Origin of the sequence: Anaerotruncus sp. AF02-27 (assembly GCF_003465835.1) — a bacterium.
Lineage (GTDB): Bacteria > Bacillota > Clostridia > Oscillospirales > Ruminococcaceae > Anaerotruncus > Anaerotruncus rubiinfantis.
Genome location: NZ_QSBX01000021.1, coordinates 514 through 46,458, shown reverse-complemented (window position 1 = coordinate 46,458; position 45,945 = coordinate 514). Strand labels below are relative to the sequence as shown.

The 45,945-nt window shown below is 56.1% G+C and carries 40 protein-coding genes; 26 read left to right on the top strand and 14 right to left on the bottom strand.

Features of this window, described 5'->3' with window-relative positions; translation table 11 throughout:
- The first annotated feature begins 150 nt into the window (after positions 1-150).
- From DWV16_RS14210 to DWV16_RS14200, 3 genes are read left to right on the top strand one after another with little or no spacing between them, the layout of a single operon-like run.
- The gene (locus DWV16_RS14210) at positions 151-1,488 is read left to right on the top strand and encodes a sodium-dependent transporter (protein WP_370219249.1); all 1,338 of its coding nucleotides are present in this window, start codon (positions 151-153) and stop codon (positions 1,486-1,488) included.
- 27 nt (positions 1,489-1,515) lie between these two features.
- Positions 1,516-2,058 carry a GNAT family N-acetyltransferase gene (locus tag DWV16_RS14205; RefSeq protein WP_066458182.1) on the top strand — a complete coding sequence of 181 codons (543 nt, stop codon included), beginning with the start codon at positions 1,516-1,518 and terminating at the stop codon, positions 2,056-2,058.
- Between the two features lie 28 nt (positions 2,059-2,086).
- Entirely contained in the window at positions 2,087-2,512 is a 426-nt protein-coding gene (locus tag DWV16_RS14200) for a VOC family protein (RefSeq protein WP_066458186.1), read from the top strand.
- Between the two features lie 54 nt (positions 2,513-2,566).
- Here the strand turns inward: DWV16_RS14200 and DWV16_RS14195 are convergent, their stop codons facing one another.
- From DWV16_RS14195 to DWV16_RS14185, 3 genes are read right to left on the bottom strand one after another with little or no spacing between them, the layout of a single operon-like run.
- The gene (locus DWV16_RS14195) at positions 2,567-5,092 is read right to left on the bottom strand and encodes an HD domain-containing phosphohydrolase (protein ID WP_066458189.1); all 2,526 of its coding nucleotides are present in this window, start codon (positions 5,090-5,092) and stop codon (positions 2,567-2,569) included.
- Positions 5,089-6,738: a GH3 auxin-responsive promoter family protein gene (locus DWV16_RS14190; RefSeq protein WP_066458192.1), complete on the bottom strand. Its 1,650-nt coding sequence runs from the start codon at positions 6,736-6,738 to the stop codon at positions 5,089-5,091. The genes DWV16_RS14195 and DWV16_RS14190 overlap by 4 nt, the downstream gene beginning before the upstream one ends.
- A gap of 1 nt (position 6,739) precedes the next feature.
- Complete coding sequence (locus DWV16_RS14185; protein ID WP_066458194.1) at positions 6,740-7,315, bottom strand: hypothetical protein; 576 nt, start codon at positions 7,313-7,315, stop codon at positions 6,740-6,742.
- A 333-nt stretch (positions 7,316-7,648) separates the two neighbouring features.
- Between DWV16_RS14185 and DWV16_RS14180 the strand changes: the two genes are divergently transcribed.
- The 10 genes from DWV16_RS14180 to DWV16_RS14130 all read left to right on the top strand — a co-directional run bounded on the left by DWV16_RS14180 (position 7,649) and on the right by DWV16_RS14130 (position 17,850).
- Complete coding sequence (locus tag DWV16_RS14180; protein WP_242863722.1) at positions 7,649-8,188, top strand: RNA polymerase sigma factor; 540 nt, start codon at positions 7,649-7,651, stop codon at positions 8,186-8,188.
- Positions 8,185-9,252 carry a DUF4367 domain-containing protein gene (locus tag DWV16_RS14175; RefSeq protein ID WP_118479864.1) on the top strand — a complete coding sequence of 356 codons (1,068 nt, stop codon included), beginning with the start codon at positions 8,185-8,187 and terminating at the stop codon, positions 9,250-9,252. Before DWV16_RS14180 ends, DWV16_RS14175 begins: the two co-directional genes overlap by 4 nt.
- 10 nt (positions 9,253-9,262) lie before the next feature.
- Complete coding sequence (locus DWV16_RS14165) at positions 9,263-10,372, top strand: immunoglobulin-like domain-containing protein (protein ID WP_158572905.1); 1,110 nt, start codon at positions 9,263-9,265, stop codon at positions 10,370-10,372.
- A gap of 103 nt (positions 10,373-10,475) precedes the next feature.
- A complete protein-coding gene (locus tag DWV16_RS14160; RefSeq protein WP_118479860.1) occupies positions 10,476-10,931 on the top strand; it encodes a DUF3795 domain-containing protein in 456 nt (151 codons plus the stop codon).
- The gene (locus DWV16_RS14155) at positions 10,918-11,478 is read left to right on the top strand and encodes an NUDIX hydrolase (protein WP_118479858.1); all 561 of its coding nucleotides are present in this window, start codon (positions 10,918-10,920) and stop codon (positions 11,476-11,478) included. The genes DWV16_RS14160 and DWV16_RS14155 overlap by 14 nt, the downstream gene beginning before the upstream one ends.
- Positions 11,475-12,533 carry an A/G-specific adenine glycosylase gene (mutY, locus tag DWV16_RS14150; RefSeq protein WP_118479856.1) on the top strand — a complete coding sequence of 353 codons (1,059 nt, stop codon included), beginning with the start codon at positions 11,475-11,477 and terminating at the stop codon, positions 12,531-12,533. The genes DWV16_RS14155 and mutY overlap by 4 nt, the downstream gene beginning before the upstream one ends.
- A gap of 117 nt (positions 12,534-12,650) precedes the next feature.
- Entirely contained in the window at positions 12,651-14,018 is a 1,368-nt protein-coding gene (locus DWV16_RS14145) for a citrate/2-methylcitrate synthase (protein ID WP_066458217.1), read from the top strand.
- Between the two features lie 173 nt (positions 14,019-14,191).
- Positions 14,192-15,988 carry an ABC transporter ATP-binding protein gene (locus DWV16_RS14140; RefSeq protein ID WP_066458219.1) on the top strand — a complete coding sequence of 599 codons (1,797 nt, stop codon included), beginning with the start codon at positions 14,192-14,194 and terminating at the stop codon, positions 15,986-15,988.
- A 64-nt stretch (positions 15,989-16,052) separates the two neighbouring features.
- On the top strand, positions 16,053-17,579 hold the full coding sequence (putP, locus tag DWV16_RS14135; RefSeq protein ID WP_118479854.1) for a sodium/proline symporter PutP: 1,527 nt from the start codon (positions 16,053-16,055) through the stop codon (positions 17,577-17,579).
- Positions 17,580-17,589: 10 nt separating this feature from the next.
- The gene (locus tag DWV16_RS14130) at positions 17,590-17,850 is read left to right on the top strand and encodes a zinc ribbon domain-containing protein (protein ID WP_066458224.1); all 261 of its coding nucleotides are present in this window, start codon (positions 17,590-17,592) and stop codon (positions 17,848-17,850) included.
- Between the two features lie 60 nt (positions 17,851-17,910).
- Here the strand turns inward: DWV16_RS14130 and DWV16_RS14125 are convergent, their stop codons facing one another.
- On the bottom strand, positions 17,911-19,224 hold the full coding sequence (locus tag DWV16_RS14125) for a hemolysin family protein (RefSeq protein ID WP_118479852.1): 1,314 nt from the start codon (positions 19,222-19,224) through the stop codon (positions 17,911-17,913).
- Positions 19,225-19,513: 289 nt separating this feature from the next.
- Between DWV16_RS14125 and DWV16_RS14120 the strand changes: the two genes are divergently transcribed.
- The 6 genes from DWV16_RS14120 (at position 19,514) to DWV16_RS14090 (ending at position 26,655) form a co-directional block, all read left to right on the top strand.
- Positions 19,514-21,079 (top strand): ClC family H(+)/Cl(-) exchange transporter, encoded by a 1,566-nt coding sequence (locus DWV16_RS14120; protein WP_066460386.1) that lies wholly within the window; start codon positions 19,514-19,516, stop codon positions 21,077-21,079.
- Positions 21,080-21,233: 154 nt separating this feature from the next.
- Positions 21,234-22,625, top strand: a complete 1,392-nt coding sequence (locus DWV16_RS14115) for a cation:proton antiporter (RefSeq protein ID WP_066458229.1) — start codon at positions 21,234-21,236, stop codon at positions 22,623-22,625.
- 140 nt (positions 22,626-22,765) lie between these two features.
- Positions 22,766-23,800 carry a sugar kinase gene (locus DWV16_RS14110; RefSeq protein WP_066458233.1) on the top strand — a complete coding sequence of 345 codons (1,035 nt, stop codon included), beginning with the start codon at positions 22,766-22,768 and terminating at the stop codon, positions 23,798-23,800.
- Between the two features lie 59 nt (positions 23,801-23,859).
- A complete protein-coding gene (locus DWV16_RS14105) occupies positions 23,860-24,171 on the top strand; it encodes a hypothetical protein (RefSeq protein WP_118479850.1) in 312 nt (103 codons plus the stop codon).
- Between the two features lie 326 nt (positions 24,172-24,497).
- Entirely contained in the window at positions 24,498-25,517 is a 1,020-nt protein-coding gene (aroF, locus tag DWV16_RS14095; protein ID WP_066458244.1) for a 3-deoxy-7-phosphoheptulonate synthase, read from the top strand.
- Between the two features lie 19 nt (positions 25,518-25,536).
- Positions 25,537-26,655, top strand: coding sequence for a chorismate mutase (locus tag DWV16_RS14090; protein ID WP_066458246.1), 1,119 nt, complete (start codon positions 25,537-25,539; stop codon positions 26,653-26,655).
- 44 nt (positions 26,656-26,699) lie between these two features.
- Here the strand turns inward: DWV16_RS14090 and DWV16_RS14085 are convergent, their stop codons facing one another.
- Together DWV16_RS14085 and DWV16_RS14080 are read right to left on the bottom strand one after the other, a co-directional pair.
- Positions 26,700-27,389, bottom strand: coding sequence for a YjjG family noncanonical pyrimidine nucleotidase (locus DWV16_RS14085; RefSeq protein WP_118479846.1), 690 nt, complete (start codon positions 27,387-27,389; stop codon positions 26,700-26,702).
- Positions 27,379-28,764, bottom strand: a complete 1,386-nt coding sequence (locus DWV16_RS14080) for a sodium:alanine symporter family protein (protein WP_118479844.1) — start codon at positions 28,762-28,764, stop codon at positions 27,379-27,381. Before DWV16_RS14080 ends, DWV16_RS14085 begins: the two co-directional genes overlap by 11 nt.
- A 177-nt stretch (positions 28,765-28,941) precedes the next feature.
- On the opposite strand from DWV16_RS14080, the gene fba reads away from it, so the two are divergent.
- Positions 28,942-29,805 (top strand): class II fructose-1,6-bisphosphate aldolase, encoded by an 864-nt coding sequence (gene fba, locus DWV16_RS14075; RefSeq protein ID WP_118479842.1) that lies wholly within the window; start codon positions 28,942-28,944, stop codon positions 29,803-29,805.
- 67 nt (positions 29,806-29,872) lie between these two features.
- Here the strand turns inward: fba and DWV16_RS14070 are convergent, their stop codons facing one another.
- Positions 29,873-30,082 carry a helix-turn-helix transcriptional regulator gene (locus DWV16_RS14070; protein ID WP_066458255.1) on the bottom strand — a complete coding sequence of 70 codons (210 nt, stop codon included), beginning with the start codon at positions 30,080-30,082 and terminating at the stop codon, positions 29,873-29,875.
- Between the two features lies 1 nt (position 30,083).
- The gene (locus tag DWV16_RS14065) at positions 30,084-30,401 is read right to left on the bottom strand and encodes a DUF6442 family protein (protein ID WP_066458258.1); all 318 of its coding nucleotides are present in this window, start codon (positions 30,399-30,401) and stop codon (positions 30,084-30,086) included.
- Positions 30,402-30,638: 237 nt separating this feature from the next.
- Between DWV16_RS14065 and clpB the strand changes: the two genes are divergently transcribed.
- From clpB to DWV16_RS14050, 3 genes are all read left to right on the top strand, one after another.
- Entirely contained in the window at positions 30,639-33,245 is a 2,607-nt protein-coding gene (gene clpB, locus DWV16_RS14060) for an ATP-dependent chaperone ClpB (protein WP_066458261.1), read from the top strand.
- Positions 33,246-33,424: 179 nt separating this feature from the next.
- On the top strand, positions 33,425-33,985 hold the full coding sequence (locus DWV16_RS14055; RefSeq protein ID WP_066458263.1) for an RNA polymerase sigma factor: 561 nt from the start codon (positions 33,425-33,427) through the stop codon (positions 33,983-33,985).
- Complete coding sequence (locus tag DWV16_RS14050; protein ID WP_118479840.1) at positions 33,985-35,070, top strand: hypothetical protein; 1,086 nt, start codon at positions 33,985-33,987, stop codon at positions 35,068-35,070. Before DWV16_RS14055 ends, DWV16_RS14050 begins: the two co-directional genes overlap by 1 nt.
- 129 nt (positions 35,071-35,199) lie before the next feature.
- Here DWV16_RS14050 and DWV16_RS14045 read toward each other — a convergent pair whose 3' ends face one another.
- The 5 genes from DWV16_RS14045 to DWV16_RS14025 all read right to left on the bottom strand — a co-directional run bounded on the left by DWV16_RS14045 (position 35,200) and on the right by DWV16_RS14025 (position 42,061).
- Positions 35,200-37,056 carry an ABC transporter ATP-binding protein gene (locus tag DWV16_RS14045; RefSeq protein WP_118479838.1) on the bottom strand — a complete coding sequence of 619 codons (1,857 nt, stop codon included), beginning with the start codon at positions 37,054-37,056 and terminating at the stop codon, positions 35,200-35,202.
- The gene (locus DWV16_RS14040) at positions 37,056-38,786 is read right to left on the bottom strand and encodes an ABC transporter ATP-binding protein (RefSeq protein ID WP_118479836.1); all 1,731 of its coding nucleotides are present in this window, start codon (positions 38,784-38,786) and stop codon (positions 37,056-37,058) included. The genes DWV16_RS14045 and DWV16_RS14040 overlap by 1 nt, the downstream gene beginning before the upstream one ends.
- 7 nt (positions 38,787-38,793) lie before the next feature.
- Positions 38,794-39,231, bottom strand: coding sequence for a MarR family winged helix-turn-helix transcriptional regulator (locus DWV16_RS14035; RefSeq protein WP_242863723.1), 438 nt, complete (start codon positions 39,229-39,231; stop codon positions 38,794-38,796).
- 177 nt (positions 39,232-39,408) lie between these two features.
- Positions 39,409-41,694, bottom strand: coding sequence for a M23/M56 family metallopeptidase (locus DWV16_RS14030; RefSeq protein ID WP_158572903.1), 2,286 nt, complete (start codon positions 41,692-41,694; stop codon positions 39,409-39,411).
- A gap of 4 nt (positions 41,695-41,698) precedes the next feature.
- Positions 41,699-42,061, bottom strand: coding sequence for a BlaI/MecI/CopY family transcriptional regulator (locus DWV16_RS14025; protein ID WP_066458288.1), 363 nt, complete (start codon positions 42,059-42,061; stop codon positions 41,699-41,701).
- A 228-nt stretch (positions 42,062-42,289) separates the two neighbouring features.
- Here DWV16_RS14025 and DWV16_RS14020 point away from each other — a divergent pair, with 228 nt between their 5' ends.
- The 3 genes from DWV16_RS14020 to DWV16_RS14010 are packed head-to-tail and all read left to right on the top strand — an operon-like array spanning position 42,290 to position 45,238.
- Entirely contained in the window at positions 42,290-44,035 is a 1,746-nt protein-coding gene (locus DWV16_RS14020; RefSeq protein ID WP_158572901.1) for a bifunctional homocysteine S-methyltransferase/methylenetetrahydrofolate reductase, read from the top strand.
- Complete coding sequence (locus tag DWV16_RS14015; RefSeq protein WP_066458292.1) at positions 44,032-44,823, top strand: dihydropteroate synthase; 792 nt, start codon at positions 44,032-44,034, stop codon at positions 44,821-44,823. Before DWV16_RS14020 ends, DWV16_RS14015 begins: the two co-directional genes overlap by 4 nt.
- A 46-nt stretch (positions 44,824-44,869) precedes the next feature.
- Positions 44,870-45,238, top strand: a complete 369-nt coding sequence (locus DWV16_RS14010; RefSeq protein WP_066458295.1) for a VOC family protein — start codon at positions 44,870-44,872, stop codon at positions 45,236-45,238.
- An 81-nt stretch (positions 45,239-45,319) separates the two neighbouring features.
- Here DWV16_RS14010 and DWV16_RS19375 read toward each other — a convergent pair.
- A partial coding sequence (locus DWV16_RS19375; protein WP_243007332.1) for a CAP domain-containing protein occupies positions 45,320-45,945 on the bottom strand: 626 nt, incomplete at its 5' end.

Below are 45,945 nucleotides of genomic sequence, written 5' to 3'. Positions count from 1 at the left end.
GGGGGCCTGCCTGTTTATACCGCGGCGAAAAGCCGAATAAAAACGATGGAACACGCCTTGCGCGGCGGAAGAAATGATAAATTGCGCAAAAGCGTGAAGAATATAGAACGAATTCCCAATACAAGAAAAGAATCGACGGGGTGAATGGATTTGTCAAGTCATAAGAAACGAAATCAATGGGCGTCCAGGCTGGGATTTATCCTTGCGACGGCGGGCGCGGCGGTCGGGCTGGGAAACCTGTGGAAGTTCCCATACCTGATGGGAAAGAACGGGGGATTCCAGTTTTTAGCGGCTTATCTGGTGTTTGTGGTGCTGCTGGGGCTCCCGGTGATGATCACCGAGATGTCCATCGGCAGGTATACCCAGCGCAACCCGGTGGACGCCTACCGTACCATCAACCGCAAAACCACCTTCATCGGGGTGATGGGGGTGCTTTCCGCCTTTATCATCCTCTCTTATTATAGTGTGATCGGCGGCTGGATTCTCAAATATATCGCTTCCTATGCGACCACCTTTGCCGCGCCGGTGGATTTTGCGGCCTATATTGCCGAACCGGTGCAGCCAGTGGTATGGCATTTGGTATTCATGCTTGCCACCTGCATCATCTGCTATAAGGGCACTCATGGCATTGAAAAGGCGTCCACCATCATGATGCCGGCGCTTTTCATCATTCTGGTCATTATCATTGTGCGCTCGGTGACCCTGCCGGGCGCGGGGGACGGGCTGCGGTTTATCTTTTCCGCGACCGGCTCCAAGTTCAGCTTTGCATCGCTGGCGGCTGCGCTGGGACAGGTGTTCTATTCGCTTTCGCTCTGTATGGGCATCACGATCACCTATGGCAGCTATCTCGGCCGCCATGCGGACATCCCCAAAAGCTGTCTGACAGTGGCTGGGCTTGACACAGCGGTGGCGGTGCTTGCGGGCCTGGCGATCTTTCCGGCGGTTTTTTCGTTCGGACTTGAGCCGGCGCAGGGGCCAAGTCTCATCTTTGGGACGCTCCCGAAGGTTTTCCAGGAACTGTACGGGGGGCTTTTCTTCGCGCTGCTCTTCTTCATCCTGCTATTCTTCGCGGCATTGACCTCCGCGATCGCGCTGCTCGAATGTGTGATTTCCTTCACGATGGACGACCTGCACTGGAGCCGTAAAAAGTCGGTGCTGGTTCTGGGGCTGCTGGTATTCCTGGCCGGTGTGCCGAGCGCGCTCTCCTATGGAGTCCTTGCTGATTTCACCATTCTGAACTATTCCTTCTTCGATTTCATGGGGATGCTCACCGACAACATCCTTATGCCGCTGGGCGGTATCGCGATGTGTGTTTACATCGGCTGGTTCTGGGGCCCCGGAAAACTCATCGCCCATATCGAATCGGACGGCATCAGCTTCAAGCTGAAAAAGGCCTGGCTCTGGTGTGTGCGGATTATCACTCCGGTGATGATAACAATTGTCACCATCATTGGGTTTATCAGTATCTACAACACCGTACGCGGATAAAATGATATTGGGGAGAAGGAATACGTCATGAATCTGGAAACGCGCCGGTTGATTTTGCGTCCATGGCGGGACACGGATGCGGAAGATTTATTTGCATATGCAAAAGATCCCCTGGTGGGCCCGGCCGCAGGCTGGCCGCCGCATACAAGTGTGGAAGACAGCCGCGGGATCATAAGGACCGTGCTGTCCGCGCCCGAGACTTATGCGGTTGTGCTCAAAGAAACCGGACAGCCCGTGGGAAGTGCCGGACTTATGATCGGGAAGGCAAGCAACTTTCAAATTGGCGAAAACGAGGGGGAACTCGGTTATTGGATCGGGGTGCCGTATTGGGGAAAGGGGCTCATCCCCGAAGCGGCGCGGGAGCTGCTGCGGCACGGTTTTGAGAATTTGCACCTGGAAAAAATCTGGTGCGGCTATTTTGACGGCAACGAAAAATCCCGCCGTGTGCAGGAAAAATGTGGATTCGTCTATCATCACACAAATAAGGAAATCGCATGTGAGCTGATGGGGGATATCCGGACAGAACATATTTCCTGCTTGACAAAAGACGCCTGGAAAAGCGCCCGGTAAACAATCCATATCGGGAGGTAATGGTGTGATGGAGGACGCGCTGAAAATTAAACTGTACGCATTTACGGTGGATTGCAAAAATCCACAGGAACTGGCGGCATTCTATGCGGCGCTGCTTCATTGGGAAATCCCGTTTTCCAATGAAGAATGGGCGTGCCTGGGCGCTCCGGGAACCAATCAGGGGGAATATCCCGGCATCCTGTTCCAGCGAAACCCCACGTATGAACCGCCCGTATGGCCGCAGGAGCCGCAAGCGCAGCAGCAGATGGCGCATATGGATTTTGCTGTGAACGATCTGGAAAAAGCCGTCCAGCATGCGGTCGATTGTGGGGCGAAGGTGGCGGACAAGCAGTTCTCCGATGACTGGAGGGTGATGTTTGATCCCGCCGGGCACCCGTTTTGCTTATGCCAGATGAAATCAGTCATCGAGAGTCCCTATTTTGCACTGCGATAGAAAAGTATAAAAAGAATGCGGCCGGTTGAAACCGGCCGCATTCTTTTATAAGTTTCAGCTATTTTCTGTTACATAAGGATGCACCTGAATCCTACCCGCGCGAACCTCTTCCACAAAGACCTTCGCAAGCCTTGGGTCGAACTGGCGCCCGGCCTGATCTTCGATCTCCTTAATGGCGAAATCGACCGGAAGAGCCTGCTTATAGGAACGTTTGGAGGTCATTGCGTCGAACGAATCGGCGATTGCAAGGCAGCGGGCCGCGATGGGGATATCCTCCCCGGAGATGCCGCGCGGGTAGCCTTTGCCGTCCCAGCGTTCGTGGTGGCCGATGACGGCCGGGATGACGTAATCAAGCGAGGGCAGGTGGCGGATCATGGCGATCGAATGCTCCACATGGGTTTTCATCGTTTCAAATTCCTCCCGGGTCAGCCTGCCAGGTTTGTTGAGGATCTCCTCCGGGATGCCGATTTTGCCGATGTCGTGCAGCAAAGCGGCCTCACGGATGATTTCGATGTGGTCCTTGTTGAGGTTCAGCGCAACCGCCAAAGCGGTGGAATATTCCGCCACATTCTGCGAGTGGCTGAAGGTGTAATGGTCCTTGGCGTCAATCGCGGCGGTCAGCGCGTAGATCGTGGAGGCATATTCGGCGTAGACGCCTGTTGCCACAGGGGAATCTTTCACATCGATCAGCTCGCCCTTTTTCTGAAGCGAATAGATGATGATCTTGTTTTTCCCGCTGCGTTTGGCGTTGAATACCGCCATATCGGCATTGCCGACCAGCTGTTTGACATTCGACGCGGCATAAGGATAAGCGCAGACGCCGCCGGAGAGGGTAAGCGCCCGCAGCGCGGCTCCTTTGGCATGCTTATTCATATCAATGATCTGTTGCTTGATCGTACAGGCGAGGTTATAGGCCGCCATCGCGTCGTAACAGGGCAGGATGATGGCAAATTCCTTGCCGCCGTACCGGGCGGGAATACCATTCTGCCCGACACAGGCAGTGATGATCCGCGCGATACTCTGCAGTGCGAGGTCGCCCTCCATATTGCCGTAAAGCTGGTTATAGAGCTTGAAATCGTCGACATTGAGGATCACGAGCGCAAGCGAACGGTCACGGCAGCGTTCGAACTCCTCGTCCAGTTTTTCGTAGAAGAATTTGCGGTTCAGAAGCCCGGTGAGATTGTCGATGCGGGATTCATAGTAAGCTTTTTCATAGAGCTTCGCGTTTTTTATGGCGATGGAAACGATCGAGTTGACCGATTCCAGGAAGGTTACGTCGTCAAAGGTGTAATTGTCGTGCTTATACTTTTTGGCAAGGCACAGGATGCCGACCAGCTCCTCGTCGCAGACGAGCGGTACGAGACATTCGATGTCCAGATCGCGCAGCTGCCGCTTCTCGCTTTCCCACATCGATTTATACGGTACGGTGCGGGAAAATTCCTTGAGGATGAGACAGTTTTCCTGCTCGCGCATCCACCGCACGCAGGGGTTGGTAAACGAGATTGCAAAGCTGTGGGAGTCGAGCGGACTGGCTGACGCCATTGTCCGGTAAAACTGGGTTTTGTCATCCGCAAGACAGACATAGACCTTTTCCACGTCGACCGCGCTCTTGACGACGGTGACAAGCTGGTCGAGAATGTCATCCAGATTCAGGCTTTTGGAAATATTCGTGGAGAAATCGCGCAGCTGCTGGGTGCGGGCGGCCTCCTCCTTGATGAAGAGGTTGTCGAGCAGTGTTTTCATCAGTTTATACATGGTGAAGGTGAGCACCGCAAAGACAATTGCGATGACCAGCGTGGTCGAATCGGAGAACTGCGGGAAGAAACGCCGGATGAAATCCTCCAGCGGCCGCACCATGTTGATGAAGAGCAGAGAGGAGAAGATCGCGGCGAGCAGATAGGTGGTGCCGCGCGAGACAAGCAGGGTCAATTTGAACAGCCTGCGCTTATAGAGCGCGTAGAACATGAAACCGGCATTGATGATGCCGGAGAGGGTATCGCCGGGAAAACGGCCGATGAATGGGAAGGAGGCCGCGATGTTGCCGAAAAAGAGGATTGCCAGCCCGATCAGCACCGGCGTGATTCTGGTGGAGGCTGTGCCGTTCTTTTTGATGTCCTTGACCACCATCAGGATGATCGAGAGCACCACCGCCATGCAGAAAAAGACCGGGATCGCAACCAGCGGGCTCATGTCGTAGATAAAGCTGGCCTGCCCGTCACCGATGTCCAGAACCTGCGGGTTGGTGATGAACACATCGCATAGGCTCATGATGAGGATGATCGCCGTGCCCGCCGTCCAGGCGCCGCGCAGGAAATACCCCTTGTAACCAAGGAAATCACACATGAAATTGTAGTAGAAAAGCGGGATGCAGAACATGCCGAGGTTTGAAACCTGGCACCAGAACGGGACGCCGGGATAGAGCTGCATGCGCATGAAGAAAGAGCCACCGGTCCACATGATGAAGATGATCAGCAGCGCGATGAACGAATAGATCACCTTGTTTTTCTTTGCGGCCAGGAAGGCAAGCAGCAAAAACAGATAGCAGGAAAGGGCGGTCAGCGGGACTGCTACAAAGATCATAAGTAGACGCAGCCCCCTTCCAGCGAGAGGTCGCGTTCCTGGAAACGCAGCAGTTCGAGCATATCATAGGAGGACGGGTTGATCCGTCGGATCGTGTGCCCGGTGGCTTTCCGATAGGCGGCGACCGTTCCGGATTTCAGGAAGGTGATCTTGAGCGGATCGATGCCGAGCAGCCGTTTCAGGTCGTGGTAATCGCTGTCGAAATAGGTGAAGTAGACGCTCAGATGCTCCTCCAGCACCTGGCGGGAGAGCGCGCTCGATTCGACCGCCTCCTGGCTCATTTCAACGTACATATGCAGATACGGCCGGCCCTCCTCGTTGTATTCTTTGAGGGCGAACCATTCGGCGATCCCGAGCTTTGAAAGCCGGATGACCTCCTCGATGGAGGCCTCGGTGATGCGGGTGAAGCCACCGATATCGATGACAGTGGGGACCCGGTCGACATAAGCGAACCGCGGCAGGCGGATACCGGAGGATTGGCTGCCCATCCCGAGGCACCGGTAAACGTCGCCCACACGGTAACGCATGAAGGCGCCGCCCTTAAAGACACTGATGACCAGCTCGTAGTTCTGGTTCGGGACCAGCTCGTCCATGAGATAGGTCTTGGGTTTGTAAGAGGGGTCCGTAAAGTTGCGCAGCATCTCGTTTTCCGGGATGAATTCATAGAAACAGGCGTCCGGGAAGAGGTAAAGCCCGTTTTTCTCCCAGCTTTCACAGCCGATGCAGGTGGGCTCGGTCCCCGCCATGATTTCCAGTGGCCGCACGCCCCAGAATTCCTCGAGCGCGCGCTTATAGTGGCTGCTGTCGGTGCCCGCACAGACGAAGCCCTTGAGGCGGAAAACGTCCTTGGGCATGATCGGCGTGCCGTTCTTTTTGCTGTGGTAGCGGGCGGAAAGGTAACGGTAGATCATCTTCGGAGAGAAGCGGAGCGAATGACCGCCGTCATGTGCAGCGCCGGAAGCCCCCTTGGAGGAGATCATATCCCCGAAGCTGCTGCTGATGTAATAGGCCACGCTGCTCAGGCCGAAAAAGATGTCGATCCCTTTTTGGAAACCGAGCTTGAAGCCGAGCTTGTTGCGCTGGGAGAAGGACATCTTCTCCGCAACCTTGACCGGCGGCAGAAACTCCATGCTCATCTCATCTCCCAGGATGAGCGGCAGGATGCCGGTGGCGTAGGGCAGCGGCGCAAGGCCATAGAGCATTTTGTCGTTATGGCCCACATTGAATTTCCCGCGCTCGTTGCTGGTGGACAGCACGAGGCAGGAGATGACATTGTTTTTATAGACGTCGAGCATGCTCTTGGTGTAAGGAGCGAGCTTGACCGGATGTTTGCCGCTTTCCCAGGTGGTCTGAATCCAGATGACCGGGTCGTCCGGGAGCATGTCGCCGCGTTTCTGGAGCAGGACGTCGGCGTAATCCGCATAATCGGTCAGCGGTACGCGCGCGCGAAACTCATCGATGGTATGCGGCGGCAAGCCGGGAAGGATACGTCTCCCCAGCTCGCAGTTGCACCACATTTGAATCTGCTCAAGCATCAGACGTTTCTGGATCTCCATATAGGAGGGGAGATCCAGGTCCAAAAAGCCGCAATACTCCTGCCAGAGCAGATCAAACTGCTGTTTTTTGAGCTTCTCCTCAAAGTTCATCTTAAAACTCCTCTGACGCCTTCAGCGTCTCAAGGCAACGTTTCACACTCTCAAAGTTCGGAATCAAAAACGGGACGGAAGCCTGGTAGGCCGGATATTCGGGAAACTGGCGCGGGAAAATGAACCGGTCCTGTATTACGACATACAGGAGGTTGAGCAGGGAAAAAAGGAACGCCGCAGCCAGCAGGCTGTTTTTACCCATGGCGAGCCATGCGGAGAAATAAGCGCCCGCGAACCACAGGACGCCTGGGTGCCGGCAGAGCGCATAGACGCCGCGGTCATAAACCGCAGGCGGCCGCGTGGGGTCCGCCGGCACCGGCAGGACCATCACAATGAGCAGCGTATACGCGAGCAACAACAGAAAAACCGCCGCCAGCGCCCAGAACAGGATCCTCAGAAAAACGGGCGGCAGAAAACCGTCGGAGGGCAGAACCGCTGCCTGGATGGTTGCATACAGCAAAAGGAGCGCTGCGAGGGGAAACAGAGCTTTCCCGGCAAAAGAACGGGCAGTGATGTTGTTGAGGTCATAACAAAGAAACATCAGAAAAGAAAAAGCGCCCAGAATCAGGTGCAGCATAGCAGCCTCCAGAAAGGAATTCTAATTTATTCTATCAAAGTTTTATCGCAATTGCAACAAAATTCGACGCTTTTATTCATAAATCGCACAGGTACACAAAAAAATTAGCGGAAAGATTTGGTAAATGTGCTGACAGTCACAAAAATAAAATTTCAGTCACAAAAACAGTCGCAAATAAATAATAAAATGGAAAAATCTATACCGGTTTGCGACCGCGATTTCCCGCCGGATAGATTTCCTACTTCCTTTCTTTGAAAAAGTGTGATAAAATAACAGGGAACAGGCCAGTTGTATCCGGCCGGATGACATACGGGAGGTGCGGCGGTCTTGCTGGTGTATCTATCCTTGCTTGAGGAGGATCAGGACAAGTCAAAGTTTGAAACACTTTATCTCACCTATCGCCAGATGATGTTCCGCACAGCAAACAGCATCCTGCATGACCCACAGCTCGCAGAGGATGCGGTGCAGCAGGCTTTTCTGCGCATCCTTGGCCATATGGATAAAATTACCTCTGCCGAGTGTCCCCAAACCAAAAGTTTCGTGGTTATTATAGTTAGAAACATCGCGATCAATCTCTACAATTCCCGCAGACGGCACGCGGTTCTTTCGCTCGACGAGCTGGAAGACTGGACGCCCGGCGACCTTTCGCCTGCCGGCGCAGTCGAAGCGCAGGACGATTACGAACGCCTCGCGGGATTGATTGCCAGCCTGCCGGAGAGTTACCGCGGCGTGCTTATGCTTAAGTACGACAACGGCTACTCCACCAAAGAGATTGCGCAGATGCTCGGGCTATCCGAAGAAAACGTGAAAAAACGGATTCAGCGGGCCAGGAAGAAACTTGAACAGGTGATGGGAGGTGTGAAGGCGCCATGATGATGGATGACGAACTATTTGCGCGCGCGGCGAGAAAAGCGGCCGGGCAGATGCTCGAAGAACTCCCGTCTGGAGAGCAGCCGGAACACCAGTTCTCCGAAACCTTTGAAAAGAAAATGGAAAAAATGCTGCGTTCACAGCGCCGCCCGCAGTGGCAGCGCAGCCTGGGCAGGATTTCCCGCCGCGCGGCGGTGCTCGCGCTGGTGGCGTTTGTGGGGCTTTCCGCCTGCCTGATGGGCGTGGAGGCTTGGCGCGCACAATTTTTTCAGATGGTGGAGGAAAAATTTCCCGACCACAGCCGCATCACCTTTGAAAACACCTCGGGCAGGGAAGTGCCGGAAGGCCCGTTCATCCCGTACGAGATCACCGATATTCCGGACGGGTTTACCTGCACCCAGTTTTCTTACAGTGATTTCTTTAATTATGCCGTCTATGAGGACGGCGAAGAGCACATGATTTCGTTTGACCAGAACAGGATCGATTCGATTGCCATCGGGCTCAACACCGAGGGCGCGAGCTTGGAGCCGATCACCCTGAACGGCGAACCGGCCCAGTTTTTAAGCAATCTTGGGATGCAGACGGTGCTTTGGTACGACGACCAGTACTGCTTTATGCTCACCAGCGACCTGCCGCGTGAAGAGACGCTGCGGATAGCCGGGAGCGTGCGTGTCAAAAATGTACCGGAAGGCCTGCCCAGCGGCTTTGACGCCGACATGGCGGCGGACAGGGGCGATGTGGTGCTGGCGCCGGAAGATAACCGAAATCTTGACAAACTCGACCGATTCATGAAAAATTTTGCCGCCGGGGTACCGGATGAGATCACGCTCAGCATTTTTACCGGGACAGGCGGCATCCGGCTGAGAAGCCTTGCGTATGATGGTTCCAAGATCACTTTTTACCGGGACGATTCCTTCGACGAGAAATCGGATCAGCCCTGGGTTCAACAGGAGGATTTTGACAGCATTGAGATCGCAGAGGAACCTTTGGATGGCAAAACGACCTATATCATCAATCTTTACAGCAGCCATTATGACCATCCGACCGAGGTAGCCAGCTACCGATAGGAGGATCCAGATGTTTAAAAAACAGCTTGGGGCGGCCCTGGCGCTGCTCCTGCTTTTATCCGCATGTACACAGCCTGCGCCCGGACCGTCTTCTTCGGCCCCGGGCCCGGGCAGTTCGTCTTTGGCGGCATCTTCCGCTCCGGAACCTTCGTCCGGGCCGCCGCCGTCCGCTTCGGCTGAGGGTCCGGATGCTTCGCAGCCCGAGCGGCAGGACGCTTCGACCGACGCGGCGCAGGGCCCCCTGCCGGCTGGTCCGTCCGTGGGCCCATCTTCGGCGCCCGAACCGCAGGAACTGCCGGAAACGCCCGCTTCTTCGAGTGCGCCGGACCCGCTGCAGATTGAAGTGATGGCCGACCGCGCGGATGAAACAAGTATTTATATGAAGGCTGCGGCTGAGAGCTATCCCTCCGATGCGAAAAGCATCACCTTCGAAATTACCAACGGCAGCGCGCAGGAAATCTCCAGCGGCACCTATTTCACGCTGGAGAAAAAGGAAGACGGGCAGTGGAACAAGGTGCGTTTCAAAGACGACACCGCCTTTGCCGATATCGCTCAGCTGATCCCGCCGGGTCAGTCGGTGGAGGAAAAGATCGCGCTCGACATCTTTGCCCAGCCACTGTCCACTGGCGAATACCGTGTAAGCAAAGAATTTGCCGGACCGGAATATTCGTTTACCCTTTCCGCCGGGTTTTCGCTCGGCGCGCCCGAAGGGACGCTCGAACTGAAAAAGCCGAAATCGGTCAGAATTTCGATCGGAAACGGCAAGTATATGACCAAGACGACCCTGACCCTCAAACAGAAATATGAGGGAAAATCCCCGGTATCTTTCGTGATGGAGAAGCTCGACACCTTCCATCCGGTGAAGGAGGATATGAAGCTTGGGGGCGCGGCGGAAACTGACGGTGCTCTGCTGACGCTGATCTATCCGGACGGGATGCAGAGGGAATTGTTTGTCGATCCGAATGCATTTATTGAAAACCCGGACGGTACGACGACGAAAATCACCCATCTGCTTGTCGACGGACAGCAGTGGTACTATTCGCTCGACGCGGATATCTACAGCGAGCTCATGGACTGCGCCATGAAATTTGGCGGGGAGCCGGAGCTGCAGGAACCATAGCAAAAAGAATCCTTTTTTGAATTGCGCCGCCGGCTTTATGCCGGCGGCGCAATGTGTTATACTGAAATAGAGCATCTTTGAAACGGTGGAAAGGGACGCGCTTATGAAAATGCCTGCGGAAGGGATCACAGCGGATTTTTTCGCGCCGTGCGGAATGAATTGCATGGTCTGCTATAAGCACTGTTATCATAAAAAGCCGTGCGCGGGCTGTCTGCGCGGTGAGGATGGGAAACCGGAACATTGCCGGAATTGCAGGATTTATGACTGCGTAAAGGAGAAGGGCCTTTCCTATTGTTATGAATGTCCCGCTTTCCCCTGTAAATGGATCAAAAATCTGGAGAAAAGCTATCACAAACGCTATGGGACAAGCCTTCTGAAAAACAGCCTGTTTGTAAAAACACATGGGCTGGCGGCTTTTCTAAAATGGCAGAAAGATGCCTTTACCTGCTCGGCTTGCGGCGGAGTATTTTCAATCCATGACCGGGAATGCAGCGAATGCCAGGCAAAGATGCCCTCAACTGGGGAAGAACGGGAGGCGGCGGGGAATGGGACTGCGTGAAACGATTGCGGCTTACCGGCCGGTGAACGAGCAGGAAACGGCGGACCAGGCGCTGATGCTCTGCATGATCGACCGATTCCCGGATACGATCCTGGCGCGGGAATGCCCTGCGTCACATTTGACCGCCTCCGGTTTCGTGGTGAATGAAAAGCGGGACAAAGCGCTGATGGTCTATCACAATATCTACCAGAGCTGGTCTTGGACCGGCGGCCATGCGGACGGGGATTGCGACCTGCTCGCGGTGGCCATGCGCGAGGCGAAAGAGGAAACCGGGATCACACGCCTGCGCCCGCTTTGCCGGGAAATCGCCGGGCTGGATGTGCTCGGCGTCACACCGCACAGAAAACATGGCGCGTATATCAGCGCGCACCTGCATCTGACGGCCTCGTTTTTGCTGGAGGCGCCGGAGGATCAGCCGCTGGCTGAGAAACCGGATGAAAACAGTGCGGTCGGATGGATTTTGCTTGCGCAGCTTGCGGAATATGTGACCGAACGGCACATGCTGCCGGTATATCAAAAACTGATGGAGAAACTGAAGAGCCTATGACGGACCTGAAAGAGATGATTGACCCGCTTACCGCCTGGTACCGGGCGAATAAACGGGACCTGCCCTGGCGGCGGGAAGTGACGCCTTACCGCGTATGGATTTCGGAGATCATGCTCCAACAGACCCGCGTGGAGGCGGTAAAGGACTATTTTCTGCGTTTTACAGCGGCACTGCCGGATGCGAAGGCGCTTGCGGAAATTCCGGAACAGCAGCTGCTGAAGCTGTGGGAGGGGCTCGGCTATTACAGCCGCGCCCGCAACCTGCAAAAGGCGGCAAAAGAGATTGTGACGGAATATGGCGGACAGCTGCCCGCTTCTTATGAAAAACTGATCGGTCTGCCGGGGATTGGACCGTATACGGCGGGCGCGGTCGCCTCGATCGCGTTCGGCATCCCGGTGCCGGCGGTGGATGGAAACGTCCTGCGGGTGGTTTCACGGCTGACTGCAGATGACGCCGACATTGCAGACCCCAGGACGAAAAAGGCAATGGAGGAGCGGCTTGCGGCCATTATACCCGCAAGCTGCCCCGGGGATTTCAACCAGGCGATCATGGAACTGGGCGCGACCGTTTGCGTCCCGAATGGCCCGCCGGACTGTGCGCGGTGTCCGCTTTCCAGCGGGTGTGAAGCATTCCGGCGCGGTATCCAGACCACACTGCCGGTCAAAGCGGCGGCAAAGCCGCGCAAAATCCAGCCGCGCACCATTCTGGCGCTGGTACGGGACGGGCGGATCGCCATCCGACGACGCCCGGCGCGCGGACTGCTGGCTGGGCTGTGGGAGCTGCCCGGTGTGGATGAAACGCTCGATCAGTCCGGCGTGATTGCAAAGGCGCGGGAATGGGGATTTGAGCCGCTGCGCGCTGAACAGCTTCCGGATGCAAAACACATTTTCACGCACATCGAATGGCGGATGACCGGATGGCGGATCACCGTCGCGGAGGACTGCGAATCCGCGGGGCTGGTGTGGGTAGATCCGGAGCGCCTGACGGAAGACTATCCGCTTCCGTCCGCGTTTTCTGCCTATCTGCAACCATTTCTGGAAAAGTATGGCGGATAGGGCGCGGGGCGTTCAATGTTTGGTCACAGAATAGACATAAAACCACCGATAAAATTTGTTATAATAAAATGTATAGTTTTATAAAAAATGATGAACAAAGAAAGGGAGTGCTGTATAATGCCGTCTAATCCGTATTCGGAGATTACCCCGCAGATACTGGAACTGAGCGAGCTTTGCAGGAAAAGCAGTGCGATTGACCCCGCGCTGTATGCAAAGTACGACGTGAAAAGAGGGCTGCGCGACATTAACGGCAAAGGCGTTATGGCCGGGCTCACCGAGATTTCGGAGGTCTGTTCCAGCACGGTCGATGAGAACGGCGCCACCATCCCATGCGAGGGAAAGCTGTTCTACCGGGGCGTCAACATCAAGGATCTGGTCAACGGGTTCATCCGGGAAAAGCGGTTCGGGTTTGAAGAGTCCGTCTACCTGCTTTTGTTCGGGAGCCTGCCCAAACAGGAGGAACTGCGGGCGTTTACGGAACTTTTGGCAAATTACCGGACTTTGCCAACCAGTTTTGTGCGCGACATCATTATGAAGGCCCCAAGCCGCGATATGATGAACACGCTTGCGCGCAGTGTGCTCACCCTGTATTCCTATGATGACCGGGCGGATGACGTTTCGATTCCGAACGTCCTGCGCCAGTGCCTGCAGTTGGTGGCATTGTTCCCGCTGCTGTCGGTTTATGGCTATCAGGCATACAACCATTATCACGAGGGACAGAGCCTGTACATCCATTCGCCGCTGCCGGAGCTTTCCACTGCGGAAAACATCCTGCGTATCCTGCGCCCGGACAGCTCCTATACCGCGCTGGAGGCGCGTGTGCTCGACGTGGCGCTTGTGCTGCACGCGGAGCATGGCGGCGGCAACAACTCGACCTTTACAACCCATGTCGTTTCTTCCTCCGGAACCGATACCTATTCGGCGGTCGCGGCGGCCATCGGTTCGCTCAAGGGGCCGCGGCACGGCGGCGCGAACATCAAGGTCGTGAAGATGTTCGACGACATGAAGCAGAACCTTTCCGACTGGGCGGATGAGGACGCGGTGGAGGATTACCTGCGCCGGCTGTTACATAAAGAGGCGTTTGACCACGCCGGGCTCATCTACGGCATGGGGCATGCGGTCTACTCGCTCTCCGACCCACGTGCCGATGTGTTTAAATTCTTCGTCAAATCCCTTTCGGAGGAAAAAGGGCTCGATAAGGAGTTCGCGCTCTATTCGCTGGTGGAACGGCTTGCGCCGAAGGTCATCGGGGAGGAGCGCCGCATCTATAAAGGCGTTTCGGCCAACGTCGACTTTTACAGCGGGTTTGTTTACAGCATGCTCAACCTTCCGACCGAGCTTTTCACCCCGATTTTTGCCATTTCGCGCATCGCGGGCTGGAGCGCGCACCGCATTGAGGAGCTGAGCAATTCCGGGAAGATCATCCGTCCCGCTTATAAAGGAGTCAAGGAAGAAGTCCCATACGTGCCGCTTGCGGAGCGCTGATTCAGGTTTTTGATGAAAAACAGAAGGTACCCGGCCCGGGCTGCAGACCTGGGCCGGGTTTTCTCTGTTTTGTGGACGGGAACGCCGGATTTATGGAGGAATCGCTGTTCATTTTCCCGTTCAGATGTGCTAGAATCTAACTATGACCTGTGAGAAAGAGGAGAAGAGAAGGAATGGATCGTACCATGAAAACCAGCGTGCTGCTGGGGCGCTTCGCGCCGTACTTTAAAAAATACCTGTGGATTCTGCTGCTCGATTTGTTCTGCGCGTCGCTCACCACCCTGTGCGAGCTTGTCCTGCCGCTGATGGTGCGTTTTATCACCGAACGCGGGATGAACGACCTTGCCAGCCTCACCACCGCGATCATTTTAAAGATCGGCGCGCTTTATATCCTTTTACGGATTATTGACACCGCCGCCAACTATTTCATGGCGAACATTGGGCATATGATGGGCGCGCACATCGAAACTGACATGCGCAGCGACCTGTTTGCCCATCTGCAGCGGCTTTCCTACAACTTTTATGACAGCAACAAGATCGGTCAGCTGATGGCGCGCATCACGAGCGATCTGTTCGACGTCACCGAGTTCGCACACCACTGCCCGGAAGAATTCTGGATAGCGGGACTCAAAATAGCTGTCTCATTCGTGATCCTCGCGCGCACCAACCTGTGGCTCACTTTGATCATCTTCTCGATCATCCCGCTGATGCTCGTATGTTCGATGTATTTCAACACCCGGATGCGCCGCGCTTTCAAAAAAAGCCGCAATCAGACCGGTGAAATCAACGCGCAGGTAGAGGACAGTCTACTCGGCGTACGAGTGGTCAAATCCTTTGCGAACGAGGAGGTCGAAAAGGAGAAATTCGAGGAGGGAAACGGGAAATTTCTCGATATCAAGCGGGAGATGTACCGCTATATGGCGGGTTTCCAGTCGACGACCCGCGCTTATGACGGGGTGATGTATATCACCGTCGTGGTGGCGGGCGCGCTCTTTATGATCCATGGGCAGATCACCCCCGCTGACCTGATGGCCTACCTGCTTTACGTAACCACGCTGCTCACCTCGATCCGGCGGATTGTCGAATTCACCGAGCAGTTCCAGCGCGGCATGACTGGCATCGAGCGGTTTATCGAGGTGATGGATGCGCCGGTGGACATCCTGGACGAGCCGGACGCCGAGGATCTTACCGATGTCAAAGGTGAGATCACCTTTGAGCATGTCTCTTTCCATTATGCGGATGATGACCATCCGGTTCTTTCGGATCTGAGTCTCACTGTACATCCGGGCGACAGCGTCGCGCTGGTCGGGCCGTCGGGCAGTGGCAAATCGACACTCTGCAACCTGATCCCGCGTTTTTACGATGTGACCGGCGGGCGTATCCTCATCGACGGCAAGGACATCCGAAAACTCACGCTCCATTCGCTGCGCGGTCAGATTGGCGTTGTGCAGCAGGATGTCTACCTTTTTGCCGGGACGGTGTTTGAGAACATCGCCTATGGGAAGCCAGGCGCGACCAATGCGGAAGTTGTAGCGGCGGCGAAGCTCGCGGGCGCGCACGATTTCATCAGCTCGTTTGAGGACGGATATGACACCTATGTGGGCGAGCGCGGCGTGCGCCTTTCCGGCGGGCAGAAACAGCGGATCTCAATCGCGCGGGTGTTTCTCAAGAATCCGCCGATCCTGATTCTGGACGAGGCGACCTCAGCGCTCGACAACGAGAGCGAACGGATTGTGCAGCAGTCGCTGGAGAAGCTTGCGCGCGGGCGCACCACTTTTACCATCGCTCACCGGCTGACCACCATCCGCGGCGCGCGGCTCATTCTGGTGCTGACCGAAAACGGCATCGAGGAGCAGGGCAGCCATGACGAACTCATGAAGAGACGTGGAATTTATTACCAGCTTTACAGTATGTATGGGGAAAACATGGGGAACGCGGAAAATTTTGTGGAAAAACATATAAAGATGTGATATACTTTTTTCGTGTCTACTATAGCACAGCGGCAAAGCTTAGAGAAAAAGAGGAGTGTAGTGAATGAACACAAGCCAGATTATGATGCTCGGCGCGATGGTTATATACCTCATTATGATCATCTGCGTCGGCAACTATTTCAGCAAAAAGAATGAAACAAGCCATGATTTCTATCTGGGCGGGCGCGGCATGGGCCCTTGGGTGGTCGCGATGAGCGCCGAGGCTTCGGATATGAGCGGCTGGCTCATGATGGGATTACCGGGCCTTGCGTATGCGACCGGCATTGCGGACGCCGGCTGGACCGCCATCGGCCTTGCGCTTGGCACATATATCAACTGGAAGCTGATCGCGCTGCCGCTGCGCAACTATACGGCGGTTGCGAACAATTCGATCACCGTCCCGGATTACCTTTCCAACCGTTTCCACGATAAACGCAAAATCCTGATGAATGTTGCGGCACTGTTCATTGTGATCTTCTTCGTGGTATACACCGCTTCGGGCTTTGTGGCCTGCGGCAAGGTGTTTGTAACCCTGTTCAATTTCCCGTACCTGCCCTCAATGCTGGTGAGCGCGCTGGTCATCATTCTTTACACCACCTACGGCGGTTTCAAGGCGGTCTGCCACGTCGACTTTGTGCAGGGAACGGTTATGTTTTTCGCGCTCATGATCATCGTGGGAATCGGAGTGGGCACGGCGGGCGGCTTTGGGGAAATTTCCGCGAACGTGGCCCAGTACGACGGATATCTTTCGATGTTTTCGACCTATTCGCCGGACGGCGCTTCCACCTATAGCTGGATCACCATCGCTTCCGGGCTGGCATGGGGCCTCGGCTACATGGGCATGCCGCACATCCTGGTGCGGTTCATGGCAATCCGCAATGCTTCCGAACTGAAAAAGTCCCGCCGCATCGGCACCTCTTGGTGTGTGCTTTCGCTTGCAATGGCGGTGCTCATCGGTGTGCTCGGCCGGACGCTTTATCCGGACGCGCTTTCCGGAAGCGCTACCGAAAGCGTCTTTATCATGATGTGCAAAAACCTGCTGACCGGCGGCGCGCTGCCGATTATCGCGGGTGTAATGCTCTGCGGCGTGCTTGGCGCGCAGATCTCCACCTCGGACAGCCAGCTGCTGGCAGCGTCTTCGGCGGTCGCGCAGAACTTTTACCAGGGCCTGATCAAAAAGGACGCGACTGAAAAGCAGATCATGAAGGTTTCCCATGTTTCGATCATCCTTATTGCGGGTGCGGCCTGTGCTTTTGCGCTCAACCCGGACAGCTCGATCTTCAAGATCGTTTCGTTCGCGTGGGCGGGCTTTGGCGGCGCGTTCGGCCCGCTGATCCTTTTCTCGCTCTACTGGAAGCGCACCAATCTGCCCGGTGCAATTGCGGGCGTTATTGCGGGCGGCGTGACGGTGCTCGTCTGGAAGCTTCTGCTTTCCCCGCTCGGCGGAATTTTCGGGCTTTATGAGCTGCTTCCGGCGTTTATCCTGAGCTCGCTTGCCATCATCATCGTTTCCAAGCTCACCGCGGAACCTTCCGCTGAAATCCAGAAGGAATTCGACACCGCAAAATCCATGACTCTCGAAACAAAGTAAGGAGGCATTTGTGGAACAAACATTTTGCCAGAGCTGCGGCATGCCGCTCACCCCGGAAAGCGAATTGTGCGGCACCAATGCCGATGGAAGCAAAAATCCGGAATACTGCATTTACTGTTACAAAGGCGGCGCGTTCACTGCGGACGTGACCTTGGACGAGATGATTGAAATCTGTGTCCCGCCGATGGTGGAGGCCAATCCCGGCATGACCGCTGGGAAGGCGCGTGAGATGATGCGGCAGTTTATGCCCCAGCTGAAACGCTGGAAATAACCCGAATAAAACGGCCGTTCCGGCATTGCCGGAACGGCCGTTTCGTTTCTGGATGCGAGCTCAGGCGAGCGGCCGGGCGAGGACCCGCTCAATCCGGCGGTCATCCATTGCGGCGACGGTGAATTCCACCAGCCCGACTGTGACCGAGGGATGTTCGTCTGCGGCGGGAATATGTCCGAGCGTATCGATAATGTAACCTCCGAGCGTGTCGTAGTCGCCGTCGGCGGGAAAGTGGATTTGGAAAAGCTCCTCCACCTCTTCGAGCGGGACGGTTCCGTCGATCGACCAGGAACCGTCGGACAGCGCGCTGATTTCTTCTTCCTCGTCGTCGTATTCGTCCTGAATATTGCCGACAATCGATTCGATGAGATCCTCCATCGTGACCATGCCGGCAGTGCCACCGTATTCGTCAACCACGATGGCGATCTGCACCTTTTCTTCATTGAAACGCGAAAATAACGCGGTGCAGCGGCTGCCTTCCGGGACGAAGATCGGTTTGCGCATGTGGTTTTCGAGAGAGAACGGAACATCCGGGTTTTCCATCACCAGGCCAAGCAGATCCTTGACATAGAGCACGCCAACCACATCGTCGAGTTTGCCGGCATAGACCGGAATGCGGGAGAACCCCTCCACAGTCGCCGCGCGGATCACCTCGGTAAGCGGGGTATGCAGTTCGAGGGCGACCATTTCGGTGCGATGGGTCATGATTTCCCCGACCGTGCGGTCGTCGAACTCAAAAATATTGTTGATCATCTCGCGCTCGCGTTTTTCAATCGTGCCGGATTCATTGCCCGCGTCAACCATCATGCGGATTTCCTCTTCGGTGACTTCCTCCGGTTTCTGGTGCGGGTCGACGCCGAGCAGACGCAGCACCGCGTTGGTCGAATAGGAGAGCAGCGCCACAAACGGACGTTCGACCTTATAGATGAACAGGAGCGGCCGGGCAATCGTGAACGAGATCTTTTCATAGCTGGTCATCGCGAGACGCTTGGGAACCAATTCTCCGAACACCAGAGTGAAGAAGGAGAGGACCATTGTGATGACCGCGAGCGAAACCACCCGCACCACGGCAGGATTGACCGGCGCGGCGCGCAGGGCGTAGACGATGTATTCCGCGAAGGTGTCGGCCGCGACCGCCGAAGCGAGCAGGCCGGAGAGGGTTACGCCGACCTGGATGGTGGCCAGAAACTTGCTCGGTTCGCTTACCAGCTTTGCAAGGATGGCGGCGGTTTTATCGCCGTCGGCGGCCATTCGCCGGACTTTCTGGTCATTCAGGCTGATGATGGCGATTTCGCTCATGGCAAAGAAAGCGTTTGTGAGGATCAGGGCAAACAGTAACAGGATGTAGACCCATAGGTTGCCGTCGGGTTCCATATTTTGTCTCCTTTTTTGGTCAGAATGCGTGCATGCAATACAATATTATGGTAACGGGTGCGATGCTGGAAAGTCAATCCGTAAAAAACGCATGAAACGGCCCTTCCACGGGATTTATAACAAAAGAGCTGGCATTTGGAACATTTCCCTTTTGCTGATGCCGGTTTTATGCTAAAATAAGCGCAGGCAATTGGCGGCTGCCAATCGCGCCAAGCTGAAAAATAAGTTTAGAAACCGTTCAAAAGCATATAGCGGCGATATTTTGGACGGGGAATGCATTTTCCGGGAGATGTGTTTTGTGCAGACTAGAAATGAAAATAACACGGTGCGCGTGATTAAGGATGCAAAATATATGCAGTACGCGCTTGTGGTGAATGGGCTGCTTGTCGGCGTTGCGGCCGGCGGTATCGCGGTCCTTTACCGTATTATGCTCGACCGCGGGGAAAAAATTCTGCGCTGGATGCTTGCGGCAGTGCAGGGAAATGGCCTTATGATCGCGGGATGGTTTGTGGGGCTTGTTTTTGTGGCGCTGCTGGTGGCGCGACTGGTTCGCTGGGAACCGATGATTTCGGGCAGCGGCATCCCGCAGGTGAGCGGAGAAATGAAAGGATACCTGCATCAGAACTGGGTCAAAGTGATCGTGGGGAAACTAGTGGGAGGAACGGCCTGCATCTTGGGGGGGCTGTCGCTTGGGCGCGAGGGGCCGTCTGTCCAGCTTGGCGCGATGGTGGGCAAGGGGATTTCCCGTCTGCTGCATCGGGTGAAGACAGAGGAGAAATACCTGATGATCTGCGGCGCGGGCGCCGGGCTCGCCGCGGCATTCAATGCGCCGCTTGCCGGCGTGCTGTTCGCGCTTGAGGAGATTCACAAGAACTTTTCAGCGGCGGCGCTGACTTCGGTGATGGTCGCGGCAGTCGCGGCAGACTTTGTGTCAAAGACGGTTTTCGGGCTGGATTCGGTCTTTCATTTCTCGGTCGGCCGGGTGCTTCCGCTCGATCACTATTGGCTGCTGCTTCTGCTGGGGGTGCTCATCGGCATCTGTGGAGCGGCCTATAACGCTTCTACGATGGCTTCTCAGCGGGCTTATAAGCATCTGCCGCAAAGCTTCCGGATGGTCATCCCGTTTTTGCTGGCGGGTGTGCTGGGGCTTACGATGCCGCTTACGCTCGGAGGCGGGCATGCGATGATCGAGCACCTTTACGAGGGCAATTTGCTGCTTTCCGGAGTATTGCTGCTGCTCGCGGTGAAATTTTTGTTCTCGCTTTTGTCCTTCGGCTCGGGCGCGCCAGGCGGCATTTTCTTCCCGCTGCTGGTCATCGGGGCATATATCGGCGGCGCATTCGGCCTGCTTGCAATCCGGTACTGCGGAGTGGATCCGGAATTGCTCAACAACTTTATCATCCTGGCAATGGCGGGATATTTCACCGCCATTGTGCGCGCGCCGGTGACCGGGATTATCCTGATTGCGGAGATGACCGGCTCGCTTTCCCACCTGCTTTCCCTCGCGGCGGTGTCAATCATCGCCTATGTGGTGGCCTACCTGCTCAAATCCGAGCCGATTTATGAAAGCCTGCTCGAGAATATCCTGCGCAACCAGGGGATCGAGGAGCCGGAGGACACCGGTGAAAAAATCCTCACCACGGCCGTGGTGCAGCATGCTTCCGCGATCATCGGCAAGCGGGTGAGCGAGCTGGACCTGCCGTATAACTGCCTGTTGGTGGCGGTGAGGCGCGGCGGCCGCGAGCTGCTTCCGCGCGGAGATACGGTGATTATGGCGAGCGACACATTGGTGGCGCTGGCCGATACAAAGGACTATGCGGAAATCGCAGCGCAGCTGGGGGAGCTGTGCGTCTGAAAAATATCTGGAAGAAGATGGATTTCTGACAGCCGGAGGCGGTTTGCCTCCGGCTGTTTTGTAAAGTTTAGATAAAATTCATATAAAATATGCTCAAAAAATGTTATAATAAAACATCATTAAAAAAGATGCGATTTGAAAGGGGCGTGAGAAAATGACTTTCCTGGAGCAGTCCGCCAACCATTCCGCAGCTGTCATCCTGAGCCTGGCAATCATCCTTTTTTCTGGATTCCTTGTGACAAGGATCACCAAGAAGCTGCGGTTGCCGGATGTGACGGCTTACATTGTCGCCGGGATTCTGCTCGGACCTTATGTTTTTCGTCTGGTTCCGCAGGAGATGATCGATGGGATGGATTTTGTCACCGATATCGCGCTGGCCTATATCGCTTTTGGAGTGGGCAAATACTTTAAGCTTTCCGAACTGAGAAAAAGCGGCAGACAGGTCATCCTGATTACGCTGTTTGAAGCGCTTGCAGCAGCACTTGCCGTCACATTGATGATGACTTTTGTTTTTCATTTATCGGTGTCGTTTTCGTTGTTGCTTGGCGCGATCGGTTCGGCCACCGCCCCGGCTTCAACGATTATGACCATCCGACAATACCGGGCGAAAGGAGACTTGGTAAACACCATCCTGCAGGTGGTTGCGCTTGATGATGCGGTTGCGCTGATTGCGTTTTCCATCTGTGCGGCCATTGTGGGTGAGCTTGAATCCGGCTCCGGGAGCCTAAATTGGAAGCTCTTTCTGGAGCCGCTCCTGCTCAATCTGTTCGCTATCGGGCTTGGGGCTATCTGCGGCTATCTGTTGCGTTGGATCATATCTGCGCGCCGTACCCGTGAGCACCGGCTCATCTTAATCAATGCGGTCATCTTCAGCCTCACTGGGTTCTGTACGCTGCTCGATATTTCACCGCTGCTTTCCTGTATGGTGATGGGGACGGTTTATATCAATGTGATCGCGGATAAGGATCTCTTTAAGCAGGTCAACCACTTTTCGCCGCCCATTATGCTGCTGTTCTTCGTCCTTTCCGGCATGCGCCTCAATGTCCCGATGCTGGCCACTGCCGGGATGATCGGCGTCGGTTATTTCTTTGTGCGGATCATCGGCAAATATGTAGGCGCATATGCCGGTGCGGTTGTAAGCGGGGCTTCAGCCGTTATTCGCAATTACCTCGGTTTGGCGCTGGTGCCGCAGGCAGGTGTTTCAATTGGATTGGCGGCGCTTGGGCAGCGGATTCTGCCTGCTGGGGCGGGCGCATTGCTTTCTACCATCATCCTGTCGTCGGGGGTGCTGTATGAAATGGTTGGCCCGGCTTCAGCAAAGATGGCTCTTCTTTTGTCCCACACGATTGAGGAGCCGCCGATTTCAGGGGGCAGGGAGTCAAAAAAAACGTCTGCCGCAAAAGAAAAAGGCCGGATAGCCGCATTGTCTCTGGAAAAAGACGGCGCGGCAAAACCCGCAGGAAAAAGCTGCGGCCCCAAAATAGTCCGCCGCGCCGGTGAAATGCCGCAGAAAGGAAAAGGGCGCCGCAACGGGCATCATGTCTGACAGTTCCGCTTCACGTTTTTTGACGTGGGGCGGGAATTTTTGTTTTTCACTTGCAAGCGGGCCGAAATGTGGTATAATTTTGTTAAAGTGGGGTAGTTTCGAAATCGAAGGGATTTTCGAATGAAATTGGAGTGTGTACTATGAATTTTGGCGGTGAACAAAGGGAATTTGACGTCATCAGCTTTGGTGAGATCATGCTGCGGCTTTCCCCACCGGGACTCGAGCGGCTCAGCCAGTCGGAGCTTCTGGAGAAGCGGCCGGGCGGCAGCGAGCTCAATGTGGTTTCGGGCATTTCACTCCTGGGGCTGCGCACCGGTATTGTGACCAAGATTCCGGACAATGACATGGGGCGATTCATCAAAAATAAGATCCGTTTCTATGGCGTGAGCGACGACTATCTTATCTATGATTCCTCCGAGCGCGCCCGCGTCGGCATTTATTATTCCGAAAGCGGCGCTTATCCGCGCAAGCCCGCGGTTCTCTATGACCGGGCGTATTCTTCGATCAACAGTATTTCGATTGGGGAGATCGATCCGGCAATCTATCAAAGTACCCGCGTTTTTCATACCAGCGGCATCACACTCGCGCTGAGCGACCAGGTGCGGGATACCGCGGTCGAGATGGTGAGGCGCTTTAAGGAAAACGGTGCGGCGATCTCGTTCGATGTGAACTACCGCGCGAACCTTTGGGACGAAGAAACGGCCCGAAAAACCATCTGCAAGATCCTGCCGTACATAGACATCCTGTTCGTTTCAGAGGAGACCAGCCGCCGGATGATGCAGCGCTCGGGTACGATGGAGGAGATCATGCGCGGTTACTGTGAGCAGTTCGGCTGCCGGATCGTCGCGTCGACCCAGCGCAAGGTTAAAAGTCCGAAATGCCATTCGTTTAATTCGATTATCTACTCCCATGCGGAGGATAAAATTTACACCGGCCGTCCATTCGAGGATATCGACGTGGTCGACCGGATCGGTTCCGGCGACGCGTATGTCGCGGGTGCGTTGTTCGGCCTGCTCAAATATGACAGTGTCCAACAGGCGGTCGACTATGGTAATGCGATGTCCGCTGTGAAGAATACCACCCTGGGCGACATGCCCGCTTCCGATTTTGCGGAGATCAGCCGGGTGATCGCGGCGCACAACTCCGGCGTTGCTGGGGACGAACTCAACCGGTAAAACCAGAGAACAAATAAAAATCCCCGCCGGTCGACGGGGATTTTTTAGGAGGTTACCCAATGAAAATGCTCCCATATCTCTTGCTGTGTGTTCTGCCGTTTTATCTGCTTCCGCCGTTTGGAGGCAGCACTGGCTTTTTCATCATCGCATTGCTTCTTATTATGCCGCTCTGCTGCTTTTTGGGCGGGTTCCTATACACAGCCGGACATCCGTTTTGCTGGTATTTTCCGGTGCTGGTCGGGGCGTTCATGCTTCCAACCATCTGGATTTTTTATAACGAATCCGCATGGATCTATGTTCCGGCATTTGCGGCCGTAAACCTGTTGGGATGCTTGTTTGGGCTGCTGTTCCGCAGGGGGAAAGATCGTTGAACTTGTAGGAAAAATGAAAAAAACGCTTGACAGATTGTATAATCTTGCTATAATGAGGATAACAAAAATCCATTCACGGAGATTTATCATGAACAGACCGAATGCACAACAGAATCGATTTTTCGGCTTTTTCAGCTGGGGCTTTTACTTTAGCACCGGCTTTTTTTGCTGCGAAAATAGATTGTGTTTGATGAGCAGGTAGGTTCTGGAATTTCCAAAGATTTTTCAGAAATTGTTGTAAGAGAACTCATTGACGCAATGGGTTCTCTTTTTGTATGTGCGAAAATGGGGCCCACGCGCATGAAACAGATTTGGAGGAACAAAAGATGATCGTAATCATGAAACCCGGCACCCAACAGAAGGAAATTGAAAAGCTCTCCGACGCGCTCACTGCAAAAGGTGTGGAGGTAAATCCCGTCATCGGTAAAAACCTGATTATCCTGGGTCTGGTCGGCGATACCAGTAAGCTTGACGATACCTGGATCGAAGCCAACCGCAACGTCGAACGGGTCATGCACGTGGCAGAGCCGTTCAAAAAGGCGAATAAGATGTTCCATCCCGAACCGAGCGTGATCGACGTGCGCGGCCAGAAGATCGGCGGGGACAGCCCGCTGGCGGTGATCGCGGGCCCCTGCTCGATCGAAAGCGAGGCGCAGATCTGCGGCATTGCCGAACAGGTCAAGGCGCTCGGAGCCAATTTCCTACGCGGCGGCGCCTTCAAGCCGCGCACTTCGCCATACGCTTTCCAGGGGCTCAAATACGACGGGCTCGAACTGCTGATGGAGGCGCGCGAAAAGACCGGATTGCCGATCGTCACCGAGATCATGTCGCCCTATGATATCGAGGTTTTCGTCAAGGACGTGGACATCATCCAGGTCGGCGCGCGCAACATGCAGAACTTCGAGCTCCTAAAGGAGCTCGGCCACACCGACAAGCCGATCCTCCTCAAGCGCGGGCTTTCCGCCACCATCGAGGAATGGCTGATGAGCGCCGAGTATATTATGTCAGGCGGCAACGAGCGGATTATCCTCTGCGAACGCGGCATCCGCACCTTCGAGAACTACACCCGCAACACGCTCGACCTTTCCGCGATCCCCGCGGTCAAAAAGCTGAGCCACCTGCCGGTTGTGGTCGATCCAAGCCACGCATCGGGCAAATGGTGGATGGTCGAACCGCTTGCGAAAGCGGCGGTCGCGGTCGGCGCGGACGGGCTCATCGTCGAAGTGCATAACGATCCGGCCAACGCCCTGTGCGACGGCCAGCAGTCGATCAAACCCTGTGTGTTCGGGGAACTGATGGAAGAAATCCGCGGCATCGCCAAAGCGATCGGCCGTAACATTGCATAAGGACTGGGGAGGAAACAGCATGTCGGAACTGGATGGCTACCGGAAGGAAATCGATGAGATAGATGCCGCGCTCATCCGGCTGTTTGAACAGCGGATGGATGTGGTGCGCAAAGTCGGCCGCTACAAAAAAGAAAACCATCTGCCGGTTTTGCAGGCGGGCAGGGAGCAGGCGGTCTTGCGGCAGGCGGTGGAGCACCTGCAGGACAAGGGGTACGCGCAGGACGCGGCCCGCTTTATGAATGCTGCGATGGAGATTTCCCGCGCGGCCCAGCGCCGGGACATCGAACCGGGCGAACCGCCTGTCACCGCCGCGCATCCGCTCACCGGGGCGGTGGGATTCCAGGGGGTAGCCGGCTCCTTCTCGGAGCAGGCGCTGGTCGAGACGTTTGGGGACGAACGCGAACGGATCGCCTATCCGGAGTTTGAGGACGTCTTTCGGGCACTGCAAAAAAAGGAGATCGACTACGGCGTACTGCCGATCGAAAACAGCTCCACCGGCGCGATTTCCGCTGTTTACGACCTGCTTGGCAGCTATGGATTTTTCATTGTCGGAGAGCACTGCTGCCGCGTCAGCCAGAATCTGGTCGGCCTGCCGGGGGCGACGCTCAAGACGATCAAAACGGTCTACTCCCATGTGCAGGGGATCGAACAGAGTTCCACCTTCCTGAACGGGCATCGGGAATGGGATTTGGTCCCTTACCATAATACGGCGGTGTCCGCCAAGATGGTGGCCGAATCCGGCGACCTCACCAAAGCCGCAATCGCGTCCAAACGCGCGGCGGCGCTTTACAGCCTTTCGGTCATCGCACCGGACATCAACAACCGCCAGGACAACATGACCCGGTTCATTGTGATTGGCCGCACGTTGGAACCGGAGAACGCCGACAAGATCAGCGTTGTTTTTTCGATTGCGAACGAGGCGGGGAACCTTTACCAGACGCTGCGCACCTTTGCCGACAACCGGCTCAACATGGTGAAGATCGAATCCCGACCATTGCCCGACGCGGCGTGGAATTACCTGTTCTATGTGGATTTTGAAGGCAATATCGCGGACGATGCGGTGCGTGCGGCGCTCGAAAAGCTCTCCCGCGATTCGGTCCGCTACCGGCTGCTCGGGGCCTATCGCGCGGCAAAGTGACGACAAAAAAATGGGCCTTCCGGCGAATTCGGAAGGCCCGTTTTTTATGATTCTCCCATTACGATGGGGATAAAGCCGGAGAGCGTATCAATGCGGTAGTCGTAAAGTGCGGGATCGCCTTCGGCGCCGGATGGCGCGAGCCAGCAGCAGGCAATGCCGGCATTGCGGCCGCCCGCCATGTCGGAGGTGAGCGAGTCGCCCAGGATAATGGCGCGCGACCGGTCCGGTCCGCCGAGCGCCTCGAATACCCGGTCAAAGAATTCCCGGCGGGGCTTCGGCGCGCCGAGCTCCTGGGAGATGAACATCCGGGAGATAAATGGTGCGATCTGCGAATGCGCGAGACGGTTTTTCTGTGTGCGGATGACGCCGTTTGTCACGATGTAAAGCGGACAGCGCGCGGAAAGTTCCTTACAGAGCTCGTACGCGCCGGGGAGCAGAAATGCTCCTTCACCGAGCGCATCGGTGTATGCTTCGCTGAATGCGTGCGCGTCGTCCCGGGCATCGAGCTCTGCGAGCAGGATTTCAAACCGTTCGGCCCGCAGCCGGTCCTGTGTGACCAGGCCCTGCTCAAATTTTTTCCAGAGTGAAAGGTTGATTTCGCTGTAACGGTCACAGACCGCGTCACTGGCCGGCAAGCCCCGCTGCCGGCAGACCCGCCGGATGGCTTCCCGCTCGGCAAGGCCAAAATCAAAGAGGGTATCGTCCGCGTCAAGTAAAAGAATGTCATATTTCATATTTATCAGTTCTTTTTCGGGCAAGATAATCCCGGGTGATAGAAAAAACCTTCCCGGACAGAAAGACGATCGCAATCAGATTTGGGATGGCCATCAGGCCATTGAAGGTGTCAGAGATGTCCCACACGAGCTTCAGATTGGTGACGCAGCCGACACAGGCCATGCCGATGAACAAAAGCTTGTAGAGGATAAGCGGCTTTAATCCGCAGAGATATTCGAGCGCGCGTTCACCGTAATACGACCAGCCAAGCATGGTGGAAAATGCGAAGCAGGCAATTGCCACTGTGATGAAAACGGCGCCAAATGCCCCGAACCCATGTGAGAATGCCTCAATGGAAAGCGCGGCGCCCTCAAGCCCGATTTCGGCCGCCCCGGTCGTGAGGATGGTGAGCGCGGTGATCGTACAGACGATAATCGTGTCCGCGAACACCTCAAAGATGCCCCACATGCCCTGCTGGACCGGCTCCTTGACGTTTGAGGCGGAGTTTACGATGACCGAGCTGCCAAGCCCCGCTTCGTTCGAGAAAATGCCGCGCGCCACGCCGTAGCGGATCGCCTGCATGATGACGTAACCGCCCACGCCGCCGCCGACCGCCTCAAAGCTGAACGCATTCGCAAAGATGGAGGCAAACGCCGCCGGAATCGCTTTGTGATTGACAATGAGGATGTAGACGCCGCCGGTGATATAGAAAAGCGCCATGAACGGAACCAGCTTTTCGGTGACCGAGGCGATGCGCTTGAGCCCGCCGAGGATTACCAGACCGATGACCAGCGAGATCACGATGCCGGTCGCGAGCGGCGCAATGCCGAGCGAAGCCGAAAGCGCGCCCGCAATCGAATTGGCCTGGGTCATGTTGCCAATGCCGAATGAGGCGATCAGACAGAAAAGCGAAAAGAGCACCGCCAGCCATTTACAGTGGAGTCCACGTTCGATATAGATCATCGGGCCGCCGACCCACGCGCCCTTTTCGTTTTTGTAACGGTAGTGGTTGCCCAGGACGTTTTCCGCATATTTGGTCATCATCCCAAGAAAGGCGCTCACCCACATCCAGAAGACCGCGCCGGTGCCGCCGGAGACGATCGCGGTGGCCACGCCGACGATGTTTCCGGTCCCGATGGTGCCCGCCAGTGCGGTGGAAAGCGCCTGAAACTGGGAGATGGCGTGGGGGTCGCGTTTGTTATGTACCTCTTTGTTGCGAAAAATGGCAAACAGCGTTTCGTTCATCCAAAGCCCGAATTTGCGGATCTGAAAAAAACCGGTGCCGATAGTGAAATAGACGCCGACCAGCATGAGAAAAGCGATCATAACCGGTCCCCAGACAAAATCATTGACCAGTTTGTTAAGATCGGTAACCAGTTTGACAAACCCCTCCATATGATACCTCCTCCATCCTATTTTGCATAAACACATCTACACCTAAGCAAAATTATATATCATGGGCGATTCGTTTGTAAAGCAGTACGGAATGGACAAAACGTTTTATGGTCTGCGCTTATTCCACATAAAGAAACCGTTGTTAGAAAAAAACCAAAGAGTAGGAGCTGGGAAACGATGCTGGTATCCGCAGAAGAAATGCTGACAAAGGCCAAAGCTGGTCAATATGCCGTCGGGCAGTTCAATATCAACAATCTGGAATGGACCAAAGCGGTACTGCTTACCGCACAGGAGCAAAATTCGCCGGTGATCCTTGGCGTATCCGAGGGCGCGGGCAAATATATGTGCGGCTTTTGTACAGTCGCGGCAATGGTGCGGGCGATGATCGGGGAACTGGGGATTACCATCCCTGTGGCTCTTCATATCGACCACGGCACCTATGAAGGAGCGAAAAGAGCAATCGAGGCGGGCTTCACCTCGATCATGTTCGACGGCTCGCACGATCCGATCGATGTAAATATTGCAAAGAGCAGGGAAATCATTGCGCTGTGCAGGGAAAAGGGCCTTTCGGTCGAATGCGAGGTCGGGTCGATCGGCGGCGAGGAGGACGGCGTGGTCGGCGCGGGCGAGATCGCCGACCCGCAGGAATGCAAACGGATCGCCGGCCTCGGCGTTACCATGCTCGCAGCGGGCATCGGCAATATTCATGGCCAATACCCTGCCAACTGGAAAGGACTTGATTTTGACGCGCTCGCAAAGATCCAGGCGCTGACCGAAGGGGTGCCGCTGGTACTGCACGGCGGCACCGGCATCCCGGAAGAGATGATCAAAAAGGCGATTTCGCTGGGCGTGGCGAAGATCAACGTCAACACCGAATGTCAGCTTTCGTTTGCCGCGGCGACCCGCAGGTATATTGAGGCGGGCAAGGACCTTGTGGGCAAGGGCTTTGACCCGCGCAAGCTGCTTGCACCGGGAACCCAGGCAATCTGTGACACGATTCGGGAGAAAATGGAACTGTTCGGCTCAGTGGGGAAGGCCTGACTGTAAAATCCTATGTGCAACGGGCGGGATTCATGCTTTTGCAGGAATCCCGCCCGTTTTCTCTTGCTCATTCAAAATAAAAAAGCTCTTCAAACCGCTTCTCAAGCGCCACACATAAGAGCAGCGCGAGCTTTGCGCTCGGACAGAACTGTCCGTTTTCGATCGAGCTGATCGTCTGGCGGGAGACGCCGACCATTTCCGCCAGCCCCCCCTGGGAGATCCGCCTTTCCGCCCGGGCGACCCGCAGGCGGTTTTGCAAAACCAGTTTTTCTTCCATATCAGCCACCTGCGAACAGCCCGATGAGTGCCGCGGCGAGATTTGCAAGCGCGCAAAAGCCGCTGAGGATCGCGGTGGCGAGAAGTGCCGATTGTTTTTTGTGGCGATAGCGGCAGTACACTTCCGTTGCGGCGTACGCCCAGAAAAGCGCCTGCAGGTCGTGGGTCGGCTGCCCGGCGGCCAGCTTTGCGATCACCAGAGCGATGAACGTCACCAGAAAGGCGGATACACCGACGATTTTGGCGTGGTCGTCGATCCATTTTTCCCGTTCGTCCAGGTTGCTTTCGCGGCCGCGCTTCAGGATTTCTTCCCGGTCCATAGAGAGTCCTCTTTTCCTCATGTGTTTTACTGCAACTACAGTGTACAGCAAACTTTTCGTATTGTCAAGTAAACTTGTCAATATGAAAAGAAAACTTTGCAATAAAAAGTTTACAATTTGTACTTGATTTTTGGGAAGAAGTGATTTACAATACAATTAGCACTCAATGATATAGAGTGCTAACAAGCTTTATTTGGTTAAAACATTCATTCATATACATGAGGAGGGATTTCACCTATGAACGCTCAGAAATTTACCCAGAAATCGCTCGAAGCCCTGCAGTCCGCGCAGGACCTCGCGGTCGAGTACCAGAACATGCAGATCGAGCAGCAGCACCTGCTCGACGCGCTGATCTCCCAGCAGGAAGGGCTCATCGGACAGATGCTCAAAAAAATGGGGACTGACGCCGCCGCGCTCGGACGGGAGGTCCGTGCCGAAATTGAGAAACTCCCCCGCGTCTCCGGACCCGGCCGGGAACAGGGCAAGATCTACATCTCCCAGGAGGTGGATCGCACGCTCGTCGCGGCCGAACGCCACGCCGAACGCATGAAGGATGAGTACGTCTCGGTCGAGCACGTCATGCTCGCGCTGCTCGAAAGCCCAAACAGCGCGCTCAAAGCGATCTTCCAACGGTTTTCGCTCACCAAGGACGGTTTCCTCAACGCACTCGTGAGCGTGCGCGGCAACACCCGCGTCACCTCGGACAGCCCGGAGGACACTTATGACGCGCTCAAAAAATACGGCTCTGACCTCGTCGAGCTGGCCCGCAACCAGAAGCTTGACCCGGTTATCGGCCGTGACAACGAAATCCGCAACGTCATCCGTATCCTGTCCCGCAAGACCAAGAACAACCCGGTTCTGATCGGCGAGCCGGGCGTCGGCAAAACCGCCATCGCGGAAGGGCTTGCGCTGCGCATCGTGCGCGGGGACGTGCCGGAGAACCTCAAGGACCGCACCATATTCTCGCTCGATATGGGCGCGCTGATCGCGGGGGCGAAGTTCCGCGGCGAGTTCGAGGAGCGCCTCAAGGCTGTGCTGCAGGAGATCAAAAAGAGCGAGGGCAAAATCATCCTGTTCATCGACGAGCTGCACACCATTGTCGGTGCGGGCAAGACCGAGGGCAGCATGGACGCCGGCAACCTTTTAAAGCCGATGCTCGCCCGCGGCGAATTGCACTGCATCGGCGCGACCACCCTGAACGAATACCGCCAGTACATCGAGAAGGATGCCGCGCTCGAACGCCGGTTCCAGCCGGTCATGGTGCCGGAGCCGACCGTGGAGGACACCATTTCGATCCTGCGAGGGCTCAAGGAGCGGTATGAGGTATTCCACGGCGTCAAGATCCAGGACCAGGCGCTCATTGCGGCGGCGACGCTCTCGAACCGCTACATCTCCGACCGGTTCCTGCCGGATAAGGCGATCGACCTGGTGGACGAGGCCTGCGCCATGATCCGCACCGAGATGGATTCGATGCCGAGCGAGCTCGACGACCTCTCGCGCAAGATCATGCAGCATGAGATTGAAGAGGCCGCGCTCAAGAAGGAGAAGGACCAGATTTCGCAGGAACATCTGAAAGAGATCCAGAAGGAGCTCGCTGAGATGCGCGAACGCTTCAAGGCGATGAAAGCGCGCTGGGAAAACGAAAAGAACGCCATCGGCAAGGTGCAGAAGCTGCGCGAGGAACTTGAACAGGTGAACGCCGACATCGAGAAGGCGGAACGCAGCTACGACCTCAACAAGGCCGCCGAGCTCAAATACGGCAAACTCCCCGCCCTGCAGAAGGAGCTGGAAGCCGAGGAGAAGCTCGCGGGCGAAGCCGAAAAGGACAGCACCCTTCTGCGAGACAAGGTCACCGAAGAGGAGATCGCGCGGATCGTCGGCCGCTGGACCGGCATTCCGGTCGCGAAGCTGATGGAAGGAGAGCGCGAGAAGCTGCTGGGCATGGAGAATATCCTGCATAAGCGGGTCATTGGCCAGGATGAGGCGGTGCGGACCGTTTCGGAAGCGATCCTGCGTTCGCGCGCGGGCATCCAGGACCAGCACCGCCCGATCGGATCATTTTTGTTCCTGGGCCCGACCGGCGTCGGCAAGACCGAGCTCGCGAAGGCTCTGGCGCAGGCGCTTTTCGACGACGAGAAGAACATCGTGCGCATCGACATGAGCGAATACATGGAGAAATACGCGGTCAGCCGCCTTATCGGTGCGCCTCCGGGATATGTCGGCTATGAGGAAGGCGGCCAGCTCACCGAAGCGGTGCGCCGCAAACCATATGCGGTTGTGCTGTTCGACGAGATCGAAAAAGCCCATCCGGACGTTTTCAATATTCTCTTACAGGTGCTCGACGACGGCCGTATCACCGACAGCCAGGGCCGCACGGTCGATTTCAAGAACACGATTATCATCCTGACCAGCAATCTTGGTTCCCCATATATTCTCGACGGTATTGATCAGAATGGGCAGATCACCGAGGAAGCCCGCAAACAGGTGGATGTGCTCTTAAAGCAGCAGTTCCGTCCGGAATTCCTCAACCGGCTCGACGAGATTGTGTTTTACAAACCGCTCACCCGGGCGGAGACCGGGCAGATTGTCGATCTGCTGATGGCCGGTCTGCAAAAACGCCTGGCGGACAAACAGCTCACTCTATCGATCACGCCGGCGGCAAAGGAGTTTGTGGTCGAGCACGGATACGACCCGGTTTATGGGGCGCGCCCGCTCAAACGGTTCCTCCAGCACAAGGTGGAAACGCTGCTTGCCCGCATGATCATTGCCGAGGATCTCGCGCCGAATACCCGCCTCGAGGTGGATGTCAGCGGTGGAGACCTTGTGATCCACATTGTAAAATAAGTCATCAAAAGGCCGCGTCCCATTTGGATGCGGCCTTTTTTTCGTCCTAGTGTAAAATCCTTGTAAAGTAGGTTGCGGGACGGGTGCGGTTCCGGTATAATGGATTTTGAAAATTTTTTTGCGCCGGCCTGCAATAAAACAGCCGGGCGGCGCATTAGGTAGATGAGAGGGTAAAGGATATGCTGTTGTTCGCCACCATCCAGACTGAAACAAAACCACCCGCGCTGACCGATGAGATGATGCTTCTGGTCGCGCAGGGCGATGGCGACGCATTCGCACGCCTTTATCATGCGACCCAGCAGGCGGTCTACTGTCTGCTGCTTTCGATTGTCAAAAACCACGCGCTCGCCGAGGACCTGATGCAGGACACCTATCTTTCGGTGAAGCGTTCGATCGGCTCCTACCAGCCGCGCGGCAAGCCGCTGGCATGGATTTTTACGGTTGCAAAGAACTTGGCTTATATGGAACTGCGCAAAAAGCGGGAAACCGCCGATTTTGCGGATTATGAAAATTTTCTAACGAAAGACGATACCGTTTCGAGCGTCGATAAACTGGTGCTGCAAAAGACGCTGGAAATTCTTGAGGACCGCGACCGGCAGATCGTGCTGCTGCACGCGGTGGCCGGGCTCAAGTTCCGGGAGGTCGCCGCACAGCTTGAAATGCCGATCGGTTCGGCGCTTTCAGCCTACAACCGGGCGATCAAAAAATTACAGAAAGCGATGAAGGAGGCGGGATACTGATGAAACGCAGTGAGATTGAAGCGTCGCTTCGGCGCGCGGTTTCGCCATCCCCAGATCTCCTGGATCGGATTTTGAAAGCGGACGCGGAAAACGGCGGCAATGTGGTGCGGTTTGAAAATATTCAGCCGCCCAAACGAAAAAGGCGTTTGGTGACCGCGGTCGGTTCGGCAGCGGCGGCGTTCCTGATTTGCCTGGGCGGGCTGACGGCGTTTGTCCCACGGGTCGACGCGCTCGTGAGCATCGATGTGAATCCTGGCGTCGAGCTTTCGATCGATGATAAGGAGAGGGTGATCAAGTGTGAGGCAGCGGGTGCCGATGCAGAAAAGGTGCTCGGCGGGATGGATCTGCGCAAGGTGCAGATCGACGTGGCGACCAACGCGATTATCGGCTCGATGTTTCAAAACGGCTATCTCAGCGCCGATAGAGCCGACAATGCAATCCTGATTTCGGTTGCAAACAAGGATGTACAGAAGGCCGAAGCGCTCCAGGAGCGGCTTGCCGGCATGGTGGATGGGATGCTGCGGGAAAGTAAAACGCAGGCGAGGGTCTACCGCCAGAGCGAAACGCTGGACAGCGGTCTTGAAGATTTGCAGAAGTTTGCCGACCGGTACAGCATCTCAATCGGCCGCGCGGATTTTATCCGAAAGTTGATCGCGAAGGACCCGTCGCTTACCGCCGAAGAGCTTGTCACGCTGCCGATTAAGGAATTGGCAAGGCTCATTTCCGAACGCGGCCTCAACATCAACGATATCGTGATCGTGGATGATGATGACTGGGATGACGACCTCGACGACAAGATCGAGGATACGATCGACGAACTGAACGACCGCAGCGGCGCGGATGACGACCGCGACGACTGGATCGAGGACACGGACGATAACGATGATCGGGACGACGATTGGGACGATGACGATCGGGATGACGATGATTGGGACGACAACCAGGACGACGATGACCGTGAGAAATACGAACAAAAGAGCCGCCCTCAGAATGATGATGACGATGACGACGATGATGACGACGGCGACGACGATGATGACGACGGCGATGATGACGACGGCGATGATGACAATGATGACGACTAAATGGAAAATCTGACACGATTTAATTTCATCAGGGTTTTGAATCCCTGGGACTGCTGCTGAAATACCGCCCTGAAAGACGATCAAAAGGCTTGCCGCAAAGAATGCGGCAAGCCTTTTGAATTTTGGGGATTAGTCGAGTTCGGCCACGCCGGTGTAAAGCTGGTAGTAACGCCCATGTTCCGCGATCAGGTCCTCGTGGTTGCCGCGTTCGATGATCTGGCCCTGCTCCATCACCATGATGGCGTTGGAATTGCGCACGGTCGACAGACGGTGCGCGATCACAAAGGTGGTACGGCCTTGCATCAGCCGGTCGAGTCCATGTTCGATATGGCGCTCGGTGCGGGTGTCAACCGAGCTGGTCGCCTCGTCGAGAATGAGCACCGGCGCGTCGGCTACTGCGGCGCGCGCAATGTTCAGAAGCTGGCGCTGTCCCTGGGAAAGGTTCGCGCCGTCGCCTTCGATCACCGTGTCATAGCCGTGCGGAAGGCGGGAGATAAACGAATGCGCGGAGGCCAGCTTCGCAGCGTCCTCAATCTCCTGATCGGTGGCGGCGGGCCGCCCGTAACGGATATTTTCCCGCACGGTTCCGGTGAAGAGGTGGGTGTCCTGCAGGACCACCGACATGGCACGGCGCAGGCTGTCTTTTTTGATCGCACGCAGATCGATCCCATCGATTGTGATGGTGCCGTGTTCAATATCATAAAAGCGGGTGAGCAGGTTGATAATGGTGGTTTTGCCCGCGCCGGTGGAGCCGACGAAGGCAATTTTCTGGCCGGGTTTCGCATAGAGCGAGATGTCCTTGAGAATCGTCTTTTCCGGGACGTAGCCAAAAGTCACATCGGAAAAGCGCACGTCTCCTGCGACCGGCACCCGGTCCGCGGGGGTCCCATCCTCGTGGTAGCGCTGCCAGAAATAGTCATGGCCAGCCTGCACAAGGTCAGCCGCATGCGGCGGATCAGGTTCTTCAGCGGGTTCCCGCATGACCTCATAAATCCGTTCAGCGCCCGCGATCGCGGTGATGACCGCGTTATACTGGCTGGAAGCCTCGGTGATCGGGCGGCCGAACTGGCGGGTGAGCTGCAGAAAGACGACCAGCGCGCCCACGCTCATGATGCCGAAGACCGACAATACGCCGCCGATGACCGCGACGAGCGCATAGTTGATGGTGGTGATGTTCATCATGACCGGCATCATGAGACCGGAATAGCTCTGCGCGGTGGTCGCCGCCTCCTGCAGTTCGCCGTTGAGGCGGTTGAATTCCTCCACCGCGTCTGGCTCATGGCAGAAGACCTTGACGACCTTCTGGCCGGTGATGATCTCCTCGACGTAGCCGTTGACCTTTCCGAGATTCGCCTGTTGGGCGATAAAGTACTTGCTGCTGCGCTTCATGAGCCGGCCCGCCACAAACAGCATCAGCGGCGCCATCGCAAGGGTGAGGATGGTGAGCGGGATGCTTTTCGAAAGCATGAGCCCCAGGATGCCCGCCAGGGTGATAACGCTCGAGAAGAGGGAGGTAAGCGAGTTCGAGAGCGCGTCATTGAGGGTGTCCACGTCGTTGGAAAAACGGCTCATCATCTCGCCGTGGGTATGGGTATCATAATAGCGCACCGAGAGCTCCTGCAGATGGTCAAAAAGTTCCCGGCGCAGGTCGTTGATGGACCCCTGGGTGACGTTCAGCATCAGTTTCGATTGCAGATAGCTTGCAGCCACCGAAACCAGATAGATACACAGCAGCGTGAGAACACCGGACGCGAGTCCCGCGTACCGCTGCGTGGCGGTAATTTCATGAACCGGCTGCAGGAAATTGTCGATGATGGGCTGGAGCATGGCGGTTCCGGCCAAGGAAGCGCCGATATTGAGAAACACCATGAAGCCCGCCAGGATGAGCAGGACCTTGCGGCGTTTCAGGTAACCCCAGACGAAGGCGATCGAAAGCTTAAAGTTTTTCGGCTTCTGCATGGCCGATTGTTTATGCGGTCCCGGCATTACGCAGTCGCCTCCTTTTCCTGCTGGGAGTAATAGATCTCCTGGTACTCCTCGTTATTTTTGAGCAGCTCGTCGTGCGTACCGATCGCGCTGACCTTCCCATCCGAAAGGATGATGATCTTATCCGCGTCCTTCACCGACGAGATACGCTGCGCGATGATGAAGGTGGTGGTGTCCTTCAGTGTGGTGTCGAACGCCTGGCGGATGCGCTGTTCGGTTGCGGTGTCAACCGCGCTGGTACTGTCGTCGAGGATCAGGATCGGCGGTTTTTTGAGCATGGCGCGGGCGATACAGAGCCGCTGCTTCTGCCCGCCTGAGACATTTACGCCGCCCTGTTCGATCCAGGTGTCATAACCGTTCGGGAAAGATTCGATGAAGTCGTGCGCCTGAGCGGCTTTCGCGGCCTCGACAATCTCCTCATCGGTGGCGTGCGGGTTGCCCCAGCGCAGATTTTGTGCAATGGTGCCGGAGAAGAGGGTATTCTTCTGGAGTACCACGCCAATCTGGCTGCGCAGGGATTCGACGGTGTAGCCGCGCACGTCCTTCCCATCGATGCGCACTGCGCCTTCGGTTGCGTCGTAAAGCCGCGGGATGAGCTGCACGAGCGAGCTCTTGCCCGCGCCGGTGCCTCCAATGATCGCGATGACCTCGCCGGCCTTCGCGGTGAAGGAGATATCCTTCAGGATGTATTCTTCATGTTCCGCCGCATATTTGAACGAAACGTGGTCGAATTCCACGTCGCCGCGGATTTTTGGCGCTCTTTCAGCGTTTTCGCTGTCGGTGAGGTCGATCTCGGTTTCGAGCACCTCGCGGGCGCGCTTGAAGGAAGCGGACGCGCGGGAGAAGAGGATGAACATCATCGAAAGCATCATGAGGCTCATGAGGATCTGAAAGATGTAGTTGATGAAGGCGGTCATTTCGGCCACATTGAGGCTGCCCTCAATGACCTGACCGCCGCCGAACCAGATGACCGAGACGGCGGACATATTCATGATGAACATGAGCACCGGCATGTTGAAGATGACCACGTTCATCGCACGCAGCGAGGCTTCCATCAGTCTGTTGTTGGCGGTTTCAAACTTTTCCTTTTCATAGTCCTGGCGGACGAAGGACTTGACGACGCGCACATTGGTGAGGTTTTCCTGCACGCTGCCGTTGAGCGCGTCGACCCGGCCCTGCATCTTGTCAAAAAGCGGCATGGCTTTGCGGATGATAAAGGCGAGCGAGAGCACGACCGCCGGGATGATAATGCAGAGGATCACGGCCAGTTCGGCGTTCATCCGAACCGCCATGATCATCGCGAAGATGAACATGAGCGGCGCGCGGATCATCAGCCTCAGCCCCATGATGGCGGAGTTCTGCATGAGGGTGACGTCGTTTGTGAGCCTTGTGGCGAGCGACGCGGTGGAGAAATCGTCGATGTTTTTAAACGAGAACTGTTGTACCTTTTCAAAAAGTCCCCGACGCAGGTTTGCCGCGAAGCCGACACCCGCGATTGCGGAATTGCGCGCGTTGCCGAAGCCCGCGACAATCGCGATGAGCGCGGTCAGGATCATGATGGCACCGGTACCGAGGATATAGGGGATGTTGCCGCTTTGGATGCCCTTTCCGACGATATTCGACATCAAGGTGGGCTGTATCACTTCGCAGACGACGTCGAGCAGCATGAAGGCGACTGCGATGACAATCGGCTTCTTATAAGGGGAAAAATAGGAAAGAATTTTCCGCAAGATAGGGTCACTCCGTTTCGAGCTGATTTTTGTAGTCAATGAGATTTTGCTGCATTCTGGCAAAAAAATGCATAAGCTGGCCGCATTCCTCCTCGGTGAAGCCAGCGAATTTCTGGCGGGTTACATCCCGCAGCACGTCTTCCGACCAGCATGCGGCTTCCTGGCCCGCGGCGGTCAGCGCGATGCGGTTGGAACGCAGGTCGTTCGGATCGTGCATCTTCTGGATATAGCCGGATTTCTCCATCCGCTTGAGCGAAACCGCGATCGACGCGGGGGATACATTCAGGGTGCGCGCCAGCTCATTCTGGCTGCATGAGCCGAGCTTTTTGATCGTGCAGAGCAGGGGCGGCTGGCCAAAATGGATACTGTGATTGAAAAACAGTCGGGCAAGGCACTGTTTTTGCAGGGCATGCAGCGCCCAGTCCAAACGGATTGCATCGTTCACATCGCTCAAAAGACCATCTCCTTGACTTGCTTGTAAATAAAATTAGTTAGACGGCTAATTATTAGCCGTCTAACTAATTTTAGAGGAATTGTTAACCAAAGTCAACGTGAAAAGGGAATTGTTCACAAAAAATTCGCACTTAATTTTAGCAGTTTGCCCCATCAGAGATTGGATTTCTCAAATAAAATATGCAGTCGGGTCCACATACTGTCCGTTGCAGCGCAGCTCAAAATGCAGATGGTTTCCGGTGGCGTTTCCCGTGCGCCCGACGGTGGCGATCAACTGTCCCTGCTCCACCTTATCGCCGGCTTCGGCGGCAAGTTCGTCACACTGTGCGTAAAGGGTCTGGATGCCGTTCCCATGGTCGATGATCAGATAGTTCCCATAGCCGTACACGGAATATTTGCTCGTGAGGACGACCCCGTCTGCGGCCGCGCGGATCTCCGTCCCTTTTTCCGCCGCGAGGTCGATCCCCGTATGGCCGTGATAGGATTGGAACCCGGCGCTGACATATGCGTTGTCCACCGGTTTTTGCAGGCTGATGTCAAGTGCTTCACCGGTATAGATCCCGTCGTCCGGCGGCAGGGCCGTGTCCGCGCTGCCATCCCCGGTGAGCAGGTAGCTGCGCTGGACGAAATCCACCTCATAAACCTTATATGGCGCGCCGTCGAGCTGGATTTCGACCGTTTCGCGCCCTTTTCCGGCGAGCGCCGGTGACCACTGGTCTGCATCCTCCGGCTGGATCGTTTCAGCAACCGTTTCTTTGCCGTTCTGGATTGCGGTAATCGAGATGGAAACAGCGCGGTTTTGCGGCAGCGGAACTGGCAGACGCAGTCGGGAGGTTTCCATCTCCAGCTTGGGATTGGTGCGGACGGCCAAAACCGAACCGTCGGTTTTGCCGATGAGTTCTACCACTGGCGCGGTGGTCAGCTGTAAAAGCAGGCTCTGGGCGGCGGGAAGGTCGGAGACCGCGTCCAGGTCGGGCAGGACCATCGTGCCGGACGCGCCGTCGCCGCTGGTGAGCCGGATGGTGTCGCCCGCCGAAGCGCCAAGTTGGTCATAGAAGGTTTTGAGCGCAGGGACCGGATCGGATTGCTGGCCGGGTTCCCACGGCACGGCGGCACGCACGAGGAAAATTCCGTCCCTGTCATAGAGGGTGATTTCCGTCCAGCAGGATTCCATTTCATGCAAGTCCACCGTGCAGAAGTTGATGGAGCCGCCCTGTAAATCCTTTTCGCGTAAGAATTCCTGATAGTTTCCGCCGGCGCGCCGGCCGGCGATTACCAACTCTATCCGCCAGCCCTTTTCAGCGCGGATTTTATCCGCGCCAGCGGGCAGGCCGTACCGGATAAGCCCCTGCTCGGTATCGAATTTGATCGAAGCCATCACCTGCCCAATCAATTCGTCGGGCAGTTCCTCCGATTTCGTTGAGACGGTGAAGACAGCGGTGGGACCGTCCGCTCCGCCGATGACGACTGCCTCTCCGTCCCTGTCCGCAAGCACGAAAGAGGAAACCGAAACACCGACAAATAGCAGCAGCGCGGCGGCGAAAACCCCGGCGCAGACAAGCAGACGGGTGGATTTTTGGCCGTCCATGATGCGGGAAAGCCGCTGTCGGAGCTGTTCCTTCTGCAGGCTGAAGGCGGAGGAAACCGGGGGCGCAAACCGTGTGTCGCCCATGATATTGAGGATGGCCATCCCGTAATTGCGGCGTTCCTCGCGTTCCATGCCGCGCACAAGCGATTCGTCGCAGGCGAGTTCGCAGAGAAGGTTTACCCGTTTCAGGACGATCCAGGCGAGCGGGTTGAACCAGTGCAGCGTGCAGACCACAAGTGCCGCCGCTTTATAAAAGAGATCGGCATGCCGGTAATGGGTCAGCTCGTGCAGAAAGACCAGCCGGTATTCCTGCGGACGAAGCGCCGTGTCAGGCAGGACAATGCGCGGTCGGAAAAGCCCCACAAGCATCGGGGAGGAAACCTTTCCGCAAAGAGAGAGCGGGATGCTGCGGCGAATTTGCAGCTCTTTTTTGCAGGCTGCGAAAAGGTTTTGGATTTCCGGTTCTTCGGCCGGCACGCAGGCTTTTTTCAGTTCCCGGTAAAAACGTGCGGCGGCGACGAGATATCTTATACCCAGCGCCGCGGTTCCGGCAAGCCAAATTGCCGCAAAAACCGTCTGCCAGGGGATGGCGGAAATCGCGGAGGCCTGCGCCGCTGCCGCAAAATCCGGGACGGCAAACGGAATGGCGGCGGTCCATTCGGGAACGGCCGCAGCGGTATGCGCGGCGGATCGGACCGGCAGCGCAAACGGGATGAGGAAGAGCAGCAGGGCCGCTGCCCAGCTGTAGTAATTCCAACGGCAGGAGAATTTTCTGCGTGCGAACGGGGAAAACAGCAGCGCCAGAAGGGCGACCGCCGAACCGGCAAGGGTCAGGGGAAGGATTTTTTCAAAAAAGAATGCTGTCATCATTTCACCTCTCGCTGAGCCAGCGCTTGAGTTCCGCGACGTCGTCCGCTGTGAGGCCATCGGACTGGTAAAGCGCGGCCATCAGGCTCTGCACCGAACCGCCGTGGATTTCGTCGAGGAAGCTGCGGGTTTCAGCGGCACGGTATTGGGCCTCGCTGACCGTCACGCTGTATAAATTCTGGTGCCCCTGCTTGCGTACAGTCAGGAACCCTTTTTCCGTCAGCCGGGTGAGGAAGGTGTTGACCGTTTGAATCTTCCAGCCGCGGCTTTCGCAGAAGGCGCCGACCAGCCCGCCTGCGGTGACAGGGCGGGCCCCACGCCAAATATGCTGCATGATTGCAAGCTCGGAATCGGAAAGTTTTTGCATGATCTCACCTCGCTGTTTTTATACTACAGCTTGTAGTGATTAAATATTACTACATCATGTAGTAAATGTCAAGCGAAATGTTCCGGCCGCACTGGAAGTTTCATAAATAATATGATAGAATAGCCGCAGAGCGGCTATTCTATCATATTATCCGATGGCCAATTATCCCACCGTACGCTTCACGCTTGCGGTATCATAAAACGAAAATGCTTGAGGGGAGGGGATCGTGTGCCGGCAGGACCGCTGTTTTTTGACGGCGCGTTCGGAACCTACTATCTGCGCCTCACCGGGGACGAACGTCCGTGCGAGCTTGCAAACCGTACCGATGCGCAGACGGTGCGGAAAATTCATCGGGAGTACCTCGAAGCCGGTTCCAACGCTATCAAAACCAATACCTTCGCTGCCAATCCGTCGCTGGAAGCGGACCCGGAACGTCTTTATGCAGTGATCAAAGCGGGATGGGAAAATGCCTGTGCCGCCGCAAAACCCTATGGCGCGCGGGTGTTCGCGGATATCGGGGGGAGTGAGCTCGAAACCGCCGCCGCCGATTATGAACAGATTGCCGGGTGGTTTCTTTCGCTTGGCGCGAAGGATTTTCTATTTGAAACGCTCGCGGAATACGCTTTGATCGTTCCGGCGGTGGAGAAAATCAAAAAGGCCGCGCCGGATGCGTCGGTGTTTGTTTCATTTGCCGTTTCGCCGGACGGCTATACCCGGCGCGGCCTGCATTACCGCACGCTGCTGGGCGAGGCCTGGGAAAATGGGGGGATCGATGCGGCGGGCCTCAACTGCGTCTGCGGTCCCAGCCATATGCTGAAACTGGCCGGGTCGCTTGGGGGGTTCCCCAAGCCGTTTATCGCAATGCCAAACGCCGGATATCCTTCCGCGATAAACGGACGGGTGGTCTTTGAGGACAATGCGGACTATTTCGCTCAGAAGCTGGCGGAGCTCTATGAGACGGGTGCGGATATTCTGGGCGGCTGCTGCGGCTCCACGCCGCGGCATATCGCGCTTGCGTCCGAAAGGGTCCGGAGGGCCGAACGCCGGGAAAAAACGGTACAGCCGTCCGGACAACACGGCATCTCGGAAACACGGCGGAAAAATACCGACTTCCTCGCGCGAACCGACAAGGTGATCGCCGTTGAGCTTGACCCGCCCCTCGATTATGACTGTTCGTTTCTGCTTTCCGCGTCGGCGTCGCTCAAAGCGGATGGCGCGGACATGATCACGATTGCGGATTCGCCGCTTTCGCGTCCGCGCGCGGACAGCGTCATGATGGCGGCGCGGATCCGCCGCGAAGCCGGGATTGAGGTGCTGCCGCACATCACCTGCCGCGACCGCAACCAGAACGCGCTTAAGGCAAGCCTGCTCGGCGCGGCGTCCGAAGGGATTTCCAGAATACTGGCGCTCACCGGGGACCCGCCAATCCAGACAGGCGGGCGAAAGCCGGACGGGGTGTTCAGTTTTAATTCGTATGACCTCATTTCCTTCATTGAGAGCCTCAATGATGAACTATTCACCGAGAATCCGTTCCTGGTCGCGGGGGCGCTCAATGTCAACGCGGTGAATTTCCCAGCGGAGCTCGCGCGTGCCCAGCGCAAGGTGGCGCTGGGGGCGAAGATGCTCTTTTCCCAGCCGATCTTCAGCCGGGAGGCGGTTGAAAATTTCCGCGCGGCGCGCGCGGCGTTGGGATGCAAGCTGTTTGCGGGGATATTGCCGGTCGCGGGTTACCGCAACGCGGTCTTTCTGGCAAATGAGGTCTCCGGTATCGAGATACCGCCCGACGTGGTGGAACGTCTCAGAGACAAAACCCCTGAAGAGGCGGCGGAGATCTCGATAGCCTACAGCGCGGGGATCGCGCGGCAGATTTATGACGAAGCTGACGGCTTTTATATTATGACGCCGCTGCGCAGGGTGGCAATCGTGCGCGGCCTGATGCGGGAAATCAAAAAAATGGGGGAAACAGGAAGATGATTTTAATCGGAGAAAAACTCAATAGCTCGATCCCTGCGGCCTGTGAAGCGATGAACGCGCGGGATGAAGCTTCGATTGTGGCGCTGATCCGCCGTCAGGCGGACGCGGGCGCCCGGTTTCTCGATGTGAACACCGCGATCTGCGGGGAGGACGCGCTTGATCGGATGCTCTGGGTGATCGGGCTGATCAAGTCGCACTGCGACTGTGGAATTATGATTGACACGACTGATGAAGCGGTTATGTCCAGAGCGGTTGAAGCCGCCGCCGGACGGGAACTGATCCTTAATTCAGCAACAATTGACGAACGGTTCGGCTGGGTGACCGCGCTTGCCAGGGAAAGCGGGGCGGCGGTCGTAGGGCTTCCAATCGATGCGGACGGCATGCCGCATTCGCTTGAAGACAAATGTGGTAAGATCGACCTTCTGGTGAAAAAACTGCGGGAGGCCGGCTTTGCGGATGAAAAGATCTATGTCGACGTGTTGGTTGAGACACTTGCGACAGGCAGCGAAAGCGCGCGCAATACGATCGGCGCTGTCCGCCATGTGCGGGAACACTATCCCGATGTGAAAACCACCTGCGGGCTTTCAAACGTTTCGTTCGGCCTGCCACGCCGGGCGCTGGTGAATGCGGCGTTCCTTTCGGCGGCGGTGTTCACGGGACTTTCGAGCGCGATTATCGACCCGGCCAGCCCGGCTATGCGGGATGCGCTTGCAGCCGCGAATGTCGTGGCGGGATTGGACGACTACTGTATGGAGTATATCACCTATATCCGCAGCCAGGAAGCATGATCCGCTTCAATAAATATCCAATTCCGAAAGCAAAAGGAGAATGTAAATGCTCACTTTCAACCATTTCAATTTCAACGTCCTCGACCTCGAGCGCAGCCTCAAATTTTATGAGGAAGCGCTTGGCCTCAAACCGGTGCGTGAAAAAAACGCCGCAGACGGTTCGTTCAAAATTGTCTACCTGGGCGACGGACAGACCGGATTTACCCTGGAGCTGACCTGGCTGCGAGACCGTAAGGAGCCCTACAACCTGGGGGATCTCGAGTACCATCTGGCACTGATGGCGGACGACTTTGAAGCGGCCCGCCAAAAACATCGGGAGATGGATGTCATCTGCTTTGAAAATACCGGTATGGGAATCTATTTCATCAGCGACCCGGACGGCTACTGGATTGAAATTGTTCCGCGGAACATATGACGGTATGGCCGGCGCGCCGGCAGAAGAAATATGAAAAAGCGGCCCCGTTCCATAGGAGCGGGGCCGCTTTTAATCAATAGGTCAGTTGGGCAGGTGCGCAAATTCAGTGGTGGCATAAGCACGGGTCCAACCGTCCTTCTCCACGATGTACACACCCACGCCAATATGGGTGAAGTCCTCGCGCAGGATATTTTCATAGTGGGGCGGACTGTCCTTCCACTCGTTGAACCAGAAGGACGCGGACGTCGCGTAGTTGGCGGACGGGTCGTTATATTCGGTCGTGCAGAGGTTTTCACCGGCTGTGATGAAATCGATCGGCACATCCTCTTTGATGACAGTCGACCAGTCGTCACCGTTGGGCCGGGTGTGGGAAAATTTGCGGGCCTTGCAAAGCTCCCGGCTGCGAATTCGCGCCGCCGAACGCAGATCCTCATTGTATTCAAGTTCCTCCAGGCCGTTGTCCACGCGTTCCTTGTTGATTTTTTTGATGATGGCCGATTCGACCTTGCTGTAAAAATTTGAACCGGTGACCGCTTTGTTTTGGGATTTGGCTTCTTTTGCGGCGGCCTCGGCGACGGCGGCTTCGGAAGCGGCCTTTGCGGCGGCCTCAGCGGCAGCGGCTTCGGAAGCGGCCTTTGCGGCGGCCTCGGCGGCAGCGGCTTCGGAAGCGGCCTTTGCGGCGGCCTCGGCGGCAGCAGCTTCGGAAG

Coding starts and splice junctions, on each gene's coding strand:
- DWV16_RS14030 (WP_158572903.1), bottom strand. CDS start 41,694: ATGACAGCATTCTTTTTTGAAAAAATCCTTCCCCTGACCCTTGCCGGT.
- DWV16_RS14045 (WP_118479838.1), bottom strand. CDS start 37,056: ATGCCGGGACCGCATAAACAATCGGCCATGCAGAAGCCGAAAAACTTT.
- DWV16_RS14065 (WP_066458258.1), bottom strand. CDS start 30,401: ATGGACCGGGAAGAAATCCTGAAGCGCGGCCGCGAAAGCAACCTGGAC.
- aroF (WP_066458244.1), top strand. CDS start 24,498: ATGATCGTAATCATGAAACCCGGCACCCAACAGAAGGAAATTGAAAAG.
- clpB (WP_066458261.1), top strand. CDS start 30,639: ATGAACGCTCAGAAATTTACCCAGAAATCGCTCGAAGCCCTGCAGTCC.
- putP (WP_118479854.1), top strand. CDS start 16,053: ATGAACACAAGCCAGATTATGATGCTCGGCGCGATGGTTATATACCTC.
- DWV16_RS14205 (WP_066458182.1), top strand. CDS start 1,516: ATGAATCTGGAAACGCGCCGGTTGATTTTGCGTCCATGGCGGGACACG.
- DWV16_RS14050 (WP_118479840.1), top strand. CDS start 33,985: ATGAAACGCAGTGAGATTGAAGCGTCGCTTCGGCGCGCGGTTTCGCCA.
- DWV16_RS14110 (WP_066458233.1), top strand. CDS start 22,766: ATGAATTTTGGCGGTGAACAAAGGGAATTTGACGTCATCAGCTTTGGT.
- DWV16_RS14195 (WP_066458189.1), bottom strand. CDS start 5,092: ATGATCTTTGTAGCAGTCCCGCTGACCGCCCTTTCCTGCTATCTGTTT.
- DWV16_RS14090 (WP_066458246.1), top strand. CDS start 25,537: ATGTCGGAACTGGATGGCTACCGGAAGGAAATCGATGAGATAGATGCC.
- DWV16_RS14085 (WP_118479846.1), bottom strand. CDS start 27,389: ATGAAATATGACATTCTTTTACTTGACGCGGACGATACCCTCTTTGAT.
- fba (WP_118479842.1), top strand. CDS start 28,942: ATGCTGGTATCCGCAGAAGAAATGCTGACAAAGGCCAAAGCTGGTCAA.
- DWV16_RS14140 (WP_066458219.1), top strand. CDS start 14,192: ATGGATCGTACCATGAAAACCAGCGTGCTGCTGGGGCGCTTCGCGCCG.
- DWV16_RS14165 (WP_158572905.1), top strand. CDS start 9,263: ATGTTTAAAAAACAGCTTGGGGCGGCCCTGGCGCTGCTCCTGCTTTTA.
- DWV16_RS14055 (WP_066458263.1), top strand. CDS start 33,425: ATGCTGTTGTTCGCCACCATCCAGACTGAAACAAAACCACCCGCGCTG.
- DWV16_RS14025 (WP_066458288.1), bottom strand. CDS start 42,061: ATGCAAAAACTTTCCGATTCCGAGCTTGCAATCATGCAGCATATTTGG.
- DWV16_RS14185 (WP_066458194.1), bottom strand. CDS start 7,315: ATGCTGCACCTGATTCTGGGCGCTTTTTCTTTTCTGATGTTTCTTTGT.
- mutY (WP_118479856.1), top strand. CDS start 11,475: ATGACGGACCTGAAAGAGATGATTGACCCGCTTACCGCCTGGTACCGG.
- DWV16_RS14200 (WP_066458186.1), top strand. CDS start 2,087: ATGGAGGACGCGCTGAAAATTAAACTGTACGCATTTACGGTGGATTGC.
- DWV16_RS14155 (WP_118479858.1), top strand. CDS start 10,918: ATGGGACTGCGTGAAACGATTGCGGCTTACCGGCCGGTGAACGAGCAG.
- DWV16_RS14010 (WP_066458295.1), top strand. CDS start 44,870: ATGCTCACTTTCAACCATTTCAATTTCAACGTCCTCGACCTCGAGCGC.
- DWV16_RS14120 (WP_066460386.1), top strand. CDS start 19,514: ATGTGTTTTGTGCAGACTAGAAATGAAAATAACACGGTGCGCGTGATT.
- DWV16_RS14105 (WP_118479850.1), top strand. CDS start 23,860: ATGAAAATGCTCCCATATCTCTTGCTGTGTGTTCTGCCGTTTTATCTG.
- DWV16_RS14070 (WP_066458255.1), bottom strand. CDS start 30,082: ATGGAAGAAAAACTGGTTTTGCAAAACCGCCTGCGGGTCGCCCGGGCG.
- DWV16_RS14015 (WP_066458292.1), top strand. CDS start 44,032: ATGATTTTAATCGGAGAAAAACTCAATAGCTCGATCCCTGCGGCCTGT.
- DWV16_RS14160 (WP_118479860.1), top strand. CDS start 10,476: ATGAAAATGCCTGCGGAAGGGATCACAGCGGATTTTTTCGCGCCGTGC.
- DWV16_RS14125 (WP_118479852.1), bottom strand. CDS start 19,224: ATGGAACCCGACGGCAACCTATGGGTCTACATCCTGTTACTGTTTGCC.
- DWV16_RS14175 (WP_118479864.1), top strand. CDS start 8,185: ATGATGATGGATGACGAACTATTTGCGCGCGCGGCGAGAAAAGCGGCC.
- DWV16_RS14115 (WP_066458229.1), top strand. CDS start 21,234: ATGACTTTCCTGGAGCAGTCCGCCAACCATTCCGCAGCTGTCATCCTG.
- DWV16_RS14080 (WP_118479844.1), bottom strand. CDS start 28,764: ATGGAGGGGTTTGTCAAACTGGTTACCGATCTTAACAAACTGGTCAAT.
- DWV16_RS14145 (WP_066458217.1), top strand. CDS start 12,651: ATGCCGTCTAATCCGTATTCGGAGATTACCCCGCAGATACTGGAACTG.
- DWV16_RS14190 (WP_066458192.1), bottom strand. CDS start 6,738: ATGAACTTTGAGGAGAAGCTCAAAAAACAGCAGTTTGATCTGCTCTGG.